Origin of the sequence: Streptomyces sp. MUSC 14, from assembly GCF_001866675.1 — a bacterium.
Lineage (GTDB): Bacteria > Actinomycetota > Actinomycetes > Streptomycetales > Streptomycetaceae > Streptomyces.
On sequence record NZ_MLYN01000035.1, the window covers coordinates 1 to 57,671 of the forward strand.

Annotated in this window: 40 protein-coding genes and 3 pseudogenes (1 of these 43 running past the window's edge); 15 read left to right on the forward strand and 28 right to left on the reverse strand. The window is 71.2% G+C overall.

The features are described 5' to 3' along the window. The first annotated feature begins 125 nt into the window (after positions 1–125). Positions 126–1,541: an FAD-dependent oxidoreductase gene (locus BIV25_RS21970; protein ID WP_071374093.1), complete on the forward strand. Its 1,416-nt coding sequence runs from the start codon at positions 126–128 to the stop codon at positions 1,539–1,541. Here BIV25_RS21970 and BIV25_RS21975 read toward each other — a convergent pair. Together BIV25_RS21975 and hemE are read right to left on the reverse strand one after the other, a co-directional pair. Beyond that, the gene (locus tag BIV25_RS21975) at positions 1,538–1,798 is read right to left on the reverse strand and encodes a hypothetical protein (RefSeq protein ID WP_071374288.1); all 261 of its coding nucleotides are present in this window, start codon (positions 1,796–1,798) and stop codon (positions 1,538–1,540) included. The two genes, BIV25_RS21970 and BIV25_RS21975, sit on opposite strands and share 4 nt — an antisense overlap. A 118-nt stretch (positions 1,799–1,916) precedes the next feature. Then, positions 1,917–2,984 (reverse strand): uroporphyrinogen decarboxylase, encoded by a 1,068-nt coding sequence (hemE, locus tag BIV25_RS21980; RefSeq protein WP_071374094.1) that lies wholly within the window; start codon positions 2,982–2,984, stop codon positions 1,917–1,919. Positions 2,985–3,082: 98 nt separating this feature from the next. On the opposite strand from hemE, the gene BIV25_RS21985 reads away from it, so the two are divergent. From BIV25_RS21985 to BIV25_RS22005, 5 genes are all read left to right on the forward strand, one after another. Then, positions 3,083–3,760 (forward strand): DUF3000 domain-containing protein, encoded by a 678-nt coding sequence (locus BIV25_RS21985; RefSeq protein WP_079176816.1) that lies wholly within the window; start codon positions 3,083–3,085, stop codon positions 3,758–3,760. A 281-nt stretch (positions 3,761–4,041) separates the two neighbouring features. Further along, complete coding sequence (locus tag BIV25_RS21990) at positions 4,042–4,698, forward strand: response regulator transcription factor (protein WP_069778144.1); 657 nt, start codon at positions 4,042–4,044, stop codon at positions 4,696–4,698. 134 nt (positions 4,699–4,832) lie between these two features. Beyond that, the gene (locus tag BIV25_RS21995; RefSeq protein WP_079176817.1) at positions 4,833–6,122 is read left to right on the forward strand and encodes a ribonuclease D; all 1,290 of its coding nucleotides are present in this window, start codon (positions 4,833–4,835) and stop codon (positions 6,120–6,122) included. 805 nt (positions 6,123–6,927) lie between these two features. After that, positions 6,928–8,145 (forward strand): acetyl-CoA C-acyltransferase, encoded by a 1,218-nt coding sequence (locus BIV25_RS22000; RefSeq protein WP_071374096.1) that lies wholly within the window; start codon positions 6,928–6,930, stop codon positions 8,143–8,145. Beyond that, positions 8,142–10,271, forward strand: a complete 2,130-nt coding sequence (locus BIV25_RS22005; RefSeq protein WP_071374097.1) for a 3-hydroxyacyl-CoA dehydrogenase NAD-binding domain-containing protein — start codon at positions 8,142–8,144, stop codon at positions 10,269–10,271. The genes BIV25_RS22000 and BIV25_RS22005 overlap by 4 nt, the downstream gene beginning before the upstream one ends. Positions 10,272–10,323: 52 nt before the next feature. On the opposite strand, the gene BIV25_RS22010 is transcribed toward BIV25_RS22005, so the two are convergent. After that, entirely contained in the window at positions 10,324–11,340 is a 1,017-nt protein-coding gene (locus BIV25_RS22010) for a hypothetical protein (RefSeq protein ID WP_071374098.1), read from the reverse strand. 70 nt (positions 11,341–11,410) lie between these two features. On the opposite strand from BIV25_RS22010, the gene BIV25_RS22015 reads away from it, so the two are divergent. Further along, positions 11,411–11,824, forward strand: a complete 414-nt coding sequence (locus BIV25_RS22015; RefSeq protein ID WP_071374099.1) for an NTP pyrophosphohydrolase — start codon at positions 11,411–11,413, stop codon at positions 11,822–11,824. Positions 11,825–11,837: 13 nt separating this feature from the next. Here the strand turns inward: BIV25_RS22015 and BIV25_RS22020 are convergent, their stop codons facing one another. The 9 genes from BIV25_RS22020 to ngcE form a co-directional block, all read right to left on the reverse strand. Then, positions 11,838–13,337: an amino acid permease gene (locus BIV25_RS22020; protein ID WP_071374100.1), complete on the reverse strand. Its 1,500-nt coding sequence runs from the start codon at positions 13,335–13,337 to the stop codon at positions 11,838–11,840. 164 nt (positions 13,338–13,501) lie between these two features. After that, positions 13,502–15,430, reverse strand: coding sequence for a 1-deoxy-D-xylulose-5-phosphate synthase (dxs, locus tag BIV25_RS22025; protein ID WP_071374101.1), 1,929 nt, complete (start codon positions 15,428–15,430; stop codon positions 13,502–13,504). A gap of 156 nt (positions 15,431–15,586) precedes the next feature. Further along, positions 15,587–16,897 carry a sugar ABC transporter permease gene (locus tag BIV25_RS22030; RefSeq protein ID WP_071374102.1) on the reverse strand — a complete coding sequence of 437 codons (1,311 nt, stop codon included), beginning with the start codon at positions 16,895–16,897 and terminating at the stop codon, positions 15,587–15,589. Next, positions 16,894–17,685 (reverse strand): ATP-binding cassette domain-containing protein, encoded by a 792-nt coding sequence (locus BIV25_RS22035; protein WP_071374103.1) that lies wholly within the window; start codon positions 17,683–17,685, stop codon positions 16,894–16,896. The genes BIV25_RS22030 and BIV25_RS22035 overlap by 4 nt, the downstream gene beginning before the upstream one ends. Before the next feature lie 213 nt (positions 17,686–17,898). Further along, entirely contained in the window at positions 17,899–19,002 is a 1,104-nt protein-coding gene (locus tag BIV25_RS22040; protein WP_071374104.1) for a substrate-binding domain-containing protein, read from the reverse strand. Between the two features lie 132 nt (positions 19,003–19,134). Beyond that, complete coding sequence (locus tag BIV25_RS22045; RefSeq protein ID WP_071374105.1) at positions 19,135–20,346, reverse strand: ROK family transcriptional regulator; 1,212 nt, start codon at positions 20,344–20,346, stop codon at positions 19,135–19,137. A 363-nt stretch (positions 20,347–20,709) separates the two neighbouring features. Continuing rightward, complete coding sequence (locus BIV25_RS22050) at positions 20,710–21,633, reverse strand: carbohydrate ABC transporter permease (protein ID WP_071374106.1); 924 nt, start codon at positions 21,631–21,633, stop codon at positions 20,710–20,712. A 3-nt stretch (positions 21,634–21,636) separates the two neighbouring features. Next, on the reverse strand, positions 21,637–22,563 hold the full coding sequence (locus BIV25_RS22055) for a carbohydrate ABC transporter permease (RefSeq protein WP_071374107.1): 927 nt from the start codon (positions 22,561–22,563) through the stop codon (positions 21,637–21,639). A 28-nt stretch (positions 22,564–22,591) separates the two neighbouring features. Continuing rightward, on the reverse strand, positions 22,592–24,037 hold the full coding sequence (ngcE, locus tag BIV25_RS22060) for an N-acetylglucosamine/diacetylchitobiose ABC transporter substrate-binding protein (protein WP_071374108.1): 1,446 nt from the start codon (positions 24,035–24,037) through the stop codon (positions 22,592–22,594). A gap of 352 nt (positions 24,038–24,389) precedes the next feature. Here ngcE and BIV25_RS22065 point away from each other — a divergent pair, with 352 nt between their 5' ends. Next, the gene (locus BIV25_RS22065; RefSeq protein WP_177235372.1) at positions 24,390–28,193 is read left to right on the forward strand and encodes a GH92 family glycosyl hydrolase; all 3,804 of its coding nucleotides are present in this window, start codon (positions 24,390–24,392) and stop codon (positions 28,191–28,193) included. Positions 28,194–28,558: 365 nt separating this feature from the next. After that, on the forward strand, positions 28,559–31,219 hold the full coding sequence (locus tag BIV25_RS22070) for a SpoIIE family protein phosphatase/ATP-binding protein (RefSeq protein WP_107486251.1): 2,661 nt from the start codon (positions 28,559–28,561) through the stop codon (positions 31,217–31,219). Positions 31,220–32,044: 825 nt separating this feature from the next. On the opposite strand, the gene acnA is transcribed toward BIV25_RS22070, so the two are convergent. Continuing rightward, the gene (acnA, locus tag BIV25_RS22075; protein ID WP_071374109.1) at positions 32,045–34,759 is read right to left on the reverse strand and encodes an aconitate hydratase AcnA; all 2,715 of its coding nucleotides are present in this window, start codon (positions 34,757–34,759) and stop codon (positions 32,045–32,047) included. A gap of 370 nt (positions 34,760–35,129) precedes the next feature. On the opposite strand from acnA, the gene BIV25_RS22080 reads away from it, so the two are divergent. The 3 genes and pseudogenes from BIV25_RS22080 to BIV25_RS53065 form a co-directional block, all read left to right on the forward strand. Then, entirely contained in the window at positions 35,130–36,659 is a 1,530-nt protein-coding gene (locus BIV25_RS22080) for a UDP-N-acetylglucosamine 1-carboxyvinyltransferase (RefSeq protein WP_071374110.1), read from the forward strand. 142 nt (positions 36,660–36,801) lie between these two features. Beyond that, positions 36,802–37,194, forward strand: coding sequence for a hypothetical protein (locus BIV25_RS49455; RefSeq protein WP_143076687.1), 393 nt, complete (start codon positions 36,802–36,804; stop codon positions 37,192–37,194). A 139-nt stretch (positions 37,195–37,333) separates the two neighbouring features. Then, positions 37,334–38,138, forward strand: a pseudogene (locus BIV25_RS53065) (multicopper oxidase domain-containing protein); the annotation flags it as partial. A gap of 51 nt (positions 38,139–38,189) precedes the next feature. Here the strand turns inward: BIV25_RS53065 and BIV25_RS22090 are convergent. After that, positions 38,190–39,767, reverse strand: a complete 1,578-nt coding sequence (locus tag BIV25_RS22090; protein WP_071374112.1) for a multicopper oxidase family protein — start codon at positions 39,765–39,767, stop codon at positions 38,190–38,192. Between the two features lie 170 nt (positions 39,768–39,937). Here BIV25_RS22090 and BIV25_RS47405 point away from each other — a divergent pair. Beyond that, positions 39,938–40,434 (forward strand): annotated as a pseudogene (locus BIV25_RS47405) (carbonic anhydrase); the annotation flags it as partial. Positions 40,435–40,695: 261 nt separating this feature from the next. Here BIV25_RS47405 and BIV25_RS22105 read toward each other — a convergent pair. From BIV25_RS22105 to BIV25_RS22145, 9 genes and pseudogenes are all read right to left on the reverse strand, one after another. After that, positions 40,696–41,931: pseudogene (locus tag BIV25_RS22105) on the reverse strand (MFS transporter); the annotation flags it as partial. Continuing rightward, positions 41,889–42,392: a GNAT family N-acetyltransferase gene (locus BIV25_RS22110; RefSeq protein WP_071374116.1), complete on the reverse strand. Its 504-nt coding sequence runs from the start codon at positions 42,390–42,392 to the stop codon at positions 41,889–41,891. The pseudogene BIV25_RS22105 and the gene BIV25_RS22110, both read right to left, overlap by 43 nt. 1 nt (position 42,393) lies before the next feature. Next, entirely contained in the window at positions 42,394–43,587 is a 1,194-nt protein-coding gene (locus BIV25_RS22115; RefSeq protein WP_071374117.1) for a type III PLP-dependent enzyme, read from the reverse strand. Continuing rightward, a complete protein-coding gene (locus BIV25_RS22120; protein ID WP_071374118.1) occupies positions 43,584–44,873 on the reverse strand; it encodes a DUF6271 family protein in 1,290 nt (429 codons plus the stop codon). The genes BIV25_RS22115 and BIV25_RS22120 overlap by 4 nt, the downstream gene beginning before the upstream one ends. After that, positions 44,870–45,904: a phytanoyl-CoA dioxygenase family protein gene (locus BIV25_RS22125; protein WP_071374119.1), complete on the reverse strand. Its 1,035-nt coding sequence runs from the start codon at positions 45,902–45,904 to the stop codon at positions 44,870–44,872. The genes BIV25_RS22120 and BIV25_RS22125 overlap by 4 nt, the downstream gene beginning before the upstream one ends. 120 nt (positions 45,905–46,024) lie before the next feature. Beyond that, positions 46,025–47,512, reverse strand: coding sequence for a glycoside hydrolase family 3 protein (locus BIV25_RS22130; protein ID WP_071374120.1), 1,488 nt, complete (start codon positions 47,510–47,512; stop codon positions 46,025–46,027). An 8-nt stretch (positions 47,513–47,520) separates the two neighbouring features. After that, positions 47,521–48,351 carry a carbohydrate ABC transporter permease gene (locus BIV25_RS22135; protein WP_071374121.1) on the reverse strand — a complete coding sequence of 277 codons (831 nt, stop codon included), beginning with the start codon at positions 48,349–48,351 and terminating at the stop codon, positions 47,521–47,523. Beyond that, complete coding sequence (locus tag BIV25_RS22140; protein WP_071374122.1) at positions 48,348–49,343, reverse strand: carbohydrate ABC transporter permease; 996 nt, start codon at positions 49,341–49,343, stop codon at positions 48,348–48,350. Before BIV25_RS22140 ends, BIV25_RS22135 begins: the two co-directional genes overlap by 4 nt. 80 nt (positions 49,344–49,423) lie before the next feature. Further along, complete coding sequence (locus BIV25_RS22145; RefSeq protein WP_071374123.1) at positions 49,424–50,701, reverse strand: extracellular solute-binding protein; 1,278 nt, start codon at positions 50,699–50,701, stop codon at positions 49,424–49,426. Positions 50,702–51,014: 313 nt separating this feature from the next. Between BIV25_RS22145 and BIV25_RS22150 the strand changes: the two genes are divergently transcribed. Beyond that, positions 51,015–51,803 (forward strand): GntR family transcriptional regulator, encoded by a 789-nt coding sequence (locus BIV25_RS22150; RefSeq protein ID WP_071374124.1) that lies wholly within the window; start codon positions 51,015–51,017, stop codon positions 51,801–51,803. A 23-nt stretch (positions 51,804–51,826) separates the two neighbouring features. Here the strand turns inward: BIV25_RS22150 and BIV25_RS22155 are convergent, their stop codons facing one another. The 3 genes from BIV25_RS22155 to BIV25_RS22165 form a co-directional block, all read right to left on the reverse strand. Continuing rightward, a complete protein-coding gene (locus tag BIV25_RS22155; RefSeq protein ID WP_079176819.1) occupies positions 51,827–53,395 on the reverse strand; it encodes an MmgE/PrpD family protein in 1,569 nt (522 codons plus the stop codon). A 93-nt stretch (positions 53,396–53,488) separates the two neighbouring features. Next, entirely contained in the window at positions 53,489–53,857 is a 369-nt protein-coding gene (locus BIV25_RS22160) for a nuclear transport factor 2 family protein (RefSeq protein WP_071374125.1), read from the reverse strand. 49 nt (positions 53,858–53,906) lie between these two features. Further along, positions 53,907–54,869, reverse strand: a complete 963-nt coding sequence (locus tag BIV25_RS22165; RefSeq protein ID WP_071374126.1) for a diacylglycerol kinase family protein — start codon at positions 54,867–54,869, stop codon at positions 53,907–53,909. Between the two features lie 239 nt (positions 54,870–55,108). Here BIV25_RS22165 and BIV25_RS22170 point away from each other — a divergent pair, with 239 nt between their 5' ends. Continuing rightward, positions 55,109–55,987 (forward strand): maleylpyruvate isomerase N-terminal domain-containing protein, encoded by an 879-nt coding sequence (locus BIV25_RS22170; RefSeq protein WP_177235373.1) that lies wholly within the window; start codon positions 55,109–55,111, stop codon positions 55,985–55,987. A gap of 83 nt (positions 55,988–56,070) precedes the next feature. Here the strand turns inward: BIV25_RS22170 and BIV25_RS22175 are convergent, their stop codons facing one another. Together BIV25_RS22175 and BIV25_RS22180 are read right to left on the reverse strand one after the other, a co-directional pair. After that, positions 56,071–57,252, reverse strand: a complete 1,182-nt coding sequence (locus tag BIV25_RS22175) for a cytochrome P450 (RefSeq protein WP_071374128.1) — start codon at positions 57,250–57,252, stop codon at positions 56,071–56,073. A 145-nt stretch (positions 57,253–57,397) separates the two neighbouring features. Next, on the reverse strand, positions 57,398–57,671 hold the final stretch of the coding sequence (locus BIV25_RS22180; RefSeq protein ID WP_177235374.1) for an MFS transporter. 1,196 nt of this gene lie beyond the right edge of the window; only the last 274 of its 1,470 coding nucleotides appear in the window; its start codon lies beyond the right edge, outside the window — the gene reads right to left on this strand; it ends in the stop codon at positions 57,398–57,400.

A 57,671-nucleotide genomic window follows, 5' to 3' on the forward strand; every position in this document is an offset into this window, starting at 1 on the left:
CCGGTCCCCTACCGACGACACCCAGCCCACTACCGTCCACCCGCCCGGCCCCGTAACCGGACTCCGGCCCGGACACACACGGGACCGGCCGGGACTGGCCTGCCGTGGCCCCGTAGCGTGTTCGCATGACCATGAGCGGTGGGCGGGGCGGCACGGAACGGCTGGTCGTGATCGGCGGTGACGCCGCGGGCATGTCCGCGGCGTCCCAGGCACGCCGGCTGAAGGGGCCCGGCGAGCTGGAGATCGTGGCCTTCGAACGGGGCCACTTCACCTCCTTCTCGGCGTGCGGCATCCCCTACTGGGTGGGCGGTGACGTCCCCGAGCGGGACGACCTGATCGCCCGCACCCCCGAGGAGCACCGCGCGCGGGACATCGACCTGCGGCTGCGCACGGAGGTCACCGAGATCGACGTGGCCGGGCGGCGGGTACGCGCGCGTGACGTCGATTCCGGCGCCGAGTCCTGGACGGCGTACGACAAGCTCGTCATCGCCACGGGCGCCCGCCCGGTCCGCCCGGACCTGCCCGGCGCGGACGCCCCCGGGGTGCACGGCGTGCAGACCCTGGACGACGGTCAGGCCCTGCTGGAGACGCTGGCACGCGCGCGTGGCCGCAGGGCCGTGGTCGTGGGCGCGGGCTACATCGGCGTGGAGATGGCCGAGGCGCTGATCAACCGCGGCTTCGAGGTGACCGTCGTGAACCGCGGCAAGGAGCCCATGTCGACGCTCGACGCGGACATGGGCCGCCTGGTGCACCGGGCCATGGAGGGCCTCGGCATCACCATGGTGAACGACGCCGAGGTCACCGGGATCCGCACCGGGGACGACGGCCACGCGCGCGCGGTGGCCACGGCGCGCGCCGAGTACCCGGCGGACGTGGTGGTCCTGGGCATCGGCGTCCGCCCGCAGACCGCGCTCGCCCGGGCCGCCGGTCTCCCCCTCGGCGCGCACGGCGGGCTGCTCACCGACCTCGGCATGCGGGTGCGCGGCCACGAGGACATCTGGGCGGGCGGCGACTGCGTGGAGGTGTTGAACCTGGTCTCCGGCCAGGAGCAGTACGTCCCGCTCGGCACCCACGCCAACAAACACGGCCAGGTCATCGGCACGAACGCCGGCGGCGGCTACGCCACGTTCCCGGGGGTGGTCGGCACGGCGGTCAGCAAGGTCTGCGACCTGGAGATCGCCCGCACCGGCCTGCGCGAGAAGGACGCCGACCGGGTGGGCCTGCGCTACGAGACCGTCACCATCGAGTCCACCAGCCGCGCCGGCTACTACCCCGGCGCGGCCCCCATGACGGTCAAGATGCTCGCCGAACGCCGCACCGGCCGGCTGCTGGGCGTCCAGATCGTCGGCAGGGAGGGCGCGGCGAAGCGGGTGGACATCGCGGCGGTCGCGCTGACCGCGCGGATGACGGTGGAGCAGATGACGGCCCTGGACCTGGGCTACGCCCCGCCCTTCTCACCGGTGTGGGACCCGGTCCTGGTGGCGGCGAGAAAGGCGGCGGCGAAGGTACGCGCCGCCGCCGAGGCGGCCCTGGTCTCCTAGGCCGTCCCGCTGATCCTCGGCAGCGAGGCCACGGACGCGCCGGAGGCGACGGCGGCCGGCTGCTCGCCCGCGGGCCGCGCGTGGGTGGCCGCGGGCCGGGTGGAGCGCAGGCGGTTGCCGACCGCCTCGTCCAGCGTCACCGGCCGCCCGGTCTGCGCGGCCAGCCGCCCGGCCTCCTGGCCGAGGCGCGCCACGTCCTCCCAGGGCAGCCGCACCACGAGGGAGATCTCCGCCTCACCGTCGGGCAGAGCATGCATCGCCGATACCTGCGGAGCGTTGTTCATCGCCTGTCCTCACGTCGGTTGAGAACAGATACGCACGGCCCGCGACGGCCGTTCACCGATGCGTCCGCCGCGTCCCGGGCAGTGCTCCGGTTCAGCGCGCGGTGCGCGTGTGGACGTACTCCACGAGCCGGGTCAGCGCGTCCGGGTCGGTGTTCGGCAGGACGCCGTGGCCCAGGTTGAAGACATGGCCCTCCAGGCCGGCGGCCGCGTCCAGCACCTCCTGGGCCTTGGTCTCGACCGTGTTCTTGTCGGTGAACAGGACCGTCGAGTCGAGGTTGCCCTGGAGCGCCTTGCCGGGGCCGACGCGGCGGGCGGCCTCGTCCAGCGGGACGCGCCAGTCGACGCCGACGACGTCCGCGCCGGCCTCGCCCATGAGCTTCAGCAGCTCACCGGTGCCGACACCGAAGTGGATGCGCGGGACGCCGTACCCGGCGACGGCGTCGAAGACCTTCGCCGAGGCGGGCATGACCGAGCCGCGGTAGTCGGCGGGGGCGAGCGCGCCGGCCCAGGAGTCGAAGAGCTGGACCGCGCTCGCGCCGGCCTCGATCTGGACCCTGAGGAACGCGGCCGTGATGTCCGCGAGCCGGTCGAGCAGGTCGGCCCACAGCTCGGGGTCGCCGTACATCATCGCCTTGGCGTTCTCGTACGTGCGCGACGGGCCGCCCTCGACCAGGTAGCTCGCGAGGGTGAAAGGCGCGCCCGCGAAACCGATCAGCGGGGTGGCGCCCAGCTCGGCGGTGAGCAGCCCGATGGCCTCGGTGACGTAGGAGACGTCCTCGGGGGTGAGGTCGCGCAGCCGGGCGAGGTCGGCGCGGGCGCGGATCGGCTGCTCGACGACCGGGCCGACGCCGGGCTTGATGTCGAGGTCGAGGCCGATGGCCTTGAGCGGGACGACGATGTCGCTGTAGTAGATCGCCGCGTCCACGCCGTGGCGCCGCACCGGCTGCAGCGTGATCTCGGTGACCAGCTCGGGCCGCGTGCAGGACTCGAGCATCGGAACGCCCTCGCGCACCTTGCGGTACTCGGGCAGCGAGCGGCCGGCCTGACGCATGAACCACACGGGGGTGTGCGGCACGGGTTCGCGCCTGCACGCCTTGAGGAAGGCGCTGTCGTACGTCGCTGTCGGCTGCTGGCCCGAGGGCGTTGCGTTGGCACTCACGACGGCAAGTCTCGCACGGCCGTGAGGAGAGAAGTGCCGCAGCCCTCAGGGGGTGTCTTGCCCTGCACGGAGCCGCGCTTCCCCTTACTCTTCCCCGCATGGCTGGGGCTCAGGGACGAATGTCGGACAGCGCTGACGGAATGGACGACGTGTTGGACACCGAGGAGGCGGACCGGCATTCCGGTACCGCGGGTCCGCCGGCTTTCCGGGCCGCGGTCGACGCCCTGCGCAGCAGTCGGCTGCGGCCACAGGTCGAGGTGGAGTCCACGCCCGCGCCGCAGCGGCTCGCCCCGCACGCGTACGCGCTGGAGGCCGTGGTGGTCGACGGGGAGCAGGAGCTGGCCGACGGGCGGCTGGTGCTGCTGCACGACCCGGCCGGGCACGACGCCTGGCGCGGGACGTTCCGGCTGGTGACGCTGGTGCGCGCGGAGCTGGAGCCGGAGATGGCCGCTGATCCGCTGCTGCCGGAGGTGTGCTGGTCGTGGCTGACCGGGGCGCTGCAGGCACGCGGGCTGGGCTACGGCGAGCCGAGCGGGACGATCACGCGCGCGAGTTCGCACTACTTCGGCGGGCTGGCCGAGCGGCCGGCCGCCTCACAGATCGAGATCCGGGCCTCCTGGACGCCCCGCGAGGGGCTCGGCGGAGTCCCGGACACGGCGTCCCATCTGGCCTCCTGGTGCGATCTGCTGGCGCAGGTCGCGGGGCTGCCGCCGGCCGGTCCGGGGGACGCCTCGGTGGTCACGCTGCCGCAGCGCAGGGGCCCGCAGTCACGGTGAGATGATCGCAGGCTTCCCCGGGGTCCCCCGCTTGGACGCCTCATTGACCATCTCTTTGTCGATACGGCCACTTTCGAACCCGGATCGCATCCGCTCGAACCGACTTGATCTTCGGATGATCGATCGCATGTCCGAATTGCACAGATTGTTACTCACTAGATCGTGATCATTCTCTAAAGGCGGACGAGTTTGCTGCCGAAGACGACTGTGACCTAGAAAGCACGGTTCGTCCCGGCTGAATCCCCACAAGCCGGCCCCGTCCCCCCACCCCAGGAGGCCTGGTGTCCGTTCTCCTCGAGCAGCCCGCAAGCCTGGTCGCCTACCGCCCGAACAAGCCGACCGCCATGGTGGTCGTGGCCGACCCGCGCGTCCGCTCCACCGTCACCCGCCACCTGTGGGCGCTCGGCGTGCGCGATGTCATCGAGGCCTCGTCCATCGCGGAGGCTCGTCCCCGCATCGGCAACCCCCGCGACATCTGCGTCGCCGACGTCCACCTGCCCGACGGCTCCGGCCTGACCCTCCTGTCCGAGACCCGCGCCGCGGGCTGGCCCAACGGGCTGGCGCTGTCCGCGGCCGACGACATCGGCGCGGTCCGCAACGCGCTGGCCGGCGGCGTCAAGGGCTACGTCGTCACCGGCACCCGCACCAACATCGGCCTGCCCGCCCGGCCCGGCGCCGCTCCCCTCGGCGCCGCCCGGATGCACCGCCGCCCCCCGGGTGCCCCGAGTCACCCGGGTGGCTACCGCGAGCTGTCCGGCCGCGAGGTCGAGGTGCTGCGCCTGGTCGCGGAGGGCCAGTCCAACAAGGCCATCGGCGTCTCGATGGGCCTGTCAGCCCTGACCGTCAAGAGCCATCTCGCCCGCATCGCCCGCAAGCTGGGCACGGGCGACCGCGCCGGGATGGTGGCCGTGGCCCTGCGCACCGGGATCATCCACTGAGCCGTTCGGCGCAGCGGCCGATTCACCCGCGCGAGGTCTTCGCGCCCCCGCGCTGACCGGTTTACGACCCTCCCGCGCCCGTCGACGGAACGTTCCGTCGACGGGCGCAGTCCATACACGGATACCCTTGACAGGTGACCGACGCCCAAGACACCGCAGCAGACAGCTCCCTGCGCACCACCGGAGGCACTCCTCCGGACGACGCCGGATCTTCTGTGACGGGGGCGCCGACGCCGCTGCTCGAACCCCGCGAGGGCATTCCGCCCGTGATCGCCGACGCGGCCTCCCTGACCGAGGTGATCTCCGCGTTCGCCGCCGGTTCCGGCCCCGTCGCCGTCGACGCCGAGCGCGCCTCCGGATACCGCTACGGCCAGCGCGCCTACCTGGTACAGCTGCGCCGCGAGGGCGCCGGGACCGCGCTGATCGACCCGGTGGCCTGCCCCGACCTGTCCGGGCTCGGCGCGGCGCTGGCCGGCGCCGAGTGGGACCTGCACGCCGCCACCCAGGACCTGCCCTGCCTGCGCGAGATAGGCATGATCCCGACCCGGCTGTTCGACACCGAACTGGCCGGCCGGCTGGCCGGATTCCCCCGGGTCGGCCTCGGCGCCATGGTCGAGGGCGTCCTCGGCTACGTCCTGGAGAAGGGCCACTCCGCCGTCGACTGGTCGACCCGCCCGCTGCCCGAGCCCTGGCTGCGGTACGCCGCCCTCGACGTGGAGCTGCTCGTCGACCTGCGCGACGCGCTGGAGAAGGAGCTGGACCGCCAGGGCAAGCTGGAGTGGGCCCTCCAGGAGTTCGACGCGATCGCGACGGCACCGCCGGCCGAGCCGCGCAAGGACCCCTGGCGGCGCACGTCCGGGATGCACAAGGTACGGCGGCGCCGGCAGCTCGGGGTGGTACGGGAGCTGTGGGAGACCCGCGACCGGATCGCGCAGCGCCGGGACGTGTCGCCGGGCAAGGTGCTGAGCGACGCGGCCATCGTGGAGGCGGCGCTGTCCCTTCCGGCCAACGCCCACGCGCTCGCGGCGCTGAACGGCTTCGGGCACCGGATGGGGCGGCGGCAGCTGGAGCAGTGGCAGGCGGCAGTCGACCGGGCCAAAGCCCTGCCGGACACCGCGCTGCCGCAGCCGGGCCAGCCCGTGGCGGGTCCGCCGCCGCCGCGCGCCTGGGCCGACAAGGACCCCGCCGCCGCTGCCCGGCTGTCCTCGGCCCGGGCGGGGGTCACCGCCCTCGCCGAACAGCTCGGCCTGCCCCAGGAGAACCTGGTGACTCCGGACACGGTGCGGCGCATCTGCTGGGAGCCGCCCCAGTCCGTCGACACCGACTCCGTGGAGGCCGCACTCTCCGGCTACGGCGCCCGCCCCTGGCAGGTGGCCCTGGTGACACCGGTGCTGGTGAAGGCACTCTCGTCGAAGGGGGCCTAGCCAGGGGGTGCCGTCTGGATCATGCCGGCGTCGCGGGACCTGGCACGCACTTCCCCGGAGGGGGCGCCCCCAGCCGCGTTGTCGTCGCCCGGGTCCGCCAGGCCGCACCGCTCGTCCAGGCCGGCCTGATCCGAACCACACCCCCTGGCCCTGCCGCGCCGTCCTCCCGCCGGGCGCCGCGGGGGTCGCGGAAGCGGAACAGGGACGTCGAGATCACGCCAAGATCCTGGGCGCCGGAGCTCGCAGGGGCGGGTCGCCCGATGCCGGAGTCCGGTCGGCAGGCGCCGGACCGCGAAGTCCCGTACCCGGAACCGGAGTTCGCCGCCGAGACGCCCGCCGGGACGGTGACGGTCACGGCCCGCGCGCCGGCCGGCGCCAGAGCTGGGCCGGTCGCCGGCCGAGGGGGCGGGCGGACGTGGCTCGCCGGCCCGCACGGAGATCGGTCCGCCGGTCGGCCACGGATCGCAGCCCGAGCCGCGCGGCCACCGGCACCCTGGGGCGTCCGCGCGCTGGTCCACCGGGATCGGGCCGGCGATGCGCCCCGTCCCGCCCACCGCGGCTCCGGCGGCCCGGCCGCTCCTCCTTCCCCAGCACGCACTCCCCCGCGGACGGGGGTCTCGTTGCCGGCAGGGGACAACTCGCAGCTGTGCCGGCCGACGTATCCGGTGCCGACGCCGAGGGGTCGGCGGCGCCTCCGAGCATGTGACGTTCACCGCTCCGGCCCGGGGGGCTGGGCAGCAACATTACTCACAAGTAGCATGGTCGTAAGCAAGCGCTCAGCGTCCCATCCTGGAGGAGAGCCATCGTGCCTCGTACCGTCAGGGACGTCGTCTTCGTCGACGGCGTCCGCACCCCGTTCGGCAAGGCGGGCCCGAAGGGCATCTACCACGAGACCCGCGCCGACGACCTTGTCGTGAAGGCGATCCGGGAGCTGCTGCGCCGCAACCCCGGTCTGGACCCGAAGAAGATCGACGAGGTCGCCATCGCCGCGACCACGCAGATCGGTGACCAGGGTCTGACCCTCGGCCGTACCGCCGGCATCCTCGCGGGCCTGCCGCAGTCCGTGCCGGGCTACTCCATCGACCGCATGTGCGCCGGCGCCCTGACCGCCGTCACCACCACCGCCGGCTCGATCGCCTTCGGCGCCTACGACGCCGTCATCGCCGGTGGCGTCGAGCACATGGGCCGCCACCCGATGGGCGAGGGCGTGGACCCGAACCCGCGGTTCGTGAGCGAGAAGCTCGTCGACGAGTCCGCCCTGTTCATGGGCATGACCGCCGAGAACCTGCACGACCGGTACCCGACGATCACCAAGCAGCGCGCGGACGAGTACGCGGTGCGCTCGCAGGAGAAGGCCGCCAAGGCGTACGCCAACGGCAGGATCCAGCAGGACCTGGTGCCGATCTCGGTGCGCCGCACCAACCCGGAGGCCGGTGAGACCGGCTGGGGCCTGGTCACCGCCGACGAGCCGATGCGGCCGGGTACGACGCTGGAGAACCTCTCCGGTCTCAAGACGCCGTTCCGGGTGCACGGCCGCGTCACCGCCGGTAACGCCGCCGGTCTCAACGACGGTGCGACCGCCTCGATCATCGCCTCCGAGGACTTCGCCCGCGAGCACAACCTGCCGGTGAAGATGCGCCTCGTCTCGTACGCCTTCGCGGGCGTCGAGCCGGAGGTCATGGGCTACGGCCCGATCCCGGCCACGGAGAAGGCCCTCGCCAAGGCGGGTCTGTCGATCGAGGACATCAACCTCTTCGAGATCAACGAGGCCTTCGCCGTCCAGGTCCTCGCCTTCCTGGAGCACTACGGCATCGCCGACGACGACGCGCGCGTCAACCAGTACGGCGGCGCCATCGCCTTCGGCCACCCGCTGGCCTCCTCCGGCGTCCGCCTGATGACGCAGCTGGCCCGCCAGTTCGAGGAGCAGCCGCACGTCCGCTACGGCCTGACCACCATGTGCGTCGGCTTCGGCATGGGCGCGACGGTCATCTGGGAGAACCCGCACTTCGAGGGGGACAAGTGAGCACCACCGCCGAGCTTCTGCAGCAGGCCTCCGCGCAGTTCCCCGACGAGGTCGTCACGTCCGCGCACGTACGCCACCTCGACCTGCCCTTCGGCGCGGGCCGCTTCGCGCTGATCACGCTGGACAACGGCCTGGACCACACCAAGCCGACCACCTTCGGCCCCGCCTCGCTCGCGAACCTCAACACCGCGATCGACCAGGTCGAGAAGGAAGCGGCGGACGGCGCGATCGTCGGCGCCGGCATCACCGGCAAGCCGTTCATCTTCGCGGTCGGTGCCGACCTCAAGGGCGTGGAGATCCTCAAGGAGCACGAGCACGCCCTCGCCATCGGCAAGGGCGGCCACGAGGTCTTCAAGCGCCTGGCCAAGCTGGCCGTGCCGACCTTCGCGTACTACAACGGTGCCGCGATGGGCGGCGGCGTCGAGGTCGGTCTGCACTGCTCCTACCGGACCGTCTCCAAGGCGATCCCGGCGTTCTCGCTGCCCGAGGTCTTCCTCGGTCTGGTCCCCGGCTGGGGCGGCTGCGCCCTGCTGCCGAACCTGATCGGCGCCGACAAGGCCGTCTCGGTCATCATCGAGAACAGCCTCAACCAGAACAAGCAGCTCAAGGGCCAGCAGGTCTTCGACCTCGGCATCGCCGACGCGCTCTTCGAGGGTGCCGACTTCCTGGAGCAGTCGCTGCTGTGGACCGCCCAGGTCCTCAAGGGCGACGTCACCGTCGAGCGCCCGGTGATCGACCGCGGCGAGGCCTGGGACCAGGCCGTCGCCAAGGGCCGGTTCATCGCCGACGGCAAGGTGCACGGCGCGGCCCCGGCCGCCTACCGCGCGCTCGACATCATCGCCGCCGCCAAGAACGGCGACCTGCAGCAGGGCTTCGACGCCGAGGACCAGGCGCTCGCCGACCTGATCATGGGCGGCGAACTGCGCTCCGGCATCTACGCGTTCAACCTGGTGCAGAAGCGCGGCAAGCGTCCCGCGGGCGCCCCGGACAAGAACCTGGCCCGCCCGGTCACCAAGGTCGGCGTCGTCGGCGCCGGTCTGATGGCCAGCCAGCTCGCGCTGCTGTTCCTGCGCCGCCTGGAGGTGCCGGTCGTGCTGACCGACATCGACCAGGAGCGCGTCGACAAGGGTGTGGGCTACGTCCACGCCGAGATCGACAAGCTGCTCGGCAAGGGCCGGATCAACCAGGACAAGGCCAACCGCCTCAAGGCGCTGGTGACCGGTGTCCTGGACAAGGCCGAGGGCTTCTCCGACGCGGACTTCGTCATCGAGGCCGTGTTCGAGGAGATCGGCGTCAAGCAGCAGGTGTTCGCGGAGGTCGAGGCCGTCGCCCCGGCGCACGCGATCCTCGCGACCAACACCTCCTCGCTGTCGGTGTCCGAGATGGCGTCGAAGCTGAAGCACCCCGAGCGGGTCGTCGGCTTCCACTTCTTCAACCCGGTCGCCGTCCTCCCGCTGCTGGAGATCGTCCGCGGCGAGAAGACGGACGACGCCTCGCTCGCGACCGCGTTCGCCGTCGCCAAGAAGCTGAAGAAGACCGCGGTCCTGGTCAAGGACGCCCCGGCGTTCGTCGTGAACCGCATCCTGACCCGCTTCATGGGCGAGATCCAGAACGTCATCGACGAGGGCACCCCGGTCGAGGTCGCCGAGAAGGCCGTCGAGCCGCTCGGTCTGCCGATGTCCCCGCTGGTGCTCCTGGAGCTGGTCGGCCCGGCGATCGGCCTGCACGTCTCCGAGACGCTGCACGGCGCGTTCCCGGAGCGCTTCACGGTCTCCCCGAACCTCAAGGCGGTCGTCGAGGCGGGCAAGCGCGGCTTCTACGTCTACGACAGCGGCAAGCCGGAGCTGGACCCGGAGGTCGCCGCGCTGCTCAAGCAGGGCGACAGCGTGCTGACCGAGGAGCAGGTCCGCGAGCGGGTGCTCGACGCGGTGGCGCAGGAGATCGGGCTCATGCTCGACGAGGGCGTCGTCGCCGAGGCGCAGGACATCGACCTGTGCCTGATCACGGGCGCCGGCTGGCCCTTCCACCTGGGCGGCATCACGCCGTACCTGGACCGTGAGGGTGTCTCGGAGCGCGTGACCGGCAAGAAGTTCCTCGCCCCGGGCGTGGCGTCGGTCCCGGCGTAACACCGGACGCAGTGTGCGGGGCCCCCGCGGCGGCGGGGGCCCTTTCGCATGCTCAGACCCGCTGCCACGCCGTGAGCGCCAGCCCCGGCTCGTCCTTGCGCCGGGCCAGCAGGAGCTGCCCGGTCGACGGGGACAGCGTCGCCGCCACCACGCGGCCGTCCGCGTCCTTGGCCAGGCCCACCAGGGCGTCGACGGGCAGGCTCGGGCCCGACTCCGTCCACCAGGCGCCCGCCGACTCCAGCTCCGTGGGATAGGCGGCGAAGGCGACCCGGCCGCTCGCCGAGCGCTGCGCGAGCAAGGTGCAGTCGTGGCCGTCGAGTTCGCAGCGGATCGCCGCGACGGGGCCGGGGCCCGCCGCGGGCATGAGGACCACCGGTTCGCCGCCGGGGCGCCAGGCGCACACGTCGCCCGAGGTGTCCGTGAAGAACACCGTCGTGCTCCCGGACGACGTCGCGAGGGCGCGCAGGGTGCCGGGGCGGACCGGGGCCTTCAGACGCTCCTGCATGACCGGCCGGGCGCCCGCCTCCTCCTGGCGCCAGCGCAGCATGCCGTCGGGGACGGCCGCGTACACCTCGACCAGGCCGGACTCACCGGTCACCGCCGCCAGGCCGTCCTGGACCTTGCTGCCCCGCAGGTCGAGCCAGGACTCCCAGCCGCCCTTCTCCTTCTGGGCGAGGTGGTGCACTCCGGCGCCGTTGTTGCGGACGAACACATGGGCGCGGCCCTCGGCGTCCACAGTGACGGCCGGGGTGCCCGTCCGGTCGCCCTTCTTCTTCGGGTGACCGACCGGGTTCCAGTCCAGGGCCGCGAGCAGCGGGCGGAAGTGCGTGGAGTGCACCAGGCCCGACTCGCCCTCCACCGTGGGCCGCCAGGCCACCAGGTGGGCATAGCCGTCGGCGCCCTGGCCGATCCCGGCCGAGGGGTGCAGCCGCTGATCGCCGCCCAGCCGCTGTGCCTCGGTCCAGGAGCCGCCGGGGACGCGCTCGGCCCGCCACACCATGGCGTCACCGGAGATCAGGTAGACACTGAGCCGGCCGTCTCGGCCGCGCAGGAACCAGTCGCCGTTCACCGCTTCACCCTATGCGGTGGTCTTCGGGGCGCTCCCGCCGCCCCGGTCGCCGGCTGAGACCCTTACGGGTATGACGGACACCACCGGCGCGCCCGGCCCGGCGAGCGCACCCCCTCCTGTGCCGCTGCTCATCATCGACGGCGCGAACGTCGTCGGCTCCGTGCCCGACGGCTGGTGGCGCGACCGCCGGGCCGCCGCCGTACGCCTGCGCGACCGGCTGGTGCCGTACGCCCGCTCCGGCGTGGCCGGTCTGTCCGGGCCCGTGGAACTGGTCCTCGTGGTCGAGGGCGCGGCCCGGGGTGTGGCCTCCCTGCCCGGGGTGCGTGTCGACGAGGCGCCCGGCAGCGGCGACGACCGGATCGTGGAACTGGCCGCGGCCGCGGGCGACCGCCCCTGCCTGGTCGTGACGGCCGACCGCGAGCTGCGCCGCAGGGTGACCGCACTGGGCGCGGAGGTCACCGGCCCGCGCACGGTGCGCGGCTGAGGCACCGCAGAACCTAAGGGGCGCCCCCGGCCGGGGTCTGCTCCCGCTGGGCCAGCCGGCTGTGGGTGCGGCCGTAGAAGAAGTAGACGACGAAGCCGATCACCATCCAGATGGCGAACCGCAGCCAGGTCTCGGCGGGCAGGTTGAGCATCAGCCACAGCGAGGCGCACACCGACAGGACCGGGACGACCGGGACCCACGGGGTACGGAAGGCGCGGGGCAGGTCGGGGCGGGTGCGACGCAGGATCACCACGCTGATCGCGACGACGACGAACGCGAAGAGCGTGCCGATGTTCACCAGTTCGGCCAGCTCGGCCAGGCTGGTGAAGCCGGCGACGATCGCGATGATCACGCCGAGCAGGACGGTCGGCCGGTGCGGGGTCCGGAAGCGCGGGTGGACGTGCGAGAAGAAGCGCGGCAGCAGCCCGTCGCGGCTCATCGCGAAGAAGACGCGCGTCTGGCCGAGGAGCAGGATCATGCAGACCGTGGTCAGGCCGACGGCCGCGCCGAAGCTGATCACGCCCGCGTACCAGGGGTGCCCGATGGCCTTGAAGGCGTCGGCGAGCGGGGCTTCCACGGACAGCTTGGAGTACTTCTCCATGCCGGTGACGACGATGGACACGGCCACGTACAGCACGGTGCAGATGAACAGCGAGCCGAGGATGCCGCGGGGCATGTCGCGCTGCGGGTTGCGGGTCTCCTCGGCGGCCGTGGCCACGATGTCGAAGCCGATGAAGGCGAAGAAGACGACGGAGGCGGCGGTGAAGATGCCCATCACACCGAAGTTGGCCGGTGCCCAGCCGACCATCAGCTGGATCAGCGGGGCCTTGAGATTGCCGCCCGCGGGCACCGGCTGGGACGGCGGGATGAACGGCTTGTAGTTCTCGCCCTTGATGAAGAAGGCACCGGCGACGATCACGATGAGGACGACGATCACCTTGATCGCGACGACGAGCGAGGTGATCCGGGCGGACAGCTTCATGCCGAGGACGAGGATGCCGGTGAGCACGAGCACCAGGGCGGCGGCGAGGATGTCGAAGCCGAAGCCGGTGGCGTTGTCCCGGCCGGACAGGTAGTCCGGCAGGTGCCAGCCCGCGTTGTCGAGCAGCGAGCGGATGTAGCCGGACCAGCCGACGGCCACCACCGCCGTGCCGAGCGCGAACTCCAGGACCAGGTCCCAGCCGATGATCCAGGCGGGCAGCTCGCCCAGCGAGGCGTAGCTGAAGGTGTACGCCGAACCGGCCACGGGGACCGTGGACGCGAACTCGGCGTAGCAGAGCGCGGCGAGCCCGCAGACCACGCCGGCCACCACGAAGGCCAGGGACACCGCCGGGCCGGCGTTGTTCTTGGCGACCTGACCGGTGAGAACGAAAATGCCGGTGCCGATGATGACACCGACACCGAAGACGGTCAGGTCGAGCGCGGAGAGGGACTTCTTGAGCGAGTGCTCCGGTTCCTCGGTGTCCTGGATGGACTGCTCGACGTTCTTCGTCCTGAACAGCGCGCTGCTCACGTGCCTACCTCCCACGCTTGTGGGTGTCCCGGCCCGACCGGACACGGCCCGGCATGATCGGGAGGGTCGGGGAGCGTATGCCCCGGTAGGGGAAGGTTCACGCAGACGGGCCGGTTCCGCCACCGCAAAGAGGGGCGGAACCGGCCCGCAGGGGGCGCTTTCGGTCAGTCGCGCGCGGGCTCCACCGAGTCCACCTCGGCGGCCGTACGGTCGAACCGGCCGTCCAGCTTGGCGACCAGCCCGGTGACCTGACGGGCGACGTCCGGTGCGGTCAGGCCGATCTCGGTGAGCACCTCGCCCCGGGAGGCGTGGTCCAGGAAGCGCGGCGGGATGCCGAAGTCGCGCAGCGGCACGTCGACGCCCGCGTCGCGCAGGGCCTGGGCGACCGCGGAGCCGACACCGCCGACGCGGCTGTTGTCCTCGACGGTGACGACGACCCGGTGGCGCTCGGCCAGCGGGGCCATGGCCTCGTCGACGGGCTTGACCCAGCGCGGGTCGACGACGGTGGTGGAGATGCCCTGTTTGTCGAGCAGGCCGGCGATCTCCAGGCACATCGGGGCGAGCGCGCCGACCGAGACCAGCAGCACGTCCGGCCGGTCGGTGCCGGGCTCGCGCAGCACGTCCATGCCGCCGACGCGGCCCACGGCCGGTACGGCGGGGCCGACGGCGCCCTTGGAGAAGCGCACGACGGTCGGCGCGTCCTCGACGGCGACGGCCTCGCGGAGCTGGGCCCGCACCTGCTCGGCGTCGCGCGGCGCGGCCAGGCGCAGCCCCGGCACGACCTGGAGGATCGACATGTCCCACATGCCGTTGTGCGAGGCGCCGTCCGTGCCCGTGACACCGGCCCGGTCCAGTACGAAGGTCACGCCGCACTTGTGCAGGGCCACGTCCATCAGGACCTGGTCGAAGGCGCGGTTGAGGAAGGTGGCGTAGACGGCGAAGACCGGGTGCAGACCGGCGTAGGCGAGGCCGGCGGCCGACACGGCGCCGTGCTGCTCGGCGATGCCGACGTCGTAGATGCGGTCCGGGAAGGCGTCCGCGAACTTCTTCAGGCCGACCGGCTGGAGCATGGCGGCCGTGATCGCCACGATGTCGTCGCGCTCCTTGCCGAGCTCGACCATCTCGTCGCCGAACACGGAGGTCCAGTCGGCGCCCGAGGCCTTGACCGGCAGGCCGGTGTCGGGGTGGATCGGGCCGATGCCGTGGAAGCGGTCGGCCTCGTCCGCCAGGGCGGGCTGGTAGCCGCGGCCCTTCTCGGTCAGGCAGTGCACGATCACCGGGCCGCCGAACCGCTTGGCGCGGGCCAGGGCGGACTCCAGCGCCTCGATGTCGTGACCGTCGATCGGGCCGACGTACTTCAGGCCGAGGTCCTCGAACATGCCCTGCGGGGCGATGAAGTCCTTCAGGCCCTTCTTGGCGCCGTGGAGGGTCTCGTAGAGCGGCCTGCCGACGACAGGGGTGCGCTCCAGCAGGTCCTTCCCGCGGGCCAGGAAGCGCTCGTACCCGTCGGTCGTGCGCAGCGTGGCCAGGTGGTTGGCGAGACCGCCGATCGTGGGGGCGTACGACCGCTCGTTGTCGTTGACGACGATGACGAGCGGGCGGTCCTTGGCGTCGGCGATGTTGTTCAGCGCCTCCCAGGCCATGCCGCCGGTGAGGGCGCCGTCGCCGATGACGGCGACGACATGGCTGTCCCGCTGCTTGAGCTGGTTGGCCTTGGCGATGCCGTCGGCCCAGCCGAGCACGGTCGAGGCGTGGCTGTTCTCGATGACGTCGTGCTCGGACTCGGCCTGCGAGGGGTAGCCGGACAGGCCGCCCTTCTTCTTCAGCCGGGAGAAGTCCTGCCGGCCGGTGAGCAGCTTGTGCACGTAGGACTGGTGGCCGGTGTCCCAGAGCACCTTGTCCTTCGGGGAGTCGAAGACGCGGTGGAGGGCGATGGTGAGCTCGACCACGCCCAGGTTGGGACCGAGGTGGCCGCCGGTCTTGGAGACCGCGTCGACGAGGAAGGTCCGGATCTCCCCTGCCAGCTGGTCCAGCTCCTCCAGGCTGAGCCGGTCCAGATCGCGCGGTCCCCTGATGCGGGTCAGCAGCGGCACCCGTGCCTCCTTGCGTTGAGCTGATCGAGCTTTCCGGGCTCGCCCGAGTCTAATGTTCCGGGTTCGTGCAACACGCAAGGGGCGCGGGGAACCGCGCGACCGGCCACGACGGACCGGCACGCGCAGGACGACCCGCGCCCCTACGGCGAACCCGCGTTATGCGCGACCCGCGGTCTTCTGCGTCTTCCGGGTGATCGAGTCGATCACGACGGTGGTGAGCAGAACCGCGGCGGTGATCATGTACTTCACCGGCTCCGCGATGGACTCCAGCTGGAGTCCGTACTGGATCGAGACGATCACCAGCACACCGAGCAGCGCGTTCCAGGTACGGCCCCGGCCGCCGAAGAGCGACGTGCCGCCGATGACGGCCGCGGCGATCGCGTTCATCAGCAGGTCACCGGTGCCGGCGCTCTGGTTCGCCGAGGCGATCTTCGAGGCCAGGAAGAGGCCGCCGATCGCGGCGAAGCCGCCCGAGATGGCGAAGACGGAGATCCGCACCGCGGTGACGTTGATGCCCGCACGCCGGGACGCCTCGACGCTGCCGCCGAGCGCGAAGATCTTGCGGCCGTACGGCGTGCGGCGCAGCACGAAGTCGGTGCCGATCAGGAAGGCGAGGAAGATCACCGTGGCCAGCGGCAGGCCCTTGTACTGGTTGTACATGTACGCCGCGGCGAAGGAGACCACGGCCAGCAGCACCGTGCGCAGGACCGTGTCGCTGAGCGGCCGGGACGGCACGCCCGCGGCCTCCCGGCGCCGGTTGCCCAGGAACGAGGTGAGGAAGAACACCGCGACCACGACGACGGCGAGCCCGTAGGCGGCGGCCACGTCCGAGAAGTAGTACGTGGTGAGCTTGCCGACCAGGCCGTTCGGGTCGAGGTTGATCGTGCCGTCGGCGCCCAGCACCTTCAGCATGAAGCCCAGCCAGAACAGCAGACCGGCCAGCGTGACGGCGAAGGCGGGAGCGCCGAGCACGGCGAAGAAGAAGCCGTGCAGCGCGCCGATGGCGATGCCCGCGGCGAGGGCGATGAGCACGGCCGTCCACTCGGGCCAGCCCTGGTTGACCGCGAGGACGCCGGCGAGGGCGCTGGCCGCGCCGCTGACGGAGCCGACGGACAGGTCGATCTCGCCGAGCAGCAGCACGAAGACGATGCCGACGGAGATCATGCCCGTGCCGACCATCGTGATCGTGATGTCGTTGATGTTCTGCGCGGACAGGAAGTTCGAGTTCAGGACCTGGAAGATGATGCAGATGATCGCGAGGCCGAGGATGACCGGGACGGAGCCCAGTTCACCGGCCTTCATCTTGCGCTTGAACTCGTGCCAGTAGCCGAGCAGGCCCTCCTGCTGGACCAGCAGGCGCGGGTCGACCGCGGTGACCGCGGCGGCCGCGGCCTCGGGGTTCTCCACGGCGGGCGCGTCCTGCGCCGGGGTCTCGTCGGCGCTCGCGGAGGTCTTGTCGATGCTCACTGGGAAACCTCCCCGTTCGTGCGCGCCGCACGGCGGGTCACGGCGTTGTCGGTGGCGCCGGTGATGGCGGAGATGATCTCCTCCTGCGAGGTCGTCTTGACCTCGAAGACGCCGTTGTTGCGGCCGAGGCGCAGGACGGCGACCTTGTCGGCCACCGCCTTCACGTCCGCCATGTTGTGGCTGATGAGGATGACGGCGTGACCGCGCTCGCGCAGGCGCTCGACCAGGTCGAGGACCTGGGCGGTCTGCTCCACGCCGAGGGCGGCGGTCGGCTCGTCGAGGATGACCAGCTTGGGCTCGCCGAGCATCGAACGGGCGATGGCCACGGTCTGGCGCTGACCGCCGGAGAGCGAGGCGATCGGGATACGGACGCTGGGGATGCGGATCGACAGCGTGGTGAGCAGCTCGCGGGAGCGGCGCTCCATCTCGACCTCGTCCAGGACGCCCCACTTCCTCAGCTCACGGCCGAGGAAGAGGTTGCCGACGACGTCGATGTTGTCGCACAGCGCGAGGTCCTGGTAGACCGTCGCGATGCCCAGGGCCTGGGCGTCGTGCGGCCGGGTGATGGTGACGGGCTTGCCGTCCCACTCGATGACACCCTCGTCGATCGGGTGCACGCCGGCGATCGTCTTGACCAGCGTGGACTTTCCGGCACCGTTGTCGCCCACCAGGGCGACCACCTCACCGGCGTGGACCTCAAGCTCTACGTCGGTGAGCGCCTGAACGGCACCGAACCGCTTGGAGACCCCGCGCAACGCCAGCACGGGCGTAGCGGACACGTGAACCATCTCCTTCGCCGCCTGACCCGGCGGGAGGTTGTGCAGAAAACTGGGCGGGAGGGTTGGGGGAAACCCTGGGGGAGTTCCGTCCGGCGCCCCGCGCCGAGCTTGCGGGGCTGTGTGATCGCGGGACGCCGGAGGAGTCCTGGGGGGGCGGTGGCCCGGCTTCCCTACGGGCATTCAAGGACGAACGCCCGTGTACGGGAAGGGACTTGACGCCGATTACTTGAGGCCGAGCTTGTCGCAGGCCGCCTTGTAGTCGGCGGTGCAGATGTCGGAGACGGTGTAGTAGCCCTGCTTGATGACCGTGTCCTTGATGTTGTCCTGGGTCAGCGAGACGACCGGGACGAGGACGGACGGGACATCCTTCTGGGAGGTGCTGGAGACCTTGTCCTTGGCGATGGAGTCCAGCGACTTGCCCTGGGCGAGCGCGACGGCCATCTCCGCGGCGACGTTCGCCTCCGCCGGGTAGGACTTGAAGACGCTCATGTACTGCGTACCGGCGACGATGCGCTGCACACCGGCGAGCTCGGCGTCCTGGCCGGTGACCGGGACCTTGATGCCGGCGCCGCTGAGGGCGGTGATGATACCGCCGGCCATGCCGTCGTTGGCGGAGTAGACACCCGCGATGTTGCCCTTGCCGACCGCGGAGATCGCCGCCTCCATCTCGGAGTTGGCGTTGTCCGGCGACCACTCCTTGGTGTCGTACTCCTTGGCGACCGTGACCTTGCCGTCGAGCACCTCGTGGGCGCCCTTCTTGAACTGGGCGGCGTTCGGGTCGGTGACCGAGCCGTTGACCATCACGATCTTGGAGGACTTGGTGGCCTTGCTGCCCAGCGCCTTCAGCAGGGCCTGGCCCTGGGTCTTGCCGACCTCCTCGTTGTCGAAGGAGGTGTAGGCGCTGATCGGGCCCTCGGCGAGGCGGTCGTAGGCGACGACCTTGATGCCGGCGTCCACGGCCTTCTGCACGGAGTTCTGGATGGCCTTGGCGTCGACCGCGTCCACGATCAGGACGTCCACGTGGTTCGTGATCATGGTGTCGACCTGCTGCGCCTGCAGGTTCGCGTCCTGGTGGGCGTTGTTGTAGTCGAGCGTCGCCTTGCCGTTCGTCAGCTCCTTGATCTTCTTCTCGATCAGCGGCTTGTCGAACTTCTCGTAACGCGCGGTCTTGTTCTCCGGAAGGAGGAGGCCGACCTTGATGTTGTCGCCCTTCTTGGCGGAGGACGACGAGGAGGAGTTGCTGCTCTTCGACTCCTTGGCACTGCCACAGGCGGCCAGCGTGACGGCCATCGTACCGGCGGCGACGACAACGGCGGCACGACGCATACGTGCGTTCACTTGAAAACCTCCCTGACGAGGCCGCGTCGTTGCGGCCGAGGTGGCTGGAAGTCAACTCGGCCGCAGGTTCGACGTCAAGAAGTAAATCCTTAACGAGATGGCAACGGTGCCATCCGTTATCTAAGTGAAGGCAGCGGTCGCCGCGGACAGAGCCCCGACGACATTACCCGACAGAAGTGACGAATCGCCCATCTCGCTGAGGGCGAGGGCGAGCGCTCCGAGCACCTCCGCACGGCCCCCAAGTGCCCCGGGGAGGACGGACAGTTGGCGTGCCGCACTGGGGATGGCGTAACGGCCGACGGACTCCCTGATCGGCCCGAGCACCAGCTCACCGGCCTCGGCGAGATCACCACCGAGGACCACCCTGCTCGGGTTCAGCAGATTGCAGAGATTGGCCACTCCACTGCCGATGTGGCGGCCGACGTCGGCGATCACCCGACGGCAGCCCGGGTCACCTTCCCTGGCCAGCCGTACGACGCCCTCAAGCGTGAGGTCGGGGCCGTGGCTGGGCTGGAGCAGCGGGAGCACGTACCGTGCGGCCGCGAAGGTCTCCAGGCAGCCACGGTTGCCGCAACGGCAGACCGGGCCGGATTCGTCGAGTGTAATATGCCCGATTTCTCCAGCGGTGCCGCCCGGCCCGCGATAGATCTTCCCGTCGATCACCAGACCGGCGCCGACACCGCTCGCGACCTTGATGTACGCGAGGTCGCGCACGCCCTTCCCGCTGCCCCAGACCAGCTCGCCGAGGGCGCCGAGGTTGGCGTCGTTGTCCACGTGCACCGGCACCCCGAGCCGCTCACGCAGCTCCTCGGCGGGCTTGGTGCCGCCCCAGCCCGGCAGGATCGAGGTCGAGCCCAGGGTGCCCGACTCGACGTCGATGGGGCCCGGCACGCCGAGGCCCACCCCGGCCACCTTGGACCGGTTCACCCCGGTGGCCTCGATCAGTCTGCTGACCAGCTGTTCCGCCCGGTCGAAGCCCTGCGCGGCGGACGCGTCCACGTCCAGCGGCTCGGCCTCCTCGGCCAGTACCTGATGCGCGAGGTTGCCGATCGCGACCCGCAGATGGGTGTGCCCGAAGTCGACGCCGATCACAATGCCCGCGTCCCCGCTCAGGCTGACGCTGCGGGCCCGCCGCCCGCCCGCGGATGTGGGCGTGACCTCGACGGTTCCGCCGTCCTTCAACTCCCGCACGATGTTGGAGACGGTCGCGGCGGACAGACCGGTCGTCCGCGCGATCTCCGCCTGCGTGAGGGACCCTGCCAGGCGTACGGCCCGGACGACCCGCTCCAGGTTGGCTCGGTGCAGCGACGACTGCGACCCTGGAGTCTCCACGACGACCTCCTGAGCGCGGGGCCGCTTCGGCGAGGCCCCGCGTATGTCCAACTAGTGAACTCTAAGCTGAGCCGTTCGGGGCGACTCACGTCAAGAGGTTGAACCGCATCCGGGGCTTCGGAGACGCAGCGCACACAGCGGCGCACGCCGCCCCGAAAGCCGGGACGGCGTGCGCACGGACGCTCGCGACGGGTGACCCTCCTCCGGGTCCGGGGCTGGCTGGGGGGTGTCGTTCGGGTCATGCCGGCGTCGCGGGTTCCGGCACAGACTCCCCCAGCGGGGGCACCCCCTGCCGCGCTGTCGTCACTCGCCGACTCCCCCACGCTCGGCTCCGCTCAACCGGGGGACCCCCATGGCCCCGCCCTACTTCAGCGCCCCCGCGGTCAGGCCCTGGACGACCTGGCGCTGGAAGACGATGTACGCCCCGAGCACCGGCAGCATGGCCATGACCAGGCCCGCGAAGAGGCCGGACCAGTCGCCCTTGTAGCCCTGGCTGACCGCCAGCTGGACCAGACCCTGGGTGAGGACCTTCTTGTCGGGGTCGGTGTTGAGCACCGTGGGCAGCATGTACTGGTTCCACTGGCCCAGGAAGTTGAAGATGCCGACGCTGATCAGGCCCGGCTTGGCCATGGGCAGCATGATCTGGAAGAACGTGCGCGTGTGCGAGGCGCCGTCCACGAAGGCCGCCTCCGCCACCGAGGTGGGCAGGGTGCGGAAGAACGCCGTCAGGAAGAAGACGGTGAACGGCAGCGAGTACGCGATGTAGACCAGGATCAGGCCGTGGATCGTGTTCAGCAGGCCCATGTTGTTCACGACGTAGAACAGCGGGACCAGCGCGAGCATGATCGGGAAGCTCATGCCGCCGACGAACAGGTAGTAGATGAAGCGGTTGCCCGGGAAGTCGAAGCGGGCGAGGACGTAGGCCGCCATGGAGCCGAGGACCAGGGTGCCGATGAGCGAACCGCCGACCACCAGGACGGTGTTGAGGAAGTAGTCGCTCATGTTGGCGTCGGTCCAGGCCCGCGCCCAGTTGTCGAAGTGCAGATGGTCCGGCAACGACCAGGGCGAGGAGAAGATGGAGCTGTCGGACTTGAAGGACGTCATCACCGCCCACAGCAGCGGTGTGACCACCATGATCGCCCAGATGATCAGCACGCCGTGGGAGAAGACGTTGAGGACGCCGCCCTCCCTCTTCTTCCCGGCGGGCCGCGGGACCGGTACGTCGATCTTGGAGACGGTCGCGCCGGACTCGGCCGGCAGCGGTGCGGGTGTCTCGGTCGTCTTCATCTGTCAGAACTCCAGCCGCTCGCGACGGCCCAGCCGCATCACGACCGCCGCGAAGGCGAGCGTGACGACGAGCAGGGCGACACCGATCGTGGTGGCGTAGGCGGCCTGACCGTCCCGGAACGCCTTCTGGTACACGTACAGGACCAGCACCGTGGTCGAGTAGTCGGGCCCGCCCGGTCCGGTCGTCATGATCTGTACGACCGCGAACGACTCGGCGCCGAGCGCGAGGATGCCCATGTAGACCCAGCCCGACTGCACGGTGTCCCACAGCAGCGGCAGGGTGATCCGGAAGAAGGTGGCGGCCCGGCCGGCGCCGTCGAGCAGCGCCGACTCGTACAGCTCGGTGGGGATGGAGGCCATGCCCGCCGAGAACAGGACCACGAAGAAGCCGACCGTGGACCAGACGAGCACGGCCATCACGCACCACAGCGCGAGGCTCGGATCGCCCAGCCACAGCGGCTGGACGCTGCCGAGGCCGATGCCCCGCAGGACCGAGTTGATCGCGCCGCTGTCCGGGTTGTACGCGAAGGCGAACAGCAGCGCGACGATCGCGATGGACAGCACCTGCGGGAAGAAGTAGACGATTTTGTAGAAGGACGAGCCCCGCACCCCGGAGATCGCGGGGCCGCCCTTCCTCCGCCGTCCGCCCACATTGATCATGAAGGCGAAGAACAGCGCCAGACTGATCGTCACCAGTGGCAGCACCAGGGCGAACAGCAGACTGTGCTCCAGCGACTTCCAGAAGATGTCGTCGTGGACCATCCTCGTGTAGTTGTCGAAGCCGACCATCTTGAATTCGGGGCTCAGGCCGGTCCAGTCCGTGAACGAATAGTAGATGGACTGGATGAACGGCCACACCACGAAGAGCGCGTACAGTCCCAGGGGCAATGCCAAAAACCCCACGATGAACCGGTACTTGCCGTGCTGCATCGCCACTCCGGTGCGGTCAGGGTGCTGTTTACTGGTGCTTGTAGTGCTTGATGGTGGTGTCCTTGGCCGCTTCGTCGGCGAATCCCTGGATCTTCTTGATGGCCTCGGCCGGGGTGAGCCGGCCGGCCATCATCTCGCCGAGGCCGGACACTCCGATCTTCTCCTTCTGGAGCTGCACGTACCAGTCCTGAAGACGCGGATTCACCACGTTGGATCCGGCCAGCTGAAGCGCCGCCACACCCGATTTGAGGCCCGGTGTGAGCGTGATGCCGGTGGTGCCGCCGTTGTAGGCCGTCAGCGACTTCACCTTGCTGGTGAAGTTCTTCGACGAGGCCTCGGAGAGCATGATGCGCAGCTGCTCCATGCCGCCCTCGGGGTTCGCCGCCTTGGCCGGCACGATGAACGGCTCACCGCCGGAGGCCCAGATGGTGCCGAACGGCAGCTTGTCGCCGCTGTCGATGCCGGAGGGCGCGGAGACGGCGAGGTCGAAGTCCTTCGGGATGACGTTCGCCGACTCGTTCTCCACCCAGGAGCCGTTCGGGATGAAGAGCGCCTCGCCCTTGGCCCAGGCGGTCTGCGACTGGATGTGGTCCAGGCCCGGGGTGCCCTTGAGGATGTAGCCCTTCTTGTAGAGCTCGTAGTACGCCTCGAAACAGGCCTTGACGGCCGGGTGCTTCCAGGCGTTCGGCTCCAGGTTGTCGATGGCGTCGAGCACCTCACGCCCGCCGACCTTGCCGATCATCGGGTAGAGCGAGAAGGGGATGTAGTACGGGTACTTGCCCGCGTACGTCCAGCCCGCCATGCCCTTCTTCTTGGCCTTCTCGCAGACCGCGAGCATCTCGTCCCAGGTCTTCGGGTACTCCGCGTCCAGCGAGTTCAGGGCCTTCTGCGAGTACCAGACGCCGTACACCGTGTAGGCGTAGTAGAAGATCCACACCGGCTTGCCGTCGAACTGGCCCATCTCCACGATGCCGGGGCGCAGCGTGTCGCGGACCTTCTTGTTCGGGTCGTCGTACGACGGCGCGTCCAGCAGCGGGGTGAGGTCGGACAGCTGGTTCTTGCCGACCAGGACGCCCATGTCCATCTGCTCGGCGCCGGAGTTGTCGATGAGGTCCGGCGGGTTGCCCTGGTTGAAGCGGGGCTGGAGCGTGGACTGGATCTTCTGGGTGGCGGAGAACTTCACATGCGCCTTGGGAAAGTCCTGCTGATAGATCTTCACCGCGTCCTGGGCATACTCCTTGCCGAAGCCGCCGTCGAAGAGGACGAATTCCATCTGGGCGCTGTCGTTGACGCCCAGCGGGTTCTTGGCGGTCTTCTTCCCCGCCTTGTCCTTCTTCTGACCGCCTCCACCGCTGCTCGCACAGGCGGACAGCAGTCCCATACCCGGGGCCGCGACCAGGCCGAGCGCGGCGGACCGCTTGATCAGATCGCGCCGGCCGACGCCTTCGGCACTGTTGTTCGAGGTGGATCCCATGCTCAAGTCCTCGCCTTCTCCAGGACTCAGGCGGTGAACCGGATCCTCCCCGGCACCGCTGTCGGGTCAAGCTGGGTGGTGCAGGGTCACGCTGGAAGTGCCGACAGGTATAGTCCACTTCCCGCCACGGTAGCAAGATCGAATGCACGGTTCACCAAGGGTCTTTTCCGAGTTGAGACCTCGCGGAAATACGAGCCTCCCGCGGACCGATGGCGGAAAAATTCGCGGCATAAGTCCCTGAATGCCACACCCAACACCCTTGACATCAACGGCCACTTGACGCCCTACTGGATCCTGCGCCCCGGAGCTTGACAACGTTGTCCGACAGAGGGCGCAGGAGGGGAATCCGTAGATGCAGCGGAGAACTCGGCACAGATGGGCTCCGGCGGCCGTCCTCACGGCCGCCTTTGTCATGGCCGTCGGCGCACAGGGCGCGGCGGTCGCCCTGCCCGCCAGGGCACCGGCCGCCGGGGGTGAGTTCGCCTCCTCGTTCGAGGCGGGAGATCCGGCGCCCGACTGGATCGACACCGTGGACACCGCGCCCGACGGCAGCAAGCGCGCCTCAGGTGTCGACGGCGGCTACAGCACTGGCATCCCGGGCAATGTGACGGACCATGTCACCGACGTCCGGGCGAGCGGCGAGAACACGGGCGCCGGCGAGGTGAAGGAGAACCTGGTCGACGGCGACCCCGGGACCAAGTGGCTGACGTTCCAGCCCACCGGCTGGGCGGAGTTCGACCTCGACAAGCCCGTCAAGCTGGTGACGTACGCGCTCACCTCGGCCAACGACCACGCCGAGCGCGACCCGAGGGACTGGACGCTGCTCGGCTCCACGGACGGCAAGGACTGGAAGCCGGTCGACACCCGCTCCGGCGAGACCTTCTCCGAGCGGCTCCAGACCAGGTCGTACGACCTGGCCCAGCCGGCCGAGTACCAGCACTTCCGGCTGGAGATCACGAAGAACGCCGGCGCCCCCGACATCCTCCAGCTCGCCGACGTCCAGTTCTCCACCGGCGGCTCCGGCGGCCCCGTCCCCGAGGACATGCAGACCCTGGTCGACCACGGCCCCACCGCCTCGCCGACGGCCAGGGCACGCGCCGGGTTCACCGGAAAGAGGGCACTGCGCTACGCCGGACGGCACACGGCACCGGGCCGGGCGTACTCGTACAACAAGGTCTTCGGCGTGCATGTGAAGGTCGGCGCCGACACCCAGCTGTCGTACCGTATCTTCCCGTCGATGGCGGACGGTGACCGGGACTACGACGCCACGAACGTCTCCCTGGACCTGGCCTTCACCGACGGGACGTACCTGAGCGACCTGGGCGCACTCGACCAGCACGGGTTCCCGCTGTCGCCGCGCGGGCAGGGCGCGTCCAAGGCGCTGTTCGTCAACCAGTGGAACAACGTGCTCTCGCGGATCGGCTCGGTCGCGGCCGGCAAGACGGTCGACCGGATCCTCGTCGGGTACGACTCCCCCGCCGGGCCGGCGAAGTTCCGGGGCTGGATCGACGACGTGGCGCTGAAGCCGGTCGCGCCCGTCAAGCCGCAGGCACATCTGTCGGACTACGTGCTGACCACCCGCGGCACCGACTCCAGCGGCAGCTTCTCACGCGGCAACGACTTCCCCGCGACCGCGCTGCCGCACGGCTTCAACTTCTGGACGCCGGTGACGAACGCGTCCTCGCTGAGCTGGCTGTACGAGTACGCGCGCGCGAACAACGACGACAACCTGCCGACGATCCAGGCGTTCAGCGCAAGCCATGAGCCGAGCCCGTGGATGGGCGACCGGCAGACCTTCCAGCTGATGCCGTCGGCCGCGGCCGGCACCCCGGACACCGGGCGCGAGGCGCGCCAACTGCCCTTCCGGCACGAGAACGAGACCGCGCGGCCGTACTACTACGGGGTCCGGTTCGAGAACGGCCTCAAGGCCGAGATGACCCCGACCGACCATGCGGCGGCGCTGCGCTTCACCTACCCCGGCGACGACGCGAGCGTGCTCTTCGACAACGTCACCGAGCAGGCCGGCCTGACCCTCGACCAGGAGCACGGGACCGTCACCGGCTACTCGGACGTGAAGTCCGGCCTGTCGACGGGGGCGACCCGGCTGTTCGTGTACGGCACGTTCGACAAGCCGGTGACGGACGGCGGTTCGAGCGGGGTGAAGGGCTATCTGCGGTTCGACGCGGGCGCGGACCACACGGTCACCCTGCGCCTGGCGACCTCGCTGATCAGCGTCGACCAGGCCAAGGACAACCTGCGCCAGGAGATCCCGGACGGCACCTCCTTCGACACGGTGAAGGCCCGGGCCCAGCGCACCTGGGACAAGCTGCTCGGCAAGGTCGAGGTGCGGGGGGCGACCCCGGACCAGCTGACCACGCTGTACTCCAGCATGTACCGGCTGTACCTGTACCCCAACTCGGGCTTCGAGAAGGTGAACGGGAAGGACCAGTACGCCTCCCCCTTCTCCCCCATGCAGGGCCAGGACACCCCGACGCACACCGGCGCGAAGATCGTCGACGGCCAGGTGTACGTCAACAACGGCTTCTGGGACACCTATCGGACCACGTGGCCGGCGTACTCCTTCCTGACGCCCACTCAGGCGGGGGCGATGATCGACGGGTTCGTGCAGCAGTACAAGGACGGCGGCTGGACCTCCCGCTGGTCCTCGCCCGGCTACGCCGACCTGATGACCGGCACCTCCTCGGACGTGGCGTTCGCCGACGCCTACGTCAAGGGCGTGCGCTTCGACGCGGAGGCGGCGTACCAGGCGGCCCTGAAGAACGCGACCGTCGTCCCGCCGATGTCGGGCGTGGGCCGCAAGGGCATGGCCACCTCGCCGTTCCTCGGCTACACCAGCACCTCCACCACCGAGGGCCTGTCGTGGGCGATGGAGGGGTACATCAACGACTACGGCATCGCGCGGATGGGCGAGGCGCTCTACAGGAAGACGGGCCAGAAGCACTACAAGGAGGAGTCGGAGTACTTCCTCAACCGGGCCCGCGACTACGTGAACCTGTTCGACCCCGAGGTGGGCTTCTTCCAGGGCCGGGACGACCAGGGGAACCGGCGGCTGGCCCCGTCGGCGTACGACCCGCGCGTGTGGGGCTACGACTACACGGAGACCAACGGCTGGGGCATGGCCTTCACCGTCCCGCAGGACACCCGTGGCCTGGCCGATCTGTACGGCGGCCGGCAGGGCCTCGCGACCAAGCTGGACACGTTCTTCTCGACCCCGGAGACGGCTTCCCCCGAGTTCGCCGGGTCCTACGGCGGTGTCATCCACGAGATGACCGAGGCGCGCGACGTCCGCATGGGCATGCTCGGGCAGTCCAACCAGCCCGCGCACCACATCCCGTACCTGTACGACGCGGCCGGGCAGCCCTGGAAGACCCAGGCGGCGGTCCGCGAGATCCTCTCCCGGCTCTACCTCGGCAGCGAGATCGGGCAGGGATACCACGGCGACGAGGACAACGGCGAGCAGTCGGGCTGGTACCTCTTCTCGGCGCTCGGCTTCTACCCCCTGGTGCCCGGCAGCGGTGACTACTCCATCGGCTCCCCGCTGTTCAAGCAGGTCACCGTGCACCTGGAGAACGGCCGGGACCTGGTGATCAAGGCGCCGGGGAACAGCGCGAAGAACGTCTACATCCAGGGCGTGACCTTCAACGGCCGCCCCTGGAACTCCACTTCGCTCCCCCACTCGATGCTGTCCAGGGGCGGCGAGCTCGTGTTCTCCATGGGCGCCCGGCCGTCGGCGTGGGGCACGGGCGAGAACGCGGGGCCGGTCTCCCTGACCCAGGGCGACAAGGCACCGGTGCCCCGGGCGGACGTGCTGAAGGGCGACGGACCGCTGTTCGACAACACGTCGGCGACCGAGGCCACGGTCACCTCGGTGGACCTCCCGGTCGACCACGCGGTCAAGCCCGTCCAGTACACCCTGACGTCCCCGGCCGACCACACGAAGGCGCCGACCGGCTGGACCCTCCAGGGCTCGGCCGACGGCACCACGTGGCAGACCCTGGACCACCGCTCCGCCGAGGCGTTCCCCTGGGACCGCCAGACACGCGCGTTCACCATCGCGACGCCGGGCACGTACGCGAAGTACCGGCTGGTGCTGGACCGTGCGTCGACACTGGCGGAGGTGGAGCTGCTGGCCTGACGCGGCCCCTCCTCCTACGGTCGGGTGGCGCACCACCGGGCGCACACGACGCAGGGACAGCGCTGTGCGCCACCCGTACCACGGAGGACCGCGCACGCCGGGGCCGACGCGCCCCGGATCACCCGGTCGAGCTACCTCAAGCGGGTTGACGCCCTTCGCGCTCGGGCCGGTAAAGTCAGGGACGGACCCAGACAACGTTGTCGCCGTAGGCCGACACCATCCGGGCGGACACACCCACCCCCCTCACCCGCCCGGCTCGCGGACCCGGTGCATCCTGAGCACCGGGTCCGCCCAGAGCTGTCCGGCTCACGGACCAGCCATAGCCACCCGACGAACATGAGTGCTACAAAGGCCGCATGTCGGACATGCCTGAGCGATTCGGGCGTCTCTCCTGGCGCTCTGTGATCGGCAAGAGCCCGCGGAGCGTCGCCGGGCAGGTCATGGTCCTGCAAGTGGCGCTGGTCGTGGTACTCGTCATCTGCGGAGTCCTTGCCCTGTTCCTCCAGTCGCAACGGGACACCGGGGCCGAGGCCAGGCGCCGCTCCGTCGCCGTGGCGCAGACGTTCGCCCACTCCCCCGGCCTCCTTCAGGCGCTGCGGACGCCCGATCCGTCCAAAATCCTCCAGCCGATCACCGAGAGGACGCGCAAGGCCGCAGGCGTCGACTTCATCGTCGTCATGAACACGCACGGCATCCGCTACACACACCCGCTGCCCAGCAAGATCGGGAAGCGGTTCGTGGGCCAGATCGCGCCGTCGCTGGCCGGCAAGGTCTACACCGAGAGCGTCCACGGCCCGCTCGGCCACGAGGAGCAGGCGACCGTTCCGGTCGACGACGCCCAGGGCAAGGTGGTCGCCCTCGTCTCCGCCGGGCTGAAGGTCAAGAACATCACCAACGCGGTGGACCGGCAGCTGCCGATCATCCTGGCGGCGGGAGCCGGAGCGCTCGTGGCGTCGACCGGGGGCACGGCCCTGGTGGGCAGGCGCCTGCGGCGGCAGACCCACAGCCTGGCCCCGGACGAGATGACCCGCATGTACGAGCACCACGACACGGTGCTGCACTCCGTGCGCGAAGGCGTGCTCATCGTCGGTGCCGACGGCCGGCTGCTGCTGGTCAACGACGAGGCCAAGCGGCTGCTGGACCTGCCCGCCGAGGTCGAGGGGCGGCACCCGGCCCGGCTGCCGGACCTCGATCCGGACGTCGTGGAGCTGCTCGTCTCGCGGCGCGAGGCCACCGACGAGGTGCTCTTCGCCGGGGATCGGCTGCTGGCGGTCAACCAGCGCCCCACCGACAGCGCCGGAGGCCCTGGGGGCACCGTGGTGACCCTGCGCGACACCACCGAGCTCCAGGCCCTGTCCGGCCGGGCGGAGGTCGCCCGGGAGCGGCTCAAGCTGCTCTACGACGCCGGTGTGGGCATCGGCACCACCCTCGACGTGGGGAGTACCGCGGACGAGCTGGCGCGGGTCGCCGTGCCGCGGTTCGCCGACTTCGTCACCGTGGACCTGGCCGACGCCGTGCTGTACGGCGACGAGCCGGCCGCCACCGCGACGGACCTGCGGCGCATCGCCATGCGCGGGATCCGGGACGACCACCCGCTCTACGAGAAGGACCGGCTCATCGATTTCCTGCCGGTCACGCCCCAGGCCCGGGGGTACGGCAGCGGCCGCTCCGAGCTGGTGGCCGACCTGTCCGCCGCACCGGACTGGCAGGCCCAGGATCCCGAGCGCACGCGCGCGGTCCTGGAGTACGGCATCCAGTCGCTGATCGTCGCCCCGATCCGCGCCCGCGGTGTCGTCCTCGGCATGGCGAACTTCTACCGGGCCAAGCGGGACCCCTTCGACGAGGAGGACGTGTCGCTGGCCGAGGAGCTGGTGGCGCGCGCCGCGGTCAGCATCGACAACGCCCGCCGCTACGCCCGCGAGCACGCGCTGGCGGTCACCCTGCAGCGCAGCCTGCTGCCGCGCGCGCTGCCCGAGCAGAGCGCGCTCGACGTCGGCTACCGCTACCTGCCCGCGCAGTCCGGGGTGAGCGGTGACTGGTTCGACGTGATCCCCCTGCCGGGCGGCCGGGTGGCGCTGGTCGTCGGCGACGTCGTCGGCCACGGTCTGCACGCGGCCGCAACCATGGGACGGCTGCGCACCGCGGTGCACAACTTCTCCACCCTCGATCTGCCGCCCGACGAGCTGCTGAGCCATCTCGACGACCTCGTCGGCCGGATCGACCAGGACGAGGCCAGTGCCGAGGCGACCGGGGAGATCACCGGCGCGACCTGTCTGTACGCGATCTACGACCCGGTGACACGCCGCTGCACCATGGCACGGGCGGGGCATCTGGCACCGGCGCTGGTCCACCCCGACGGCAGCGTCACCTTCGCCGATCTGCCGGCCGGACCCCCGCTCGGCATCGGGGGCATGCCGTTCCAGACGGCCGAGCTGGAGCTGGCCGAGGACACCCGGCTGGTGCTCTACACCGACGGTCTGATCGAGGACCGCACCCGCGACCTGGACGTGGGCATGGAGCTGCTGCGGCAGTCGCTGGCCCGCCACCCGGACCGCTCGCCGGACGAGATGTGCCAGGCGGTGCTGGACGAGCTGCTGCCCGGGCGGCCCACGGACGACGTCGCGGTGCTCGTCGCGCGCACCCGGGCGCTGGCGCCCGACCAGGTGGCCGAGTGGGACGTGCCCCGCGATCCGGCCGCCGTGTCGGACATGCGCCTGGCCGTGGCCGAGAAGATGGAGGAGTGGGGCCTCGCCGAGCTGGGCTTCGCCACGGAACTCGTGCTGAGCGAGCTGGTCACCAACGCCATCCGCTACGGATCCGATCCGATCGGGCTGCGGCTGATCCGCGACCGGGCGCTGATCTGCGAGGTGTCCGACGGGAGCAACACCTCCCCGCATCTGCGGTACGCCGCGACGACCGACGAGGGCGGGCGAGGGCTGTTCCTGGTGTCGCAGATGACCGAGCGCTGGGGTGTCCGGTACAGCCCTCAGGGCAAGGTGATCTGGGCGGAGCAGGCGCTGCCGTAGCCCGCCGCGGGGCCGGTCCGGCGGGGCTGCCGCGCGGCGGGGAGCTCGATGCGGAACTCGGTGCGGCCCGGCTCGCTGCGGACGTCGAGGCGGCCCCGGTGGGCGGCCGCGATCGCCGAGCGGGTGCAGCCGGCGGCGGACGGCGAGGGCGCAGCCGGCGCTCGCGAGGAGGAGGACGGTACCGGCGGCCGCGGCCTCGATGCGCACGAGCCGGCCGAGGGTGTGCCGTACGTCGTCCTGGGGCAGGCCGGCCAGGACTCGAACGCCGTCGGCGTCGAGGGCGGTGACGCGGTAGGTGCCGAGCCCGGGGACGGTGCGGGTGTGGGCCGAGCCGTCGTCGGGCACACCGGTGAGCGCGGCGCGCTGGGCGGCGCCGAGCGGGCGCGGGCCGTCGTCCGCGCGGACGACCTCGGCGGCCAGGACGACACCGCCGGTGTCGAAGCGGGCGGCGAGCAGTCCGTCCGGGTGGCCGCCGGTGCCGAGGAAGGCGAGGCCGGCGGGGCGGGCCGGGTGGCGGGCGGCGCCGGCCGCTGCGGCGGCACCGACCCGGTCGTCCAACGCGCCCATGAGGAAGGCGCGTTGGGCGGGGACGGCGGTGAGGGCGAGGACGGCGCAGACGCCGGCGAGGGTGGTGGTGACGAGGAGCAGGAGGCGGGTACGCAGCGAGCGGCCCCTCGGCCGTGGGCTCATCTCCGGGATTCTGTTCCGGTTCGCTGGGGGAACCCTGTGTTCAGCCTGAGGGTCGGTGATGACCTGACCCGGGTACGGCGAAGGGCCGCCTCCCCGTCACCGGGGAGGCGGCCCTCAACCGCCCTGCGCTGCCGCCTACTTGCGGATCAGGTTGCGCAGCACGTACTGCATGATGCCGCCGTTGCGGTAGTAGTCGGCCTCACCGGGGGTGTCGATGCGGACGACCGCGTCGAACTCGACGCCCGTGTCGGTGGTGACCTTGACCGTGCGCGGCGTGGTGCCGTTGTTCAGCTCGGTGACGCCGGCGAAGGAGAAGGTCTCCTCACCGGTCAGGCCGAGGGACTCGGCGGACTGGCCCTCCGGGAACTGGAGCGGCAGGACGCCCATGCCGATGAGGTTCGAGCGGTGGATGCGCTCGTACGACTCGGCGATGACGGCCTTGACGCCGAGGAGCGCGGTGCCCTTGGCGGCCCAGTCGCGGGACGAGCCGGAGCCGTACTCCTTGCCGGCCAGGACGACCAGCGGGATGCCCTGCTCGATGTAGTTGCGCGAGGCGTCGTAGATGAACGACACCGGCGCGTCGGCCTGGGTGAAGTCGCGGGTGTAGCCGCCCTCGGTGCCCGGCGCGATCTGGTTGCGCAGGCGGATGTTGGCGAACGTGCCGCGGATCATGACCTCGTGGTTGCCTCGGCGGGAGCCGTAGGAGTTGAAGTCACGACGCTCCACACCGTGCTCGGTGAGGTACTGGCCGGCCGGGGTGTCGGCCTTGATGGCACCGGCGGGCGAGATGTGGTCGGTGGTGACCGAGTCGCCGAGCTTGGCGAGGACGCGGGCGCCCGCGATGTCCTCGACCGGAGCCGGCTCCATGCCCATGCCCTCGAAGTACGGGGGCTTGCGCACGTAGGTGGACTCGGTGTCCCACTCGAAGGTGTTGCCGGTCGGGACCGGGAGGGACTGCCACTGGGCGTCGCCGGCGAAGACGTCGGAGTAGGACTTGTTGAACATGTCCTCGCCGATCGCGTTGGCGACGACGTCGTTGACCTCGGCCTCGGTCGGCCAGATGTCCGACAGGTAGACCGGCTTGCCGTCCTGGTCGGTGCCGAGGGCGTCCTTGGTGATGTCCACCTTCATGGAGCCCGCCAGGGCGTACGCGACGACCAGCGGCGGGGAGGCCAGGTAGTTCATCTTGACGTCGGGGTTGATCCGGCCCTCGAAGTTCCGGTTGCCGGAGAGAACCGAGGTGACCGCGAGGTCGTGGTCGTTGACGGCCTTGGAGACCTCCTCCGGCAGCGGGCCGGAGTTGCCGATGCAGGTGGTGCAGCCGTAACCGACCAGGTTGAAGCCGACCTTGTCGAGGTACGGGGTCAGGCCCGCCTTCTCGAAGTAGTCGGTGACGACCTTGGAGCCCGGGGCGAGGGTGGTCTTGACCCAGGGCTTGCGGGTCAGGCCCTTCTCGACCGCCTTCTTGGCCACGAGCGCGGCGGCGACCATGACGTACGGGTTCGAGGTGTTGGTGCAGGAGGTGATGGCCGCGACGGTGACCGCGCCGTGGTCGATCTCGTACGACGTGCCGTCGGGGGCGGTCACGGTGACCGGGTTGGACGGGACGCCGTTGACGGACGCCGGGGCGTCGGAGGCCGGGAAGGACTCCTTGCCCGCCTCGTCGGCGGTGTCCACGTAGTTGCGGACGTCGAGCGCGAACTGCTGGGCGGCGTTCGCGAGGACGATGCGGTCCTGCGGACGCTTCGGACCGGCGATCGACGGGACGACCGTGGAGAGGTCCAGCTCCAGCTTCTCGGAGAAGTCGGGCTCGGCCGCCGGGTCGAGCCAGAGGCCCTGCTCCTTGGCGTACGCCTCGACGAGCGCGACCTGCTGGTCGCTGCGGCCGGTCAGGCGCAGGTAGTTCAGGGTCTCGCCGTCGATCGGGAAGATCGCGGCGGTGGAGCCGAACTCCGGCGACATGTTGCCGATGGTGGCGCGGTTGGCCAGGGAGGTGGCGGCGACGCCCTCGCCGTAGAACTCGACGAACTTGCCGACCACACCGTGCTTGCGGAGCATCTCGGTGATGGTGAGCACGAGGTCGGTGGCGGTCGTGCCCGGCTTCAGCTCACCGGTCAGCTTGAAGCCGACGACGCGCGGGATGAGCATGGAGACCGGCTGGCCGAGCATGGCGGCCTCGGCCTCGATGCCGCCGACGCCCCAGCCGAGGACGCCGAGGCCGTTGACCATGGTGGTGTGCGAGTCGGTGCCGACCAGGGTGTCGGGGTAGGCCTGACCGTTACGGACCATGACGGTCCGGGCCAGGTGCTCGATGTTCACCTGGTGGACGATGCCGGTGCCCGGCGGGACGACCTTGAACTCGTCGAAAGCGGTCTGGCCCCAGCGCAGGAACTGGTAGCGCTCCTTGTTGCGGCCGTACTCCAGCTCGACGTTCTGCTTGAAGGCGTCGTTGGTGCCGAACTTGTCGGCGATGACGGAGTGGTCGATGACCAGCTCGGCCGGAGCCAGCGGGTTGATCTTCGCCGGGTCGCCGCCCAGCTCCTTCACGGCCTCACGCATGGTCGCGAGGTCCACGACGCACGGGACGCCGGTGAAGTCCTGCATGATCACGCGGGCCGGCGTGAACTGGATCTCCTGGCTGGGCTGGGCCTGCGAGTCCCAGCCGCCGAGGGCACGGATGTGGTCGGCGGTGATGTTCGCGCCGTCCTCGGTGCGGAGCAGGTTCTCCAGCAGCACCTTCAGGCTGTACGGAAGGCGGGCCGAGCCTTCCACCTTGTCCAGCCGGAAGATCTCGTACGACTCGTCGCCCACCTGCAGCGTGCTGCGGGCGTCGAAGCTGTTCGCCGACACGACAGTCTCCTTCATTGATGTGCGCGTACCACCGTCATCGTGCCGCCACGCCGGTCTGACCGATCCGCTAAGGTAAGGCTAAGTTAGGTAACCCTTAGCGGGTGGGCGGGGTGCGGTGCGCCTGGCAGATATCTCGATGTCGAGATAACTCTAGTACATGGCCGCCGGATGGTCATGCCGGGTCGGGCCGAGCCCTGCCGCTTCCCGGCGGCACGAACCAGATGTTCCCCGCATTCACAACCAACCACGACTAACGGACAAATCACCCAGACGGTTGCATCACCCGTAAAATCACTGGTCATTGACGCGACATCACCCGAATGGACCCCCCTGGCGGGCGCCATCTCATATCTGAGATAGCCTCAGCCTCATGTCAGACGACTACCTCGTACGCATCGGCAAGCTCATCCGTGACGCCCGGCAACACCGTGGCTGGACACAGACGCAGCTCGCGGAGGCGCTCGGCACCAGCCAGAGCGCGGTCAACCGCATCGAGCGGGGCAACCAGAACATCAGCCTTGAGATGATCGCGCGCATCGGTGAGGCGCTGGACAGCGAGATCGTGTCGCTGGGGTACGCCGGTCCGATGCATCTGCGTGTCGTCGGCGGCCGCCGGCTGTCCGGTGCCATCGACGTGAAGACGAGCAAGAACGCCTGCGTGGCCCTGCTGTGCGCCTCGCTGCTCAACAAGGGGCGCACGGTGCTGCGCCGCGTGGCCCGCATCGAGGAGGTGTACCGCCTCCTGGAGGTGCTGAACTCCATCGGCGTGCGCACCCGCTGGATCAACGACGGCGTCGACCTCGAACTGGTGCCGCCGGCCGAGCTGGAGATGGCGGCGATCGACGCCGAGGCGGCCGTGCGCACCCGCTCGATCATCATGTTCCTCGGCCCGCTGCTGCACCGCATGGACGCCTTCAAGCTGCCGTACGCCGGCGGCTGCGACCTCGGCACGCGGACCATCGAGCCGCACATGATCGCGCTGCGCCGGTTCGGTCTGGACATCGCGGCCACCGAGGGGCAGTACCACGCGCGGGTCGACCGCAGGGTCCGCCCCGACCGTCCGATCGTGCTGACCGAGCGCGGCGACACCGTGACCGAGAACGCGCTGCTGGCCGCCGCCCGGCACGACGGCGTGACCGTCATCCGCAACGCCTCCTCCAACTACATGGTCCAGGACCTGTGCTTCTTCCTGGAGACGCTCGGCGTCAAGGTCGAGGGCATCGGCACGACGACGCTGACCGTGCACGGCGTGCCGAACATCGACGTCGACGTGGACTACTCCCCCTCCGAGGACCCGGTCGAGGCGATGAGCCTGCTGGCCGCCGCCGTCGTGACGGAGTCGGAGCTGACGGTGCGCCGGGTCCCCATCGAGTTCCTGGAGATCGAGCTGGCGGTCCTGGAGGAGATGGGCCTCGACCACGACCGCAGCCCCGAGTACTGCGCGGACAACGGCCGTACGCGCCTGGTCGACCTCACGGTCCGCCCCTCCAAACTCGAAGCCCCGATCGACAAGATCCACCCGATGCCCTTCCCGGGTCTGAACATCGACAACGTCCCGTTCTTCGCGGCGATCGCGGCGACCGCGCAGGGCCAGACCCTCATCCACGACTGGGTCTACGACAACCGTGCGATCTACCTCACCGACCTCAACCGCCTCGGCGGCCGCCTCCAGCTCCTCGACCCGCACCGGGTCCTGGTCGAGGGCCCGACCCGCTGGCGCGCCGCCGAGATGATGTGCCCGCCGGCCCTGCGCCCCGCCGTGGTCGTCCTGCTGGCCATGATGGCGGCGGAGGGCACGTCGGTGCTGCGCAACGTGTATGTCATCAACCGGGGTTACGAGGATCTCGCGGAGCGGCTGAACTCCGTGGGGGCGCAGATCGAGATCTTCCGGGACATCTGAGCACCTGACGAAAGACTGCCGCCCTCCTCCCTTCCCGCCCTGCATGAACGCGAGGCCGGAAGGGAGGAGGGCTTCGCCGTCGGCACGGTACCCCTCCGCGGTACAGGGACGATCCCGGCAGGCGATGCGGATGCGGAAGGCGATGACAGCGGCGACGTACCGGCGGATCAGCCCCCGCGGCGGCGCACCGTGCTGGACGTGGGCCGCCGGCGTGGCGCTGCTCGCGGCGTCGGGACGCGCGACCGCTCGGGCCGGACACCACGAGGCCGTTCGGGCGGCCGGCCCGGCCATGGACCATGGCGGTGGCGGTGCCTGCTCCGGCCCCGCCATGCAGCACTGCTCGTCCGGGGACGTGGGCACGCCGCGGCTGCTCGCGCCGCCGTCCGCCCTGGCCCACACCGTCCAGGGCACTCCCGCGCCCGGCGTCCGCGACGGGCGCAGCCCGTCCGGAGTCTCGCACCGCGCGCCGCCGGACCTCTCCGTCCGGTCCCGACCGCTGGTCCAGAGGGTGTCGTTCGGATCAGGCCGGCCGTGATGCGCAGTGCGGTCCGGCCGACCCGAGCAGGGTCATCGGGCCCCTCCCGCTGGGGTCCCCCCTCTGGGGGAGTGCGTGCCGGACCCCGCGACGCCGGGGTGATCCAAACGACACCCCTGGGCCCGCCGCCCCGCGGCCCGCTGCCGCATGCGCGCTCGCCGCGTGCGGCAGCTCCCACGGCACCACCTCCCTGGTCGGCCCCGGCGGCGAGGTGGTCGCCGCCACCGACAGGAAACGCAAGAGCACCGGCACGGTGCAGCACCTCACCCTGACGGCCGGCGACACCCTCGCCGCCGAGCTCTCCGACCAGCTGCCGGACAACACCACGACGTCCGTCCACTGGCACGGCATCGGCCTACACCCGGGCACCTCGGCGTGCAGCCCGACCGGGGCCTGTACGACGAGTGGGGCGACGGTGTCACCGGCACCCCCCGAAGCTCAGGCACGGCATGGGCGGCATGAGCATGAGCGGCGGCCGTTCGGGCAGGGCGAGCGCCTCGTCGTCGGGTTCCGGCGGCATGCCGACGACGTTCATGCTCATGGGCGCCGGGAGCGAGTTGCCCGGCGGGGACGCAGGCGACGTCGCGTACCCCTGCCACCTGGTCAACGGCCGCGTCCCGGCACAGGCTGACCGTCACCCACACCGACGGCTTCCCGGTCCGGCACCAGCAGGCGGACGCCCTGCTCGTCGGCATGGGCGAGCGGTACGACGTCCTGGCCCCCTCACCGAGGGCAGGAACGCCGACGGCATGGCCGTGGTCCGCACCGGTTCCGGCGGGGCGAGCGGGTCCGGCTGGACTTCGTCGACACCACCACCATGTGGCATCCGATGCACCTGCACGCCCACACCTACCAGCTCGGCACGAACGGCCCGCGCGCTGCACTGCCACAACGCCTACCACGGCGAGGCCGGAATGACGGCGCTGCCGGCCTACCAGGGCTGACCCGGGCCGCCCGCCCGCCTGCCCCCGGCTCGGGCCCGCGGGGCGTACGCCTCACACCACCTGGTAGTTGGCCATCATCGCCATGTCCTCGTGCTCCAGGTTGTGGCAGTGCAGCATGTACCGGCCCCGGTAGCCGCGGAAGCGGACCAGTACGTCCACGGCCTCATGGGGGCGGACGTCGACCGTGTCCTTCCAGCCGGCGTCGGTGGGCTCGGGTGCGCGTCCGGCGCGTGACAGCACCTGGAAGTGGGCCATGTGCAGATGCACCGGGTGGTGGAGGTCGCTGGTGAAGCGCCAGCGTTCGACGGTGCCCAGGCGCGGGCGGGCCAGGAACTCCGAGGTGCTGAAGGGGCGGCCGTTGATGGTCCACACGGCGCCGGAGCGGCGGAAGTCGAAGTGCCGGGTGGCGACGGCGGACGCCGGACGCAGGACCGTGAGGCGCGAGAGACGGGCCGGGACGCGGCTCGGGTCCTTCGCCCTGCGGGCGATCCGGAAGCGCATGACCTGGCGCATACGGCCGTTCGCCAGGGTGTTGGCCAGGGTGACCACGCTCCCCACCGGGCAGCCGGTGAAGTCCACGACCACGTCGAAGCGTTCCGCCGGTGAGACGGGGATGCCGGCCAGGCGCTGCGGCGCGGCCAGCAGACCACCGTCGCCGCCGATCTGTGTGAAGGGGAGCCGGCCGCCGTGCTCCTTCTCCAGCACCAGGTGGTAGCGGCGGGCGTTGGAGGCGTTCAGCAGCCGCAGGCGGTGACGGGTCGCCGAGACCTCCGCCTCCGGCCACGGTGCTCCGTTCACCAGCTGTACGTCACCCAACACACCGTCCATGTACGCGTCCTGGACGCCCGGGGTGCCGGCGCAGGTCGGCGAGTGGCCCGGGTAGCGGAAGGACCCGTCCGCCTCGAAGGAGCGGTCGCAGATCATCAGGGGGATGTCCCGCTCGCCGCCGGGCAGCGGGAGCGCGTCCTCCTCCCGGTCGTGGACGAGGAACATCCCGGCCAGGCCGCGCCAGACCTGCGGGGCGCTGAAGTCCATCCGGTGGTCGTGGTACCAGAGCGTCGCCGCCCGCTGGTCCAGCGGGTAGGTGTAGGTCCGGTAGCCCCGCGAGACCGTCCAGTCGACGGCGGGTGCGCGCGACCCGCCCGTGCTGCCGTGCGTCGTCCCCGCCGCCCCGAACGCGGCGCCGCACCGCGCGGGCACCAGCACATCGGTCGGGTAGCCGTCCGAGTGCGGCGGGGTGACGCCCCCGTGCAGATGCAGGGAGGTGGGCACGGAGAGCCGGTTGCGGACCCGTACCTCCATCCTCCGGCCGGAACGGGCGGTGAAGGTGGGGCCGGGGAAGATGCCGTCGTAGCCCCAGACGGTCGTCCTCAGTCCGGGGACGATCTCCACGGCCCCCTCGCGCTGGGTGATGTCGTAGACGTCGGTGCCGTCCGTCGTCCGCGCGGGGCGGGCACGTGGTGGCACGGGCAGTGGCGTCACGAACTGCCGGGGCGGGCGGATCCGGCTGGCCAGGACGGTGCCCTTGCGGTCGCCCGACCACGTCGCGCAGGCCGCCGATCCGGCGGGTACGGCGAGGCCGGTGGTGACCCCGGCCGTCACTCCGAGGAATCGTCGACGTGACGTCACCCGCGCTCCCTCTCCCGGTGTTCGTCCGTGCGGCGCCCGGCCCCGACGGCTCCGACGAGCGCGATCGGTCCGAGTGCGAGCGTAAGCCGCCACCCCGGTCCCGGCGGGGAACGCCACACCAGCGGCGCGGCCACGGCCGGCAGGCCGTACCCTGCGGCCATGAGCCGCCCCGCCCCGGCGACGCCGCGCGACGCCTTCGGCCACTCCTGGCCGGCTGTTCCGACTCCCGGCCGGCCGCCGAGATCATCTTCGACCAGGGGCCGGGCGACCTGTTCGTCGTGCGCACCGCCGGGCACGCGGCGGGACCGGAGGTGCTGGGCAGCATCGAGTACGGGGTGAGCGTGCTGGACTGCCCCCTGGTCGTGGTCCTCGGCCACGGCGCCTGCGGCGCGGTCGCGGATACCTGCGGGACGTGATGGAGCGTGTGACCCCGGGCGTGCTGGCCGCCCAGGCCGCCGGTGTCGGCGACGACGACGGCTCCATCGACACCCGCGTCCGGCAGACCGTCGACTTCCTCCTGGAACGCTCCCGGGAACTGGCCGACCAGGTCGCCGCCGAACGCACGGGGGTCGTGGGCCTGTCCTACCGCCTCGCCGAGGGCACCGCCCGGCTGGTCGCCTCCCGTGGCCCGGACCTGCTCTCGGACGCGGCGGCGGCCGGCCGGTGACGCGGCCGGCCCCGCCGCTCGACGCCGGCCTGATCGTCGACGGCACCGGCCTGCTCCGCGTCACCCTGCTGCTCCGCCTCCGCCAGCAGATCGACGGTGCGCCGCCGGGCACCGTCGTCCACGTCATCGCCACCGGCCCAGCCGCACCTGCCTCGGTCCCGTCCCCGGCGGGCAGCCCGTCCACGCCCTCCGGCTCACCGCCGGCGCCCGCCCCACCCGCCCCGGCGCGCCGTGGCAGCCGGCGCAGCCCGGCCGGAGCCGTTACGGCACCGCGACCGGTGGCAGGTTCCCTCCCTCCTGCGGGGCAGGCTCCCGGGTGCGCCACGGGATGCGGAACGCCGTCAGGGTGACGGTGAGGGCGGAGGCGGCGACCAGGGCCATGCCCAGGGTCAGGTTCGCCGCGCTCGCGACGAAGCCGATCAGGGCGGGCCCGGCCAGCAGGCCCGTGGTGCCCATCGCGGCGACCAGGGCCAGTGCGTCCGAGCCGTGGCCGGCGGCGGCGACGTAGACGCACGGGGTGACGGCGGCGGCGCCGAGGCCGACGCAGGCGAAGCCGAGGAGGGTGGGGACCACTCCCCCGGCCGCCAGGGCGACGGCCAGGCCGGCGGCGGCGACCGCGCTGCCGACCCGGACCACCCGGCCGTCGCCCCAGCGGGTGCGCCAGCGGTCCGCGCACACCCGGGCCAGCAGCATCATCACGGAGACGACCGCGATGCCCAGGGGCGCGACCGTCGCGGACGCCTTGACGACGTCCTTCAGATAGAGGGTCGACCAGTCGTTCATGGCGCCCTCGGTGATCGTGCCGAAGGCCATCGCGCAGCCCATGAGGAGCGTGGTCGCCGAGGGCAGGGTCCAACGGCCCTTCCGCTTCGGCTCGCCGGGGGTCGCCGGGTCCGTGTGGCGCAGCAGGGCGGGGCGGGCGACGGCGAGCAGAAGCAGCAACAGGGCGCCGGCGAGGGCGAAATGGGCCGGGACGGACGCCGTGAGCGTGGTCACGCCCGAGGTCAGCAGGGCGGCGGCGAGCAGGCCCGCGCTGAAGGTGGCGTGCAGCTGGGACATCGCGGTGCGCTCGTACGTCTTCTCCAGCGCGGCGCCCTGGGCGTTCATGGCGACGTTGAGGCAGCCGACCAGGACGCCGTCCGCGCAGACGGCGAGCAGGGCCAGCGGGTAGTCCGGTACGGCCGACAGCGCGGCCAGGACGGCGGTCAGGCACGCGGCCGAGGCGAGCGACAGGCGCCGGGAGCCGAGGCGCCGCATCAGGACGGCGACCAGCGGGAAGGAGGCCGCCGCCCCGGCCCCGCAGGCCATCAGCAGCAGGCCCACCTCCCCGGCCCCGAGGTCCAGGCGGGTCTTCAGCGCGGGCAGGCGCGAGACCCAGGTGCCGTACTGGAACCCGAGGAAGCAGAAGAGCGCGGCGATGGACCACTTGGCGCGCGCGTAGGAGGGCGCCGTCATCAGCTCGCCTCCCGCAGCGCGGTCAGCCGTGCCGACATGTAGACCGCGCCGCCGCCGTAGCCGGCGGGCGGGCTCGCCTCGGGGTGGGGGCGGTAGCCCTTGGACCGCCAGAAGGGCTCCTTGCCGGCGACCGCGACCAGCGACATGGTCGCGAAGCCGCGTGCCCGGGCCAGGTCCGTCAGGTGGCGGACGAGGCGGGTGCCGAGTCCTCGTCGGCGCTGGGGTGTCGCGATGACGATGTCGTGCAGATGGAGGTTGGCGGAACAGGGAGCCGTGTCCTCGGGGCGCGTCAGGTCGGGACAGCGGAATCTCGGGTACGGCAGGGCCAGGACGTAGCCCGCGACCCGGCCGCCCCGCTCCAGGACGAGGCAGGTGCCGGCCGCGGCCCGGGACCGCAGCGCGGCCTCGCCCTCGGTGAGCGAGGTGCCCGCGTACGCCTCGGCCTCCAGGGCCGCCACCTGGGGCCAGTCGGCCTCGGTGACCTCCCGTATGAGGTCTCGCATGTCAGTCGTGTCCTTCCTGGCCGCGTACGCAGACACAGGGCAGCGGGCGGATGCCGTTGAAGCCCTGGGTCATGTAGCTGGTGGCGTAGGCGCCGGCGGACAGGATCCAGACCGGGTCGCCGGAGGTGAGGGAGGCGGGGACGCGCACGGGGTGGCGGCCGTCGCCGTAGGCGTCGTCGCTGTCGCAGGTGGGCCCGGCGACGACCGCGTGGACGTGCTCCCCCTCGTCGGGGTGGCCGGGGAAGACCATCCGGTGCGTCAACTGGTCCATCTCGTAGAGGCCGTTGAACTTGCCGCAGCTCAGGTAGAGCCAGTACACGTCCGTGCCGTCCGGCTGCCGACGGCGGGTCAGCCGGGAGACATGGGCGCGGACGGCGCCGTGGTCGGCGACCAGGTGGCGGCCGGGCTCCAGGACGAAGGCGAGCGGGGAGGGGCTGCGGCCCCGCAGCCGGTCCATGCCCTCGCGGAGCACGGTGAGGATCTTGTCCAGCGGTGGGTCGAGGGGGTTGCCGTGGCGGTCCCGGTAGCCGAGCGCGGGCAGGCCGCCGCCGAGGTTGACGTGGTCGGGTACGATCCCCCGCCCGGCCAGGGTGGTCAGGGTCTCGGCGAGGGTGTCGAGGGCCTGTTGCCAGGCCTCGCAGGTCATCTGCTGGGAGCCGACGTGCACGGACAGGCCGGCTGGGGTGAGTCCGGCCGCGCGGGCCGTCTCCAGCACGCGGACGGCGTCGTCGGGGGCGCAGCCGAACTTGCGGTTCAGGCCCCACAGGGCGCCGTCACCGCTGGTGGCGAGGCGGCAGAACACCCGGGAACCGGGGGCGTGCCGGGCGATCCCCCGGACGTCCTCGACGCTGTCGGTGGCGAAGGTGCGGACACCCAGGCGGTGGGCCTCGGCGATGTCGTGGTCGGACTTGACGGTGTTGCCGTAGTGGATGCGGGCCGGGGTGACGCCGGTACGGAGCGCTTGGGTGATCTCGGTGGGGCTCGCCGCGTCGAACCCGGCGCCGCGCTTCGCGAGGGCGCGCAGCACCTCGTCCTCGGGGCACGCCTTCAGGGCGAAACGGATGCGGGCGTCCGGCAACTCGGCGGCCAGGGCGTCGTGTTGTCGCTCGATGCCGGTGAGGTCGTAGACGATGCGGTCGGTTCCGGCGGTGGCGAGCGAGGTGGTGAGAGCAGCGCTCGGGTGCGGGGCGTTCATCGGGTGGCTGCCTCGGTCAGTGCCGGCCAGGCCTCGATCAGCTGGGCGAAGGACTCGATGTCCGCCTCGGCCTCGTCCAGCAACCGGTCACGGTCTGCGGCGAGTTGGTCGGCGCATGCGGCGTAACGGCCGCCGAGCTTGCGGTACGCCGTGTCCACCCTGTCCAGCCGCCACACGTTCTCCGCACGGTCCAGCCCCGTGCTCGTGCGCAGGAACTCCACGATCCGGTCGGGGCGGACACGGTGGCCGGTGTCCAGCAGGGTGTCGCCCGCGTCGGTCATGCGGTCGTAGACGTCGTGGAAGTACAGCATGGAGAGCAGGAACTTCACGAAGCGGCGCTGGTAGGCCGGGAAGCCGGTGTCGGTGCGGCGTTCGGGGGTGTGGAAGTTCTCGATGTGGCGGTTGTGCAGGATGCCGGGCAGGCCGGCGTCGTGGACGAGGTGCAGGAGGAAGTAGTCGCTGCCGATGGTGTCGGTGGCGGGGGGCAGTGGGACGCGTTCGTAGATGTCCCGGTCGAAGGCGACGTTGCACATGTCGACGCGCATCGGGTCGACGACCGTGAGGGTGGCGAGGTCGGCGGTGAAGGGCGTCGTGCCCGCGCCCGTGAAGGACTCCTCCACCAGGGTCCGCTTGCGTTCCTCGGGCCAGCCGCCGGGGGCCCACAGGCTCACCACGTCGTGGTAGACGCCCTCGTCCGCGCGGCGTATCTCCGCTATGTCGACGGAGAGTTCACCGATGAAGGAGGCTCCGGCGAGGGAGACCGGGCGGGACAGCTGGGCCGGGCTGAGGGTGGTGCGGGTGACGGCGGCGGTGGCCTCCTGGGCCGGCCGGCCGAGGAACGGCAGCTCGTGATGGACGGGGAACACCGGTTGTCCGGCGTGGCGTTGGTAGGCGCTGTCGGAGTCCCTGCGGTGCAGCGAGGTGCAGCCGAGGGCGGCGGCGAGCAGGAAGGCGCGGTCGGTGCAGGCGCCGTAGGAGACGGCGGACGGGAGCAGGAGGCCGAGCAGCCGGTCGGGGTCCGGCAGGCCCGCGCGCTCGATCGTCCGGAGCAGGAAGACCCGCTGGGCGTCCTCGTCGAGGTGGTGGACGGTGACGCCGGCCGTCCGGGGCAGCTCGGCGACGACCCGGGTGTGGGCGGCGCGGGTGCGCGCGTCGGAGGAGTCGAGGATCAGCAGCTGGACGTCGGCGTCGAACCGCTCGGCCGCGTAGCCGGCTTCCTGATGGAGGGCGGCGATGGTGGCGGGGCAGGGGCGGTTCGTGGGCAGGCAGAGGCAGATGCGGTTCACGGTGCCTCTTTTGCCGGGGCGGTCCAGGAGTCCAGGCCGAGGAGTCTTCTGCCCAGGGGGGTGAGGGTGGCGGGGCCGTAGCGGTCGGCCTCGGGGGTGCGGGCGTCGCCGAGGAGGGTGGCGTTCCAGTCGGGGGTCGCGAGGGTGCGCCAGGAGTCGACGCGGGAGTCGCGCAGGGTGGTGTGCTCCTCCAGGGCGGGCATCATCGACAGGTACTGGACGGCTCGGACACCGTTGTCAGAGAGGTTCGGTGCGACGCCGTGCGCCAGCAGCCCGTTGAAGATCAGCAGGTCACCGGCCTGGAGGTCGGGGCGGATCACCGGGAACTCGGCTCGGTCGGTGCCGGGGCGGACGGGGTCGCGGCCGGCGGGCCGGCCCACGCGCCACTCCTCGAAGCGGCGGAAGAGCTCCGGGGCGCACTGGAAGCCGCCGAGTTCGGGCCGGGTGTCGCCCAGGGCGATGATGCCCTGGACGCGCTGCGGGAGCACGGCGAGGGTGGTGTCGACGTCCCAGTGCAGCTCGATGTCGAAGCCTTCGTCGGTGGGCTCGATCAGGGAGCGGGAACGGGTGCGGATGTTGGGCGGGTTGAGGTTGAGCCGGTCGAGGGTGACCCACAGCTCCTCGCAGTCCCAGACGTCGGCGAAGGCGTCGTGGACCCGCCGGCTCTGGCGGCTGTCCCAGAGGAGCTGGTGGTGGTACGACTCCACGAAGCCGTAGATGAACAGGTGCTGGTCGAGTTCGGAGCGGAACTCCGGCTCCTCGTACCAGGATTCGGGATCGTCGGGGTCCAGGCCCTGGAACTGCCAGGCGAGGTCGAGGAGCTCTTTGGCCTCGCCGGGGGTGATGGCCTCGCGGACGACGACGTAGCCGTACGTCTGCCAGAAGGCGAAGTCCTCTTCCGAGAGCACCCGCAGGGGCTGGGACTTCTTCAGGTCGCGCAGGGGGGTCGGGGTGAGGTAGGTCTCGCCGTCGGCGCTGAAGTAGGGGCGGGACGAGGCGGCGCGGTGGAGGAAGGGGTGGGGCGTCTGCATGCGATTCCTCTGGAAAACAAGGTCGAACAGGTGCGAGCACGTGCGGTTGAGATCCGGGAAAAGAGCAAGATCGGGCGGGCCGCCCGCGGAGGTGCGGGCGGCCGGTGGGGACCGCTCGGGTCAGCCGGCGACGACGGCCTCGGCCGCCGCCACCCCGCAGACGCGGGCGGCGCCGTAGGTGGCGATGTGCAGGGCGCCGCGCGGGGCGCTCTGGGGCAGGCCCATCTCCACGACGATCGTGTCGGGGCGGGCGGCGAGCAGGGTGTCGAGGGCGGCGCCCATCCAGGGGTGCCGGTGTTCGTCGCGGACGACGGCGACGATGCGGCGGCCGTCGGCGGCGGCGAGGGCCTGCGCGGCGGCGTCGCCCCCGGTGCACGAGCCGGCGGTGGTGCCGGGCAGCAGCCGGCGCAGTTCGGCGGCCGGGCCCCAGGGGGTCTGGTCGCCGACGGCGATGTTGCGGGCCGGCTCGAACTGGGCGACGTGCACCGGGGTGTCGAGCGGTGCGACGGCGGCGGTGCGGGTCACACGCAGCGCCCGGCGGGCGGCGATCAGGCCGATCACGGGGTCGGGTGCGGTGTCCGGTCCGGCCGTGCGGGCCTCGGCGGTCCACCGGGCGAGGTCGCGCACCCGGGCGGCGGCGTCGGCGAGCCGTTCCTCGGGCAGTTCGCCGGAGCGCACGGCGGCCACGAGCGCGTCCCGCAGGCCGAGGACGGTGCCCTCGTCGCACAGGCCGCCGCCGACGCAGATGGCGTCGGCGCCGGCCGCGATGGCGAGGACGACGCCGTGCTCCAGGCCGTAGGTGCCGGAGATCGCGCGCATCTCCATGCCGTCGGTGACGATCAGGCCCCGGTAGCCGAGTTCGCCGCGCAGCAGGTCGGTGAGGATGCGCGAGGAGAGGGTGCCCGGCCGGTCGGGGTCGAGGGCCGGGACGAGGATGTGCGCGCTCATGACCGCGCGGGTGCCGGCGGCGATGGCCGCGCGGAACGGGGGCAGTTCGCGGGCGTACAGCGTGTCGGTGTCGACGTCGATGCGGGGCACGTCGTGGTGCGAGTCGACGTTGGTGTCGCCGTGACCGGGGAAGTGCTTGGTGCAGGCGGCGACGCCGGTGGACTGCAGGCCCTCGACCCAGGCGGCGGTGTGCCGGGCGACCAGGTCGGTGCTCGCGCCGAAGGAGCGCACGCCGATGACGGGGTTGTCGGGGTTGGCGTTGACGTCGGCCGAGGGCGCCCAGTCGAAGGTGACGCCGCAGGCGGCGAGGCGCCGGCCGAGCTCGCGGGAGACGGCCCGGGTGAGGTCGGGGTCGTCGACGGCGCCGAGGGCGTGGTTGCCGGGGAAGGAGGAGCCGGTGCGCACGTCGAGGCGGGTGACGTCGCCGCTCTCCTCGTCGATGGCGACGAGGAGGTCGTCCCGTTCGGCGCGCAGCTGCCCGGTGAGCGCGGTGACCTGTTCCTCGGTGACGACGTTGCGGCCGAACAGGGCGACGGAGGCGAGTCCCTCACCGAGGCGGCGGCGCACCCAGTCGGGCGCGGTGGTGCCGTCGAACCCCGGCTGGAGCACCGCGAGGGCGTCCCGGGTCAGGGTGTCAGGGCCGGTGGCGAGTGTGGTCATCGGCGGGGTCATCCCTTCACGGCGCCGTCGGTCAGACCGCTGACAGCCTTGCGTTGCAGGAAGATGAAGAGGATCAGGATGGGCAGCGCGAACAGGGACGAGGCGGCCATGGTGGCGCCCCAGTCGTCACCGAAGGCGGTCTGGAACTGCGACAGCCACAGCGGAAGGGTCTGCTTGTCGTTGGCCTTGTTGAGGATCAGGACCAGCGGGAACTCGTTCCAGGCGGTGATGAAGCCGAACAGCGAGGTCGCCATCAGGCCGGGCGCGAGCAGCGGGAAGATGACCTTGACGAAGGCCTGGGTGCGGGTGCAGCCGTCGACCATCGCGGACTCCTCCAGCTCCTTCGGCACGGCGGCGACGTAGCCGCGCAGCGTCAGGACGGTCAGGGGCAGCACCATGACGGTGTAGAAGGCGGTCAGCGGGACGAGACTGTCCAGCATGTCGGCGTCGCGGACGATCATGTAGATGGCGATGATCATGACCTCCCAGGGGGCCATCTGCGCCAGCATGAACGTCACGATGAAGGCGCGCCTGCCCTTGAACCGCATCCGGGCGAGGGCGAAGGCGGCGAACAGGGCGATGACGAGGGAGATCAGCACCGAACAGACCGTCACCGTCACGGAGTTGCCGACCAGCGTCCAGAAGTTGTCCGCGTCGACGGCCTTCGTGAAGTGGCTGAAGGTGAGGTTCGTCGGGAACCACACGGGGTTCTCGGAGATGATGTCGCCGGTCGGTTTGAAGGCCGTGGCGAACATCCAGTAGACGGGGAACACGAGGCCGACGAAGAGGACGACGGCGGTCGCGTTCGGCCAGATACGTCCGAAGAGCGAGCGCTTCACAGCTCGTCCTCCTCTTGCTTGAGGACCATGCGCAGGTAGTACGAGGTCATGACGAGCAGCACCAGGACGGTCAGGAAGGAGATGGCCGCGCCGACGCCGAAGTGCTGGTTGCCGACGCCCTGGACGAAGGCGTAGATCGGCAGGGTCTCGGTGAGGTGGTCGGGGCCCCCCTCGTTGATCGCGAAGACCTGCGCGAACGCCTTGAAGACCCAGATGACTTCGAGGAAGGTCGTGGAGTACAGGAACGGCCGCAGGAACGGGAAGGTCACCGAGGTGAAGCTCTTCCAGGCGCCGGCGCCGTCCAGGGACGCGGCCTCGTACAACTCCCGGGGGATCGTGGTGGTGGCGGCGTAGAGGTTGATCGCCACGAAGGGGATCGACTGCCAGACGACCAACAGGATGATCACGAAGAAGGTGGAGGTCTGGGTGCCGAACCAGTTGTAGTCGGCCATGGAGTGCCAGCCCAGTTTGTCCAGGACCCAGTTGACGACGCCGAAGCGCTGGGCGAACAGCCACTGGTACACGGTGGTGGCCGCGATGATCGGCATGGCCCAGGCGAGGACGAGGCCGATCAGGAGCAGCAGCCGCATCCGCTTGCCGAGGCGGGCGAGCAGCAGTCCGGTCAGGGTGCCGAGCAGCATGATCAGGACGACGTTGAGCGCGGTGAAGGCGACGGAGCGCTCGACGACGTGCCAGAAGTCCGAACCGGTCAGGACCTCTTTGTAGTTGTCGGTCCCGTTCCACTCGGTGAGGTGCTGGATGAGCTGGCGCGGGTTGAGGTTCTGGAACGACAGCATGCCGTTCTTCACCAGGGGCCAGCCGAGCAGGACCAGGGTGGCCAGCAGCGCCGGCAGCAGGAGCAGATAGGGGGCGGCGGCGCCGCGGCGAGAGGACCGGGAGCCTCGGTCCTCACCCGACGGCGGCCCGGCCGTCCGGGCCTTGCGGACAGCGGGCTCCCCGGCCGTGTCCGTGCCTTGGGTCTGCACTGACATGAGTTGTCATCTCTTCCGTGGCCGAACCGGCCGTACGAACCACGACGGGGGCGCCGGGTGCGGGCGCCCCCGGCGCTGGACTAGTTCTGCTGGGCCAGACGCTTGTTGATCTCGGACTCGACGTCCTTGGCGGCCGCCGCGGGGTCCTTGCCGTTCAGGACCGAGGTCATGTACGACTTGATCGGGTTCGGGGTGTTCTCCACCGCGGCCCACTCGGGGATGAGCGGGGTGGTGCCGCCGCCTGCGGCGGCCGGGGCGGCGGCCTCGGCGGCGGGGTTGCCCTTGACGTTGCTCTCCAGGGACGCCTTGTTCGGGACGATGCCGCTGAGCTTGGCGAGTTCGCCCTCGTACTGGTCGGACAGGGCGATCTTCAGGAACTCCTTGGCCAGGGACTGGTGCTTGCTGTTCTGGGCGACGGCGAGGTTGGAGCCGCCGAGGAAGACGCCCTCGGGCTTGTCGGCGGTAACGCCCGGGATGGTGAAGTAGCCGAGGTCCTTCTCGATGGACTTGTTGGCCTGGACGGCGGTGGCGGCCTCCCAGCCCATGCCGATGAACGCGCCGGTCTTGCCCTTGGCGAAGACCTGGGCCTGCTGCGGGGTGGCCTCGTCCTTGTCCTTGGGGGCCTTGGAGTAGGAGGCGTACTTCTTGTAGAGCTGCATGGCCGCGGCGACCTTGGGGTCGGCGAGGTTGGAGACGTACTTGTCCCCCTGCTTCTTCACCAGCTCGCCGCCCTGGCCGATGATGAGGCCGTCGAAGAAGTACCAGTTCTGGCCGGGCAGGTAGAGGGGCTCGGCGTCGGTCTTCTTGCCGATGGTCTCCAGGTCCTTGAAGAACTCGTCCCGGGTCTTGGGGGTGGCGGTGATGCCGGCCTTCGCCCAGATCGCCTTGTTGTAGATGACGACGCGGTTGGCGAAGTACCAGGGGGCGGCGTACTGCTTGCCGTCGTAGACGGAGGACTGCGAGACCGAGGGCGTCCAGTCGGCGCCGATCGCCTTCTTGACGTCGGAGAGGTCGGCGAGACCGCCGGTGGCCGCGTAGGCGGGGGTCTGGGTGTTGCCGACCTCCAGGACGTCCGGCGGGGTGTCCTCGGAGAGGGCGGTGGTGATCTTCTGCTGGATCCCGTCCCACTTCTGGATCTGGAAGTTCACCTTGGCGCCGGTCTGCTTCAAGAAGGCGGCCTGCACGTCCTTGGTCCACTGCGGCGGCGCCGAGCCGTCCATGGTCCAGACGGTGAGCGTCTGGCCCTTCCAGCTGCCCGGCCCCGCGTCCTTGGAGTCGTCCTTGCTGTTCCCGCCACACGCCGCAACGGAGACCATCATGCCCGCGATCGTGATCGCGGCAGCGAGCTTGCGCTTCACGCCACCCTCCTCAGGGATGCCACTTGCCCCCCACGCCCTCGGCGGTGATCTGCGTACGACGCTGGTGCACACAGGGCTCGGGACCTGGCCACTAATGGTGTAGACCAGTACGGTGGAGCTTGGCCTAGACCTTTCGGGGTGTCAAGGGTGGTCCAGGAAGCCGATTCCGGCCGTTACGAGAACGTCACCGGAGGGCGTCCGTCCGCATCCGCCCCCTTCGTCCCGGCCCTCCGCGACACCGGACCGTTGGACTAGACCATAGGGCAGCCGACCGCTATAACGGGAGACCGTCGACACAGCCGGGAAGGCAGGCATGACCACCGACGTCAGCAGCGCCCAGCCGTACGAAGGGGCGCCCGGCCGCACCGCGCGCGTGCCGAAGTACTACCGGATCAAGCAGCAACTCCTCGCCATGACCGAGGCGTTGCAGCCGGGTTCGGCCATGCCCGCGGAACGGCTGCTGGCCGTCCGGTTCGACACCTCCCGGACCACGATCCGGCAGGCGCTCACGGAACTCGTGGGCGAGGGCCGCCTCGACCGGATCCAGGGCAAGGGCACCTTCGTCGCCCAGCCCAAGCTGTACCGCACGCTCCGGCTGACCTCGCACACCGAGGACATGCGCGCCCAGGGACTCACCCCGGCCTCGCGGATGCTGGACATCGGGGAGATCCCGGCGGACGAACAGCTGGCGGGGCTGCTCGGCATCGGGCTCGGCGAGCGGGTGCTGCGCATCGAGCGGCTGCGGCTGGCGAGCGGCGCCCCCATGGCGATCGAGACGACCCATCTGTCCGCCCGGCGCTTCCCCGGTCTGCGCCGCACGCTCGCGGACCGGCCCTCGCTCTACACCGCGCTCGCCGAGGTGTACGGCGTCCGTCTCGCCGAGGCCGACGAGACCATCGAGACCTCGCTGTCCACCCCGCGCGAGGCACAGCTGCTCGCCACGGACGTGGGGCTGCCGATGCTGCTGCTGTCCCGGCACTCGCGGGACGCGGAGGGCACCCCGGTGGAGTGGGTGCGCTCGGTGTACCGGGGGTCGCGGTACAAGTTCGTCGCCGCGCTGAGCCGCCCGGCGGAGCGGACGGCGGTCCTGCGGCGCACCTGAGGGAGCCGCGGGACCGCCGGCCGTCAGTCCAGGAACGCCGTCTCGATCCAGCGGCGTACCGCGCGCGGGCGCATACGGTGCAGACGGTCCACGGTGTCGGCGACCTCCTGGGCGCCGCCCACCGACAGGAACTTCTCGCGCACCAGGTCGGAGTGGGCCGCCCGGGTCTCCGGGCCGGCCGCGCCGACCGGGATCAGCCGGGTGCGCGAGAGCGTGCGGCCGTCCGTCAGCCGCACCGTGACCCGGGCGCCGGTCGCCTTGGTCGAGCGGGAGAAGTCCCGGCCGTCGGACCTGGACGCGCCCACCAGATCGACGAGTTCGTCCCCGCCGAAGCCGCGCAGCCAGGGCACGGCCAGCTCGCCGGCCTCGCGCACCGCCTCGCCGAACGGTGCGTCGGACAGGAAGAGTTCGCGGGTCATGTCGGTGTCGTGGCGCAGCTGGATGCGCTTCGCCAGCGCCCACCGGTCGGGGTCGTCGAGATGCGGCGAGGAGAAGTCGTCCACGCCGAAGCCGCCGGTGAGCAGCGTGGTTGCGACGGGGTACGGCACGTCGAGGACCAGTGCGCCCAGCGGGGAGCCGGGGCCGGTGACGTAGCGGGCGGCCCGCTCCCCCGCGAACAGGGTGTACAGGGAGGCCTCGACGACGACCTCGGCCACGTCCTGCGGCCGCAGTGCGCCGAGTTCCCGGTGGATCTCGGCCGCGCAGTCCACGGCGGCGTCGATGCCGGGGCCGCCCGGGTGCATCTTGAACGAGAGGGTGTCCGTGTGCCAGCGGCGGCCGAGCCCCTTGGCCACGGCCTGCGGCAGCGGCACGGTCGCGAACCGGGCGAGGAAGCCGTCGCTGTGCTCGATGATGTCGGGCGCCCCGCGCAGCCCCGCGTACGCGGCGTCGCAGGCGTCCATCGCGGTGCGCACCGGGGTGAAGGTGTTGAACAGCCGGGCGTCGCTGGCGAGGAAGGCGCGCATCAGCGGCCAGTTGGGCATCGCGAAGGCCAGTCCGAAGGCGTTCTCGAAGAGCGTCGCCGGGGCCCGGTCGCAGTGCAGCCGTCCGGCGACCGCCCCGGCGAGATGGGTGTGGACGGCGCTCTGGCCGCGCAGCGGACCGAGGGTCGCGGAGGCGGTGATCCGGGCCGCGCACTCGTTGGCGGCGACCACCGCGGTCAGCAGCGACAGCCCGTCCAGCTGGCGGGCGTAGGCGAAGGCGAGCGGTACGGCGACCGTCGAGTTCGACAGGTGTCCGGCGTACGCGGTGTCGTCCAGGTTGAGCCAGGAGCCGAGCGCGGCGAACACCCCGGCGGCCTGGCGCGGATCGCGCTGCATGGGGTGCCCGAAGGCGGCCACCAGGCGTCTGCCGAGGGGGTGTTGGAGGCCGGCGCGGATGGAGGAGATCTGGGAGAGCACCTGGCTCGCGGCGAGTTTCAGCACCCGGCACGGGATGTCGCCCGGGCGCAGGGTCGCGGCCCAGTGCGAGAGTTCGCGCAGCGGGGTGTCGGCGGAGGCGCGGCCGCGGCCGGACCGGGACGGGGTGCCGTACGGCTCGCCCCAGTCGGCGCACAGCGCCCGGGCGACGCTCTCCGCGAGGACGGCGGTCATGGCGGATACACCTTCCGTACGTCGAGGGGGACACGGCTGCGGGAGCACCGACGTTCCCGGTGCTCCCGCAGGGTCGGACGTGCGTGGGCGGTGTTACGCGGCCGGGACCTTGTCGAGGAAGCCGTAGACGCCCTTGATCCGGCCGGCGCCGTCGGTGACCAGGACGTCGAAGCCGATGGCGACCGGCTCGGCGCCCGGCTCGGTCACCAGGCCCCACTGGAAGCGGGCCTGGTCGTGGTGGGCGTCGATGGTGCCGTGCAGTTCGAAGGCGAGGCCCTGGAACTGCTCGCGGGCGCCGGCCACCACGGCTCCGAAGCCCTCGTGGCCCTCGACCGCGGCGAGCGGGTCGATGTACGGGGCGTCGGCGGTGAACAGCTCGGCGATGGCCGCGGCGCGCTTGTCGGCGTCGGCCTCGTTCCAGATGTCGAGGTAGCGGGTGACGGTGGTGGTCAGGTCGCTCATGCGGGCGATCTCCTCTGTGGTGTTCAACTTCGGTACTCGGAAAGGTGGTTCAGGAGGCGGCCGGCGCCCACACCGGGAGGGCTCCGGGGAGCACCTCGAAGGTGGCCGCGCTGCCGATGCCGGGCTGGTACTCGCCGTCGTGCTCCAGCGGGAGGCGGCGGCCGTCGGTGCGCTCGACGGTGATCGTGCGCCCGCGGGCGTAGACGGTCGCCGGATGGTCCATGTGGGCGGCGTCCAGGGTCAGTTCGGGGACCTGGTCCGCCGGGACGCCGCCGCCGATGACACACACGTCCAGCAGTCCGTCGTCCAGCAGCGAGTCGGGCAGCACCAGGAACCGGCCGCCTCGGTAGCGGCCCCCGCCGACGTTGGCGAGGACCGTGGGGCCCTCGTGCACCACCCGGCCGTCGACCGTCACGCGGCCCGGGTACGGCGGGTAGCCGGCGGCCGTGTCGGCGTAGGCGCGGGCGTAGCGCTCGCGGCCCTTCAGCGGCAGCTCCCCGGCGGTGAGCAGCGCGTCGGCGATCACGCCCGAACAGGCGCCCAGGTACACGTAGTTGCGGGTCTCGGCGAGGCGGGCCAGGTCGAGGCGGCGCAGCCGGACGCTGCCGCCGACGCCGGTGTCGGTCAGGATCGCCTTCAGCGACTCGCTCCAGGGGCGCTCGCCCCACAGCATCTTGTAGCCGGAGTTGCCGGTGCCGCCGGGCACGACGGCGAGGGCGGCGTTCCCGGTGGCGGGCACGAGTCCCTGTACGGCCTCGCGGACGGTGCCGTCGCCGCCGATGACGACGATCAGGTCGGGCGCGCCCGGGGCGGCGCCGGCCGGCCGCCCCAGGGCCCGGCGCACGGCGGCCGTGGCGTCGCCCGGTCCGGTGGTGAGGTGCACCTCGGTGTGCTCCAGGCAGGAGGCGCACAACTGGCGTACCTGCTCGACCAGTTCGGGCGAGTGGCTGCCGGAGGCGGGGTTGCCCAGGACGAGTGCCCGGGTGGGGGCCGGGGCTGCGGTGTCTGCCATGTCGGGCGTGCTCCTTCCCGTCGGACGCACCGGCGGTGGACCGGCCACCGACGACTCTGCCAAGCACGGCTGATCCGGTGCTGACACGCGGCTGACACCGGTCCGGGCGGCACCGGTCGTGTCAGTGCCCGGTCAGGTTCCGGGTTTCGAATGGATGAATCGGTGCAACTGCCGCGGCTCTTCGCCGGAGCGCACCGACCGCCCCCACCCCCACACACACCACGAAAGGAATGATGCTCATGACCACGCTGAACAGTCCGCCCCTGCCCGTCCACCGGTACACCGCCGAACTGCGCCGGGAGGCGGCCCGGTTCGCCGAGGCCGCCCGCACGATCCCTCTGACGGAGCCCGTCCCGACGTGCCCGGGCTGGACGCTGGGCGACCTGGTCCGGCATGTGCGCCAGGGCCACGACTGGGCGACCACGATCCTGGCCACGCGCAGCACCGAGTTCGTCCTGCCCGGCGGCGACCTGTCCGGCTCCCCGGACGAGGACAGGAGCTGGACCGAGCGGGTGGCCGAGCTCGGTGCCCGGGGCGGGGCCCAGGAGGGCCGGCTCGCCGACCCGGAGCTGCGCGCACGGTTCGTCGTCGAGGGCGCGGACCGGCTCGTCGAGGCGATCGACGGGGTGGGCCCCGAGGTGCCGGTGTGGGCCCCGCACGGCAGGCAGAACAAGGAGTTCTGGCCGCGCTGGGCGGTGTTCGAGACAGCCGTGCACCGGGCCGACGTGTACGCGATGGCCGGTCTGCCGTTCACGCCGGCCACGGAGGTCGCCCTGGACTGCGTGGACTTCTGTCTGGTCGCCTTCGGGGTGCCCGAGGCGAGGCCGTTCCTGTCGCCCCTGTTCGCCGAGGTGCCCCGCGGCGGACAGACGCTGTGCTTCCGCTCGACGCGGGAGTCGGCGAACAGCCCGTCGAGCTGGCTGGTCACCTGCGCCGCGGGGGGCGTCGAGGTGACCCGGGAGGTCCCGGCCGGTACGCGGGCGGACGCCACCGTGATCGCCGAACCGGCGGATCTGCTGCTGGTCGTCAAGGGGCGGCTGCGGCCGATGAGCCCGCGCATGACGGTGCGGGGCGACCGTGAGCTGCTGGACTTCTGGCTGAGCCACGCCGTCTCCTGAGCCTCGGTCACCGGTACGGCGAAGGACCCGGGTCCGCCGAGAGAGAGCTCGGCGGACCCGGGTCCTTCGCCGTCGGCAGGGCGTCACCAGGTGACGGGCAGCTCCTCCAGGCCGTAGACGATCGTGTTCTCGCGGAAGCGCACCTCCTCGGGCGGCACGGCCAGGCGCAGCGTGGGGAAGCGGGCGAAGAGGGCGCTCAGGCACACCTCCAGCTCCATCCGGGCCAGCGAGGCACCGGGGCACAGGTGCGCGCCGAAGCCGAAGGCGAGGTGCCCGGAGGCGTCGCGGCGGATGTCGACGCGGCCGGCGCCGGGGTAGACGGACTCGTCGTGGTTGGCGGCGGGGATCGCGACGATCACACCGTCCCCCTTGCGGATCACGGCCCCGCTCAGCTCGACGTCGTCCACGGCCGCGCGGACCTGGTTGTCCTGGGAGATGGACCAGTAGCGCAGCAGTTCCTCGACCGCCGACCGGTACAGGGCGGGATCGGCGCGCAGTGCGGACAGTTGGGCCGGGTCGCGCAGCAGGCTCAGGACGCTGAGGCTGATCTGGTGGGCGGTGGTCTCGTGCCCGGCGACGAGGAAGAAGCGGGCCATGGCGACGAGGTCCGCGTGCGTCAGCTCGCCGGCCGCCACGTACCGTGTGGCCAGCCGGCTGATCAGGTCGTCGCGCGGCTCGGCGGTGCGCTGCGCGGCGAGCCGGTCCAGGAACCGTGTCATCTCGGCGAAGGCGGCGTACGTCTCCTCGGGGCCGGCCTCCTGGGAGAGGATGACCTGGCTCTGCTCGGTGAAGTCCGCCTCGTCCTCCTCCGGGACGCCGAGCATCCGGGCGATCACCAGCGAGGGCAGCCGGAGCGCGAAACTCCGTACCAGGTCGACCGGGTTGGGACCCTGTTCGATCTCGTCCAGGAGCTGCGCGACGAGCAGTTCGACCTCGGGGCGCAGGGCGCGGGTGCGGCGGGCGGTGAACTCGGTCAGCGCCATCCGGCGCAGCCGGCCGTGCTCGGGGTCGTCCATGCGGCTGAAGGACATCACGCCGGGTTCCGGCGGCAGTTGGATCCGGATGGGGAAGCCGGGCTGCTGGTCGTCGGCGCTGAACCGGTCGTCGTTGAGCACCTGGCGGACGTCCGCGTGCCGGGTCACCAGCCAGGCCTCGCCGCCGCGGATCCGCACGCGCAGCGGGGGTCGTTCTCTCAGCTCCGCGTAGGCGTCGGGCGGTGTGTAGGGGCAGGAACGGGGCATGGGCCAGACGGGGAGTTCTGACATGGAGTCCTCCGGCGGTGTGGCAGGAACAGCGGTGTTTCAGCCATGCTGGCGAAGGGGTCTGACCGGATTCTGATGTACGGCTGACGGGCACGCGGAGTCGTGTTCCGCGTGCCCGTCGGGTGTGGCCGGTGTGGTCCGCCAGGGCTCAGGAGGCCTTCGCCCGGCCCGGCAGCAGCTGGACCAGGGCGGCCACCACGGCGCAGATACCGGCCTGCACGAGCAGGCTCGTGCCGAAGGCGTGGGCGTAGGGGTGCGCGCCGGTCCCGTGGCCGACGACGCCGAAGAAGACGACGCCGATCACCGCGATGCCGATGGCGTTGCCCATCTCCTGTGCGGTGGAGAACACCCCGGAGGCGGCGGCGGCGTGGTGCGGGGCCACGCCTTCGAGGACCAGGGAGGCGAGCGGGGCGATGACGAAG

Bases quoted from the DNA above. Each gene is read 5' to 3' on its own strand.
- BIV25_RS21970 (WP_071374093.1), top strand. From the start codon at position 126: ATGACCATGAGCGGTGGGCGGGGCGGCACGGAACGGCTGGTCGTGATC.
- BIV25_RS21975 (WP_071374288.1), bottom strand. From the start codon at position 1,798: ATGCATGCTCTGCCCGACGGTGAGGCGGAGATCTCCCTCGTGGTGCGG.
- BIV25_RS21985 (WP_079176816.1), top strand. From the start codon at position 3,083: ATGGCTGGGGCTCAGGGACGAATGTCGGACAGCGCTGACGGAATGGAC.
- BIV25_RS22015 (WP_071374099.1), top strand. From the start codon at position 11,411: ATGACGGACACCACCGGCGCGCCCGGCCCGGCGAGCGCACCCCCTCCT.
- BIV25_RS22035 (WP_071374103.1), bottom strand. From the start codon at position 17,685: ATGGTTCACGTGTCCGCTACGCCCGTGCTGGCGTTGCGCGGGGTCTCC.
- BIV25_RS22040 (WP_071374104.1), bottom strand. From the start codon at position 19,002: ATGCGTCGTGCCGCCGTTGTCGTCGCCGCCGGTACGATGGCCGTCACG.
- BIV25_RS22050 (WP_071374106.1), bottom strand. From the start codon at position 21,633: ATGAAGACGACCGAGACACCCGCACCGCTGCCGGCCGAGTCCGGCGCG.
- BIV25_RS22055 (WP_071374107.1), bottom strand. From the start codon at position 22,563: ATGCAGCACGGCAAGTACCGGTTCATCGTGGGGTTTTTGGCATTGCCC.
- ngcE (WP_071374108.1), bottom strand. From the start codon at position 24,037: ATGGGATCCACCTCGAACAACAGTGCCGAAGGCGTCGGCCGGCGCGAT.
- BIV25_RS22065 (WP_177235372.1), top strand. From the start codon at position 24,390: ATGCAGCGGAGAACTCGGCACAGATGGGCTCCGGCGGCCGTCCTCACG.
- BIV25_RS22070 (WP_107486251.1), top strand. From the start codon at position 28,559: ATGCCTGAGCGATTCGGGCGTCTCTCCTGGCGCTCTGTGATCGGCAAG.
- BIV25_RS22080 (WP_071374110.1), top strand. From the start codon at position 35,130: ATGTCAGACGACTACCTCGTACGCATCGGCAAGCTCATCCGTGACGCC.
- BIV25_RS49455 (WP_143076687.1), top strand. From the start codon at position 36,802: ATGACAGCGGCGACGTACCGGCGGATCAGCCCCCGCGGCGGCGCACCG.
- BIV25_RS22110 (WP_071374116.1), bottom strand. From the start codon at position 42,392: ATGCGAGACCTCATACGGGAGGTCACCGAGGCCGACTGGCCCCAGGTG.
- BIV25_RS22115 (WP_071374117.1), bottom strand. From the start codon at position 43,587: ATGAACGCCCCGCACCCGAGCGCTGCTCTCACCACCTCGCTCGCCACC.
- BIV25_RS22125 (WP_071374119.1), bottom strand. From the start codon at position 45,904: ATGCAGACGCCCCACCCCTTCCTCCACCGCGCCGCCTCGTCCCGCCCC.
- BIV25_RS22130 (WP_071374120.1), bottom strand. From the start codon at position 47,512: ATGACCACACTCGCCACCGGCCCTGACACCCTGACCCGGGACGCCCTC.
- BIV25_RS22140 (WP_071374122.1), bottom strand. From the start codon at position 49,343: ATGTCAGTGCAGACCCAAGGCACGGACACGGCCGGGGAGCCCGCTGTC.
- BIV25_RS22150 (WP_071374124.1), top strand. From the start codon at position 51,015: ATGACCACCGACGTCAGCAGCGCCCAGCCGTACGAAGGGGCGCCCGGC.
- BIV25_RS22155 (WP_079176819.1), bottom strand. From the start codon at position 53,395: ATGACCGCCGTCCTCGCGGAGAGCGTCGCCCGGGCGCTGTGCGCCGAC.
- BIV25_RS22160 (WP_071374125.1), bottom strand. From the start codon at position 53,857: ATGAGCGACCTGACCACCACCGTCACCCGCTACCTCGACATCTGGAAC.
- BIV25_RS22165 (WP_071374126.1), bottom strand. From the start codon at position 54,869: ATGGCAGACACCGCAGCCCCGGCCCCCACCCGGGCACTCGTCCTGGGC.
- BIV25_RS22170 (WP_177235373.1), top strand. From the start codon at position 55,109: ATGACCACGCTGAACAGTCCGCCCCTGCCCGTCCACCGGTACACCGCC.
- BIV25_RS22175 (WP_071374128.1), bottom strand. From the start codon at position 57,252: ATGTCAGAACTCCCCGTCTGGCCCATGCCCCGTTCCTGCCCCTACACA.